This is a genomic window from Streptomyces sp. NPDC036984 (assembly GCF_055607665.1).
This window is the reverse complement of sequence record NZ_JBVJRL010000007.1, coordinates 280047-336117: the sequence shown is the minus strand read 5'-3', so window position 1 is coordinate 336117 and position 56071 is coordinate 280047. Positions and strand designations below refer to the sequence as shown.

The following is a 56071-nucleotide window of genomic DNA, read 5'->3' as shown; positions in this document are numbered from 1 at the left end:
ACAGTTCCTGGTCGTCGCCGAGGACGAACCGGGCCCGCTCCAGGTCGACGGCGTCCCCGAACCGCCCGTCGTCCAGGCGCACCCCGCCCCGGCACTCGAAGCGCTGGATGCGCGTCCCGCGCGCGGGGGTGGTGCCGCTCAGCAGCGGGCTGCCGACGCCGGCCGGGGTCAGGTACAGGGTGCGCTCGACCGTCATCTGGGGGGCGTTCAGGGCGAAGCGGGAGTGCGGATTGGCGAGTTTCGCGCCGCGCAGGCTCAGCGAGACGCCGATCTGGGCGCCGCGCAGGCTGACCTCGCCGTGCGACTCCAGCAGCTCCGCCTGGAGGTCCTGGCCGACGGTCATGCCGTCCGCCGAGATCGACCGTCCGCTGCGGTCGCGGTACGCGATCGCCTGGTTGAGCAGCAGATCCGTGCCGATCTGCGCGTCCGTCAGCCGGACGCCGTTGCGGAACCGGCAGCGCGGCAGGTGCAGGTCGCCCTCGGTGTGCACGCGGGCCGCCTCCAGGCGGGGCACCGCGCAGTCCACCAGCCGTACGGTCGTGAACCGGGCCTCCGGCAGCCGGACCTCCTCGTCGAAGCGGCAGCCGCGCAGCTCCACGTACGGCGTGACCTGGCCGCCCGCCAGGTCCAGCGGGTCGCTGATCCGTACGCCGACGAGCTTCAGCGCGGACACCCGGCCGGCGAGCGCCGGCGGGCCGTCCAGCAGCAGCCAGGCGACGATGCGGGCCCGCACGGTCCGCTCGGGACCCCAGGGGTGTCCGCCGTGCGGATCGTCCACCACGGCGTCGCCGCTGCTCAGGTCGTACACGCTGCCGTTGCGGAAGGCCTGCCACATGCCCGCCTCTGCCGCGGTCAGGTCGTCCGGCAGGTCCCCGGCGCGGATGCCGGCCCCCTCGGTCACCGCTCTCCTCTCCCGGTTCAGTGGTTTTCAGCGGTTTTCGTACAGCCGTTCATGCCCGCTGCGTGACCCCCCGAACACCACACGTGAAGGTGATCTTCCGGGTTCCGGCCAGCCTATGTACCAGTCATTGGCCCACGTTCTGTATCAGCCATTGATACGCGCGGACGGCTCCCGACACCGGTCTGAGAGAATTGGAACTGTGATTTCCCGAATCGATCTGCGCGGCGACGCCCTTCCCGAGGGCCCCGCCCTGCGCGACCTGCTGCCCCGAGCCGACTTCGACGTATCGGCCGCCCTGGAGAAGGTGCGTCCGATCTGCGAAGCCGTGCATCATCGTGGCGACGCGGCGCTGATCGACTTCGCCGAGAAGTTCGACGGAGTACGGCTGGAATCCGTCCGTGTCCCGGCCCAGGCGCTCACCGACGCGCTCGCCGGTCTCGACCCGGCGGTGCGCGCCGCGCTGGAGGAGTCCATCCGCCGCACCCGGCTGGTCCACCGCGCCCAGCGCCGTACGACGCACACCACTCAGGTCGTGCCCGGCGGCTCGGTGACCGAGAAGTGGGTGCCGGTCGAGCGTGTCGGGCTGTACGCCCCGGGCGGCCGGTCCGTCTACCCCTCCTCCGTGATCATGAACGCCGTACCGGCCCAGGAGGCCGGGGTCGAGTCCATCGCGCTCGCCTCCCCGGCCCAGGCCGAGTTCGGCGGCCTGCCGCACCCGACGATCCTGGCCGCCTGCGCCCTGCTCGGCCTGGACGAGGTGTACGCGGCCGGCGGCGCCACCGCCGTCGCGATGTTCGCGTACGGCACCGAGTCCTGCCCGCCCGCCAACATGGTCACCGGCCCGGGCAACATCTGGGTCGCCGCCGCCAAGCGCTACTTCACCGGCAAGATCGGCATCGACGCCGAGGCCGGCCCGACCGAGATCGCGGTCCTCGCTGACGCCACCGCCGACCCGGTGCACGTCGCCGCGGACCTGATCAGCCAGGCCGAGCACGACCCGCTCGCGGCGGCCGTCCTGGTCACCGACTCCGTCGAGCTGGCGGACGCGGTGGACAAGGAGCTGGCGCCGCAGGTCGCGGCCACCAAGCACATCGACGACCGGATCGTGCCCGCCCTTGAGGGCAAGCAGTCCGCGATCGTCCTGGTGGACGGCATCGAGGAGGGCCTCCGGGTGGTCGACGCCTACGGCGCCGAGCACCTGGAGATCCAGACCGCGGACGCGGCCGCGGTCGCCGACCGGGTGAAGAACGCCGGCGCGGTCTTCATCGGCCCCTGGGCCCCCGTCTCGCTCGGCGACTACGCGGCCGGGTCCAACCACGTCCTGCCCACCGGCGGCTGCGCCTGCCACTCCTCCGGCCTGTCCGTCCAGTCCTTCCTGCGCGGCATCCACATCGTGGACTACACGCAGGACGCGCTCGCCGACGTCGCGCACCACGTGGTGACGCTGGCGGAGGCGGAGGACCTGCCCGCGCACGGCGCGGCGATCAAGGCCCGTTTCGGGTGGAAGGTTCCAGAAGGCACGTGACTCGCAACCCCTCTTCGTCCCGTTGGGACGCGCTCCCCATCCGTGACGAGCTGCGCGGCAAGTCCCCCTACGGCGCGCCCCAGCTGGACGTCCCCGTACGGCTGAACACCAACGAGAACCCCTACCCGCTGCCCGAGCCGCTGGTCGAGCGGATCGCGGAGCGGGTGCGGGAGGCCGCCCGCGGCCTCAACCGCTACCCCGACCGGGACGCGGTCCAGCTGCGCACCGAGCTGGCCGCCTACCTGACGAAGACCGCCAAGTACCCGCTCGGCACCGAGAACGTGTGGGCCGCCAACGGCTCCAACGAGGTGATCCAGCAGCTGCTGCAGACCTTCGGCGGACCGGGCCGTACGGCGCTCGGCTTCGAGCCGTCGTACTCGATGCACGCGCTCATCGCGCGCGGGACGGGCACCGGCTGGATCTCCGGTCCGCGGGGCGAGGACTTCACGATCGACCTCGCCGCCGCCGAGCGGGCCATCGCCGAGCACAAGCCGGACGTCGTCTTCATCACCACCCCCAACAACCCCACCGGCAACGCGGTCCCGCCGGAGACGGTCCTCGCGCTGTACGAGGCGGCCCAGGCGGCCAAGCCGTCGATGGTGATCGTGGACGAGGCGTACATCGAGTTCAGCCACGGCGACTCGCTGCTGCCGCTGCTGGCGGGCCGCCCGCACCTGGTCGTCTCCCGCACGATGTCGAAGGCGTTCGGCGCGGCGGGCCTGCGCCTCGGTTACCTCGCCGCCGACCCGGCGGTCGTGGACGCCGTCCAGCTCGTCCGCCTGCCGTACCACCTGTCGGCGATCACCCAGGCGACCGCCCTGGCCGCGCTGGAGCACACCGACACGCTGCTGGGGTACGTCGAGCAGCTGAAGGCGGAGCGCGACCGGCTCGTCAGCGAGCTGCGCGCGATCGGCTACCAGGTCACCGAGTCCGACGCCAACTTCGTGCAGTTCGGCCGGTTCGACAGCGCCCACGAGGTCTGGCAGAAGATCCTCGACCGGGGCGTCCTGGTCCGGGACAACGGCGTACCGGGGTGGCTGCGGGTGTCCGCCGGCACCCCGGAGGAGAACGACGCGTTCCTCGACGCGGTTCGGGAACTGAAGAAGGAGCTGTAAGGCATGGGCCGCGTAGGACGCATAGAGCGCACCACCAAGGAGACGTCCGTCCTGGTCGAGATCGACCTGGACGGCACCGGCCGGACCGACATCGCCACCGGCGTCGGCTTCTACGACCACATGCTCGACCAGCTCGGCCGGCACGGTCTGTTCGACCTGACCGTGAAGACCGACGGCGACCTGCACATCGACTCCCACCACACCATCGAGGACACCGCCCTCGCGCTGGGTGCCGCCTTCAAGCAGGCGCTCGGCGACAAGGTGGGCATCTACCGCTTCGGCAACTGCACGGTCCCGCTGGACGAGTCCCTCGCCCAGGTCACCGTCGACCTCTCCGGCCGCCCCTACCTCGTGCACACCGAGCCCGAGAAGATGGCGCCGATGATCGGCGAGTACGACACGACGATGACCCGGCACATCCTGGAGTCCTTCGTCGCCCAGGCGCAGATCGCGCTGCACGTGCACGTGCCGTACGGGCGCAACGCGCACCACATCGTGGAGTGCCAGTTCAAGGCGCTGGCCCGGGCGCTGCGTTACGCCTCCGAGCGCGACCCGCGCGCGGCCGGCATCCTCCCCTCCACGAAGGGCGCGCTGTAACCCCATGAACGGTCTGTCGACCCTCCTGATCGTCGTCGGCCTCTTCCTGGTCGGCGGCATCATCTCCTTCGTCAAGCAGAAGATGCCCACCAGCCTGATCGTGCTGCTCTCGATCGGCGCCGGCCTGTGCCTGTTGGCGGGCGTCATGCGGCTGGAGGTGTGGAATTGAGCACCAAGAAGGTCGTCGTCTTCGACTACGGCTTCGGTAACGTCCGGTCCGCCGAGCGTGCCCTCGCGCGCGTGGGCGCCGACGTCGAGATAACGCGCGACTTCGACAAGGCCATGAACGCCGACGGCCTGCTCGTGCCGGGCGTCGGCGCCTTCGCCGCCTGCATGCAGGGCCTGCGCGCCGCCCGGGGTGACTGGGTCGTGGACCGCCGGCTGTCCGGCGGGCGCCCGGTCATGGGCATCTGCGTCGGCATGCAGATCCTCTTCGCGCGCGGCATCGAGCACGGCGTGGAGGCCGAGGGCCTGGACGAGTGGCCCGGCACGGTCGAGCCGCTCCAGGCCGACGTCGTGCCCCACATGGGCTGGAACACCGTCGACGCCCCGGCCGGCTCGCAGCTGTTCGCCGGCCTGGACACCGACGCCCGCTTCTACTTCGTGCACTCCTACGCCGTCCACGAGTGGACCCTGCAGACCCACAACCCGGTGATCGAGGCCCCCAAGGTCACCTGGTCGACGCACGGCAAGCCGTTCGTGGCCGCCGTGGAGAACGGCGCCCTGTGGGCCACCCAGTTCCACCCCGAGAAGTCCGGCGACGCCGGCGCCCAGCTCCTCACCAACTGGATCGGAACCCTGTAGACCATGGCCAAGCTCGAACTCCTCCCCGCCGTCGACGTCCGCGACGGCCAGGCCGTCCGCCTCGTGCACGGCGAGTCCGGGACCGAGACCTCCTACGGCTCCCCGCTGGAGGCCGCCCTCGCCTGGCAGCGGTCCGGCGCAGAGTGGCTGCACCTGGTCGACCTGGACGCCGCGTTCGGCACCGGGGACAACCGTGAGCTGATCGCCGAGGTGACCAAGGCGATGGACATCAAGGTGGAGCTGTCCGGCGGCATCCGCGACGACGACACCCTCGCCGCCGCCCTCGCCACCGGCTGCACCCGGGTGAACCTCGGCACCGCCGCCCTGGAGACCCCCGAGTGGGTCGCCAAGGTCATCGCCGAGCACGGCGACAAGATCGCGGTCGGCCTGGACGTGCGCGGCACGACCCTGCGCGGCCGCGGCTGGACCCGCGACGGCGGTGACCTCTACGAGACGCTGGAGCGCCTCGACAAGGAGGGCTGCGCCCGCTACGTCGTCACCGACATCGCCAAGGACGGCACCCTCCAGGGCCCGAACCTGGAGCTGCTGAAGAACGTCTGCGCGGCGACGGACCGCCCGGTGGTGGCCTCCGGCGGCGTGTCGTCGCTCGACGACCTGCGCGCCATCGCCGAACTGGTACCCCTCGGTGTCGAGGGCTCCATCGTCGGGAAGGCCCTGTACGCGAAGGCGTTCACCCTGGAAGAGGCCTTGGAGGCTGTGTCGTCATGAGCGAAGCCGTGCGGCGCGTGCAGAGCGGAAGTCCCTGGGAAGAGAGTTTCGGGTTCGCACGCGCCGTCGCGGCGGGTGACCGTGTGCTGGTGGGCGGCACGACGTCCTTCAAGGGCACCGTGCTGTACGGGGAGGGCGACCCGTACGAACAGGCGAAGGTCGCGTTCACCAGCGCGGTCGAGGCGATCGCCGAGCTCGGGCTCGGCATCGAGTCCGTGATCCGCACGCGGATGTACCTGACCCATGCGCGGGACGTGGACGCGGTGGGCCGGGCGCACAAGGAGATGTTCGACTCGGTGCGCCCCATCTCGACCCTGCTGGTCGTGGAGGGATTCGTCGATCCGCGGATCCTGGTCGAAGTAGAACTAGAAGCATTCAGAGGAGCCTGAGCAGTCATGACCCTGGCGGTCCGAGTCATCCCCTGCCTGGACGTGGACAACGGCCGGGTCGTCAAGGGCGTCAACTTCCAGAACCTGCGCGACGCGGGCGACCCCGTCGAGATGGCCAAGGTGTACGACGCCGAGGGCGCCGACGAGCTGACGTTCCTGGACATCACCGCGTCCTCCGGTAACCGGGAGACGACGTACGACGTGGTGCGCCGCACCGCGGAGCAGGTGTTCATCCCGCTGACGGTCGGCGGCGGCGTCCGCACGGCCGAGGACGTGGACAAGCTGCTGCGGGCGGGCGCCGACAAGGTGGGCGTCAACACGGCGGCCATCGCCCGCCCCGAGCTGATCCGTGAGATCGCCGAGCGTTTCGGGCGCCAGGTGCTGGTCCTCTCGGTGGACGCGCGGCGCACCCCCGAGGGCACCTTCGAGGTCACCACCCACGGCGGCCGGCGCGGCACCGGCATCGACGCCGTGGAGTGGGCGCACCGGGCGGCCGAGCTGGGCGCGGGGGAGATCCTGCTGAACTCCATGGACGCGGACGGCACGAAGGACGGCTACGACCTGGAGATGATCGCGGCGGTCCGCAAGCACGTGACCGTCCCGGTGATCGCGTCCGGCGGCGCCGGCAAGCTGGCCGACTTCCCGCCGGCCATCGGGGCGGGGGCGGATGCGGTGCTGGCCGCGTCGGTGTTCCACTTCGGTGACCTGCGGATCGGCGAGGTGAAGCAGGCGCTGCGCGAGGCGGGGCACCCCGTCCGGTAGGGAGGCCCGCCGAGGCTCACCCGTTCGGCTGCACCAGCTGCACCAGATTGCCCACCGTGTCCTCGAACACCGCCGCCAGCACCGGGCCCTGCTCCTGCGGCGGATGCGTGAACCGGACGCCGCGTCCGCTCAGCCGCTCGTACTCGGCCCGGATGTCGTCCACCGAGAACACGATGCACGGCAGCCCCGCCTCGTGCAGCGCCCTGCGGTACGGCTCCGCGATCGGGCCCTGGCCGGGCTCCAGCAGCAGCTGCAGATCCGGCTGGGCCCCGCCCCGCGCGCCGACCGTCACGAAGAGGGTGCCCTCGCCGAGGTCCATGTGGGTGCGGGTCTCGAAGCCGAGGACGTCGGTGTAGAAGGCGTGCGCCTTCGCCACGTCGTCCACGTACACGCCGGTCATCGCCACCTTGATCATGGGCCGGTCCTCTCAGATGCCCAGCTGCCTGGACTCGTGCAGCTTCTCGATCGCGTCCGCGTCCCCGTCCAGCTGTACCTTGGCCGCGTTCTGCCGGCCGTACGCGAACATCAGCAGCTCCGAAGGCTCACCGGTGACCGTGACCACCGGGGCGCCCCGGTGCGCCACCGCCGTCTGGCCGTCCGGGCGGCGCAGCACCAGACCCGTCGGCACACCCCGGCCCATCAGCCGCGCGGCGCGCTCCAGCCGGGACCACAGCGCGTCCTGGAAGACCGGGTCCAGCTCGCGCGGGCTCCAGTCCGGCTGGGCACGGCGGACGTCCTCCGTGTGGACGTAGAACTCGACGATGTTGGCCGCCTCGTCGATCTGCTTGAGCTGGAAGGGCGAGAAGCGCGGCGGGCCGGTACGGATCAGCTGGATCAGCTCCTCGTACGGCTTCGCGGTGTACTCGGCCATCACCTTCTCCAGGCGCGGCGCGAGCTGCTTGATCAGCGTTCCCCCCGCCGCGTCCGGGCGGCGCTCGCGCACGATCACATGCGCGGCCAGGTCCCGGGTCCGCCAGCCCGCGCAGAGTGTCTCGGCGTCCGGACCGACGGTTTCCAAGAGGTCGGCGAGCAGCAGCCGTTCACGCTTGGCAAAGGTCGACATGCAGTCAGCCTACGACCACGTGAACACTCCGCCCAGCGGGCACCGGACGCCCGGCCCCCGACCGTCCGGCCCGTGGACACGGCCCGTCACTGTCGGTCCCGCGCGGCACAATGGCACCCATGACCAGTACGACCGGTGCCCCCGGGCCCAGCAGCCTCGACCCGGAGATCGCCGCGCGGCTCAAGCGCAGCGCCGACGGCCTCCTGCCCGCCATCGCCCAGCAGTACGACACGGGCGAGGTGCTCATGCTCGGCTGGATGGACGACGAGGCGCTGCACCGCACGCTGACCACCGGCCGCTGCACCTACTGGTCGCGCAGCCGCCGGGAGTACTGGGTCAAGGGCGACACCTCCGGCCACCTCCAGTGGGTGAAGTCGGTCGCGCTGGACTGCGACGCCGACACGCTGCTGGTCAAGGTCGACCAGGTCGGCGCCGCCTGCCACACCGGCGCACGCACGTGCTTCGACGCCGACGTCCTGCTGAAGGACGCCGGTTCCGGTCCCACCCGGTCCGGTCAGTAAGGTCAGCGGACATGGACCTAGAGACCTTCCGCAAGCTGGCCGCGGACCGCCGTGTCATCCCGGTCACGCGCAAGCTCCTCGCCGACGGCGACACCCCGGTCGCGCTCTACCGCAAGCTCGCCGCCGAGCGCCCGGGCACCTTCCTGCTGGAGTCCGCGGAGAACGGCCGGTCCTGGTCCCGGTACTCCTTCATCGGGGTCCGCAGCGACGCCACCCTCACCGCGCGGGACGGACAGGCCCACTGGCTCGGCACCCCGCCCGTCGGCGCCCCCACGGAGGGCGACCCCCTCGCGGCCCTGCGCGCCACCCTCCAGGTCCTGCACACCCCGCACCAGGAGGACCTGCCGCCCTTCACCGGCGGCATGGTCGGTTACCTCGGCTACGACATCGTCCGCCGCCTGGAGAAGATCGGCCCCGGCGAGCGGGACGGCAGTGATCCGACAAGCGTGCCCGAGCTGACCATGCTCCTCACCAGCGACCTCGCGGTGATGGACCACTGGGAGGGCTCGGTCCTGCTGATCGCCAACGCGATCAACCACAACGACCTGGAGACGGGCGTCGACGAGGCTTACGCGGACGCCGTGGCCCGCCTGGACGCCATGGAGGCGGACCTCTCCCGTCCGGTCGCCCAGCCCCCGGCGCACCTTCCGCCCTCCGAGCTGCCCGAGTACACCGCCCTGTGGGGCGGCCCCGACTTCCAGCGCGCCGTCGAGGACGTCAAGGAGCGCATCCGCGCGGGCGAGGCCTTCCAGGTGGTGCCCTCCCAGCGCTTCGAGACCCCGTGCACGGCGAGCGCCCTGGACGTCTACCGGGTGCTGCGGGCCACGAACCCGTCGCCGTACATGTACCTGTTCCGGTTCCCCCACGGGGAAGGAGGCGCCTTCGACGTCGTCGGCTCCTCCCCGGAAGCGCTGGTCAAGGTCGAGGGCGGGCGCGCGATGGTGCACCCCATCGCCGGCACCCGGCACCGCGGGGCCACCCCGCAGGAGGACCAGGCCCTCGCCGAGGAGCTGCTCGCCGACCCCAAGGAGCGCGCCGAGCACCTGATGCTGGTCGACCTCGGCCGCAACGACCTCGGCCGGGTCTGCGAGCCCGGTTCGGTCGAGGTGGTCGACTTCATGTCCATCGAGCGCTACTCGCACGTGATGCACATCGTCTCGACCGTCACCGGCAAGGTGGCCGCGGGCCGCACGGCCTTCGACGTGCTCACCGCCTGCTTCCCGGCGGGCACCCTCTCCGGCGCCCCCAAGCCCCGCGCGATGCAGATCATCGACGAACTGGAGCCCTCCCGGCGCGGCCTGTACGGCGGCTGCGTCGGCTATCTGGACTTCGCCGGCGACTCCGACACCGCGATCGCCATCCGTACGGCCCTGCTGCGCGACGGCACGGCCTACGTCCAGGCCGGAGCCGGCATCGTCGCCGACTCCGACCCGGTCGCCGAGGACCAGGAGTGCCGCAACAAGGCGGCGGCGGTGCTGCGGGCGGTGCACACGGCGAACCGCCTGGGGCACTAGGACGCTTCTCATAGCAACCCCGGGTGCCGGTTCGCCCGGGGTTCAGGCGATAGTGGAGTACGTGACTGCCGTACCGCACCCCCGTTCCGAAGCCGCCGCGCCCGCCCGGTCCGGCCGGCGGAGCCTCGCCGTGGCCCTCTTTTGTGGCGCCCTCGGCGCGGCCGTGGCGCTGCTCGCGACCCGGCAGCGCTGGGCGGAGGGCACCGCGACGGTGGCCGGCGGCGCGTTCCCGCTGACCGCCAAGGGCAGCGACGTCACGGGCGTCCCCGCGGCCCTCGCCATAGTGGGCCTCGCTGCGCTCGTCGCCGTCTTCGCCGTCCGCAGGGCCGGCCGCCTCCTCGTCTCGGGGCTGCTCGCGCTGTCCGGCGCCGGGATCGTCGTCGCGGCCCTGGTGAGCGCCTCGGACAGCTCCGCGCTGGACGAGAAGGCCGCCCAGGCGAGCGGTGACACCTCCGCCACGGTCGCCGCGCTCACCCACACCGGCTGGCCCTATGCGGCGGCCGCGGGCGGCCTGCTGCTCCTCCTCGCCGGCCTGCTCGCCCTGCGTTACGGCAGCCTGTGGCCCGCGATGTCCGGCCGTTACGAGCGCGGCGCCGCCCGCCCGCGCCGCACGGCCCGGCCGGCCGACCCGGAGCGTCCCGAGGAGATCTGGAAGGCCCTGGACCGGGGCGAGGACCCGACGGGCGCCTGAACCCCGAGTGTGGTGAAACAGACGCGACCCCCGCGTCGGGCACGCGTGCACGTACGGGACAATGGACGGCGAGCGTCCGGCTCGTACGACACACAGACAGCAACGAGGAGCAAGTCATGGCGGGCAGCAGCCACGGTCACACCCCGGCCGCCTGGACCGGTGTCATCATCGCCTTCATCGGTTTCTGCGTCGCGGGTGCCTTCATGGTGATGGCCCAGCCCGTCGGCTTCTGGGCCGGCATGGCACTCACCCTCCTCGGCGGTGTGGTCGGCGCCATCATGCGCGCCATGGGCCTCGGCCAGCCGAAGGAGGCTCGCGCCCTGCCGCACACCGCGCCTGCGGCCACCCGTGAGCCGGTGACCGTGGAGAGCTGAGCCCTCAGGTTTCCCGCGAGGGGCGGTCCGGCATCCAAGGGGGTGCGGCGGGCCGCCCCTCGCGTTTCCGGCCGCGGCGACGGCTTTCCGTTCGCGGCGACGGCGCGCGCGCCCGGGTTCGGCAGGGGAGAATTCCCGCGTGAACGCTGACAGCCGTGCGGTCCCGCCCCAGGCAGCGATGCGCGACCCGTGCCCGGTACCGCCCCCGACGCCCCTCTGGCGGCGGGTCGCCGTCCCGGCGGGGCTGTTCGCGGCCGTCGCCGGAGCCTTCGCGTACGTCGGTGCCGTCGACCCGAACGAACCCGGCCACTACCCCGTCTGCCCCCTGTACCAGCTCACCGGCCTGTACTGCCCCGGCTGCGGCGGACTGCGCAGCGCGCACGCCTTCGTCCACGGCGACCTTCTCACCGCCTCGCGCGACAACGCGCTGGGCGTGGCCGGCTACCTGGGCTTCGCCGTGCTGTGGACCGTCTGGGTGGTCCGCGCGGCGCGCGGCCGGCCGCTGCGGATCGAGCTCGGACCGGCCGGGCTGTGGGCCGCCGGCGCGTTGCTGCTGGTGTTCACCGTCGTCCGGAACCTGCCGTTCGGTGGCTGGCTCCACCCTTGATCGAACAGCGAATGTCCAGGTAGTGGGACCGGCATTTACCGGATGCGAACCCTCGGCCCTGCTGCGGATACCATCGCAGTGACCACAGGTTTTCCAGACCTGAAGGAACAACCGTCTGAAAGGGGGCCGCTCGCGTGAGTGTGCTCGACGAGATCATCGACGGAGTCCGTGCCGACCTCGCGGAGCGGCAGGCACGCGTCAGCCTCGACGAGCTCAAGGAGCGTGCGGCCAAAGCCCCCGCCGCCAAGGACGGGGTGGCCGCGCTCAAGGGCGACGGCGTCAAGGTGATCTGCGAGGTGAAGCGCTCCAGCCCCTCCAAGGGTGCGCTGGCCGCCATCGCCGACCCGGCCGGACTCGCGGCGGACTACGAGGCGGGCGGCGCGGCCGTCATCTCCGTCCTCACCGAACAGCGCCGCTTCGGCGGCTCGCTGGCCGACCTGGAGGCGGTCCGCTCGCGGGTCGACATCCCGGTCCTGCGCAAGGACTTCATCGTCACCTCGTACCAGCTGTGGGAGGCCCGGGCGTACGGCGCCGACCTCGCGCTGCTGATCGTGGCCGCCCTGGACCAGTCGGCCCTGGAGTCGCTGATCGAGCGGGCGGTGTCCATCGGCCTGACCCCCCTCGTCGAGGTGCACGACGAGGACGAGGTCGAGCGTGCGGTGGACGCGGGCGCCAAGGTCATCGGTGTCAACGCGCGCAACCTGAAGACGCTGGAGGTCGACCGCGGCACGTTCGAGCGGGTCGCCCCGGAGATCCCGGACCACATCGTCAAGATCGCCGAGTCCGGCGTCCGCGGCCCGCACGACCTGATCGCCTACGCCAACGCCGGCGCCGACGCGGTCCTGGTCGGCGAGTCCCTGGTCACCGGCCGCGACCCGAAGGCGGCGGTGGCCGACCTGGTGGCCGCGGGCGAGCATCCCGCACTGCGGCACGGCCGGGGCTGAACACCGGTAGGCTGAGCGACGATGACCACCCACACCCTGCCGACCCGGGACCCGTACGCCCGCCTCGCGCGCGGCTGCCGGCCCCGTGGCTGCCGCGCGCCCGCACGCCGGGTCCACGGCCGCAGGGTGCGGTACGTCATCGGTGACGAACCGGGTCAGGTGAACGGGCGCCGATGGCAGCGCGCCCCTCAGGGGCGCGGGGAACTGCGCGACACGCCACAGACGACCTGAGGCCGACCGGCAAGCCCGCTCCCCACGGCGATCAGTGTCTTTTCACCACACTCACCGTGAGGTATCCGCATGCCCAGCGACTTCTTCATTCCCGACCCGGAGGGTCAGGTCCCCAGCGCCGAAGGCTACTTCGGCGCGTTCGGCGGCAAGTTCATCCCGGAGGCCCTCGTGGCCGCCGTGGACGAGGTGGCCGTCGAGTACGACAAGGCCAAGAACGACCCCGAGTTCGCCCGAGAGCTCGACGACCTGCTGCTGAACTACACCGGCCGCCCGTCGGCGCTCACCGAGGTCCCCCGTTTCGCCGAACACGCCGGTGGCGCCCGCGTGTTCCTCAAGCGCGAGGACCTCAACCACACCGGCTCGCACAAGATCAACAACGTGCTCGGCCAGGCCCTGCTCACCAAGCGCATGGGCAAGACCCGCGTCATCGCCGAGACCGGCGCCGGCCAGCACGGCGTCGCCACCGCCACCGCCTGCGCGCTGTTCGGCCTCGACTGCACCATCTACATGGGCGAGGTCGACACCCGGCGCCAGGCCCTCAACGTGGCCCGGATGCGCATGCTCGGCGCCGAGGTCGTCGCCGTGAAGTCCGGCAGCCGCACCCTGAAGGACGCCATCAACGAGGCGTTCCGGGACTGGGTCGCCAACGTCGACCACACCCACTACCTGTTCGGCACGGTCGCCGGCCCGCACCCCTTCCCGGCCATGGTCCGCGACTTCCACCGGGTCATCGGCGTAGAGGCCCGCCGGCAGCTCCTGGAGCGTGCCGGCCGTCTTCCCGACGCGGCCGTCGCCTGCGTCGGCGGCGGCTCCAACGCCATCGGCCTCTTCCACGCCTTCATCCCCGACGACGGCGTCCGCCTGATCGGCTGCGAGCCTGCGGGGCACGGCGTCGAGACCGGCGAACACGCGGCCACCCTCACCGCCGGCGAGCCCGGCATCCTGCACGGCTCCCGGTCGTACGTCCTCCAGGACGACGAGGGCCAGATCACCGAGCCGTACTCGATCTCGGCCGGTCTGGACTACCCGGGTGTCGGACCGGAGCACTCCTACCTGCGTGACTCCGGCCGCGGCGAGTACCGCGCGATCACCGACGACGCCGCCATGCAGGCCCTGCGCCTGCTGTCGCGCACCGAGGGCATCATCCCGGCCATCGAGAGCGCCCACGCGCTGGCCGGCGCCCTGGAGGTCGGCAAGGAGCTGGGCAAGGACGGCCTGATCGTCGTCAACCTGTCCGGCCGCGGCGACAAGGACATGGACACCGCCGCCCGCTACTTCGGCCTGTACGACACCGACGCCGAAGTGGCGGCCAACGAAGCCGACACCGCCGAGATCGAGGGGGACGCCAAGTGAGCGGGGATGAATTCAAGGGTGGAAAGAGCCAGCTGCTGACCGACACCCTCGCCGCCGCCAAGGCCGAGGGCCGGGCCGCACTCGTCGCCTACCTCCCGGCCGGCTTCCCGACCGTGGACGGCGGCATCGAGGCGATCAAGGCCGTCTTCGACGGCGGCGCCGACGTCGTCGAGGTCGGGCTGCCGCACAGTGACCCGGTGCTCGACGGCCCGGTCATCCAGACCGCCGACGACATCGCGCTGCGCGGCGGGGTGAAGATCGCCGACGTCATGCGGACGGTCGGGGAGGCCCACCAGGCCACCGGGAAGCCGGTGCTCGTCATGACGTACTGGAACCCCATCGACCGCTACGGCGTCGAGCGCTTCACCGCCGAGCTGGCCGAGGCGGGCGGCGCGGGCTGCATCCTGCCCGACCTGCCGGTCCAGGAGTCGGCCCTGTGGCGGGAGCACGCCGAGAAGCACGGTCTCGCCACCGTCTTCGTCGTCGCCCCCAGCAGCAAGGACGAGCGGCTCGCCCAGATCACCGCGGCGGGCAGCGGCTTCGTATACGCCGCCTCGCTCATGGGCGTCACCGGCACCCGTGAGTCCGTCGGCGCGCAGGCCCAGGACCTGGTCCAGCGCACCCGCGGCACCGGCACCGAACTGCCCGTCTGCGTCGGGCTCGGCGTCTCCAACAGGGCCCAGGCCGCCGAGGTCGCCGGCTTCGCCGACGGCGTCATCGTCGGTTCGGCGTTCGTGAAGCGGATGCTGGACGCCCCGGACCGTGCTGCCGGCCTGGCGGCGGTCCGTGAGCTGGCCGGAGAGCTGGCGAAGGGCGTGCGCGGGCAGGCGTAACCGCCTGCGATGTCCCGTATCGGGCGATTAGGTCACTCGAACGGGTGGACCTCGGGCCGGGGAGGCGCGCTGCGCCTCCCCGGTTCGTTCTGGGGGTGTGAGCGAGAAGAACCGTGACGGAAAGCGCACCGCCCGGGAGCGGCTGGCGGTCGAGCGCGAGAAGCAGAAGGCCGCGGAGAAGCGACGGCGGGCGCTGATCGTGGGCGCGAGCGTCGCCTGCGTCCTGGGCCTCGCGGCGGTGATCGGCGTGGTCGCCGCGAACGTCGGCAAGGACAAGGGCGGCAAGGCCGGCCCGGTCGTGGCTCCCTCGGGCGCGAAGGGCAAGGACAGCCTCGCGATCCCGGTCGGCAAGGACGGCGCCAAGTCGACGCTCACCGTCTGGGAGGACTTCCGCTGCCCGGCCTGCCAGGCATTCGAGACGGCGTACCGGCCGACGCTCCACGAGCTGGCCGACGCGGGCAAGCTCAGCATCGACTACCACCTGGTCCGGCTGATCGACGGCAACCTCGGCGGCAGCGGCTCGCTGCGCTCCGCCAACGCCGCGGCCTGCGCCCAGAGCGCCGGGAAGTTCCGCGACTACCACGACGTGCTGTACGCGAACCAGCCCAAGGAGATCGACGACGCCTTCGGGGACAACGACAAGCTGATCGCGCTGGCCGGCAAGGTACCGGGTCTGGACACCCCGGCCTTCCGGAAGTGCGTCAAGGACGGCACCCACGACGCCTGGGTGGACAAGTCCAACCAGGCGTTCCGGGCCGGCGGATTCAACGGCACGCCCACGGTGCTGTTCGGCGGCAAGAACATCTACCAGGACCAGACGATGACCCCGGCCAAGCTCAAGGAGATGGTGGAGGCGGCCGACCGCGGGTAAGCGTCTCTCACGCCCCCGTTATGGACCCGTAGCCGGGCTGCTTGCCGTCCCCACGGCCCGGCACGGTAGCGTCGGACTTGCCATGAACCTTGCCTACATCCCCAGCCCGTCGCACGGGGTGCTGTACCTCGGCCCCATCCCGCTGCGCGGCTACGCCTTCTGCATCATCATCGGCGTCTTCGTTGCCATCTGGCTCGGCAACAAGCGCTGGATCGCCCGTGGCGGGCAGTCCGGCACCGTCGCCGACATCGCCGTCTGGGCCGTGCCCTTCGGCCTCGTCGGCGGCCGGCTCTACCACGTGATCACGGACTACGAGCTGTACTTCAGCGAGGGCCGTGACTGGGTGGACGCCTTCAAGGTGTGGGAGGGCGGCCTGGGCATCTGGGGCGCGATCGCGCTCGGCGCGCTCGGCGCGTGGATCGGCGCGCGGCGCCGGGGCATCCCGATGCCCGCGTACGCCGACGCCGTCGCGCCCGGCATCGCGTTCGCTCAGGCCATCGGCCGCTGGGGCAACTGGTTCAACCAGGAGCTGTACGGCCGCGAGACGCACCTCCCCTGGGCGCTGCACATCACCTCCGCCGAGGGCGGCCGGGTGCCGGGCTACTACCACCCGACCTTCCTGTACGAGTCGCTGTGGTGCATCGGCGTGGGCCTGCTGGTCATCTGGGCGGACCGCCGCTACAAGCTGGGCCACGGCCGGGCGTTCGCCCTGTACGTCGCCGCGTACTGCGTGGGCCGCGGCTGGATCGAGTACATGCGGGTGGACGACGCCCACCACATCCTGGGTCTGCGCCTCAACGACTGGACCGCGCTGGTCGTCTTCCTGCTGGCGGTGGCGTACATCGTGGTGTCGTCGAAGAAGCGGCCGGGGCGGGAAGCCGTGGTCGAGCCCGCGGTCGCCTCCGGCGGTTCGGCCGACGCTGCGGAGGCTGTCGCCGAGGGCGAGGAGAAGGCCGAGGTCTCCGACGAGGCACCGAAGGACGAGGCGGAGTCGGCCAAGAAGAGCTGACCGCCGGTTCTACGACACGAGGGCGCCCGGAGTTTTCCGGGCGCCCTCGGTGCGTCCGGGCGCCGGACGGCGGCGGGGTCGGCACCGCCGGTCACCGCCGCGGTGGCTGATCGCCGTCGCGGCGGAATAGAGGGAGCGGCGGGCAGGAAGAGGGAGCGGCGGGCGGGAGGAAGAGGTGGTGGGCGGGGAGAGGGAGCGGCGGGCGAACAGATGCGGTGGATTCAGGAAGAGCGGGCACACCCGGCGGGGATGGTCTGGCGTCCTCCGCCTTACGTGCGCGTGCTCAAGCTCTGCCCGCCAGCGACAGCGTTCGCCGGGCCATCGCCACCACCGCCGCGTCGATGAAGCGGCCGTCGGGGAGGGCTTGGGCGCCCTCGTTCGCCGACGCCGCTTTGATGATCGTCTCGGCGTGTTCGATCTCGGCCTCCGTGGGCAGGTAGGCCCGCTCGATCACCGGCAGCTGCCGGGGATGGATCGCGGCGCGGCCCAGGAATCCGAGGGCACGGCCGTGGGCGCAGGACGCGGACAGGCCGTCGAGGTCACGGATGTCCGGGTAGATCGTCTGCGGCGGTGGGGCGAGGCCCGCCGCACGGGCGGCGACGATCACCCGGGAACGCGGCCAGTCCAGGCCCGCTTCGGCCCGTACCCCGAGGTCGGCCCGGAGGTCCGCCTCGCCGAGGGCGATGCCCCGCATGGAGGGGTGGGCGGTGGCGATGGCGTAGGCGTGCTCGATCCCGAGAGCCGACTCCAGGAGCGCGTAGAGGGGGACCGGGGTGACCACGGCCACCTGCCGTACCTCCTCCGGCGCCGAGACCTTCGACAGCCGCAGCCCGGACAGGCCCGGGAGGCCGGCCAAAGCCGTGAGGTCGGCGGCGGACCAGGGGCTGTCCAACGCGTTGACGCGGACGTGCACAGGGACCGGCTGGGGCTCCGCGAGGAGTTCCGCGGTGGCCGCGCGGGCGTACCCCTTGCGGTCCGGGGCGACCGCGTCCTCCAGGTCGATCACCACCACGTCGGCGCCCGTGACCAGGGCCTTGGCCACGACATGCGGGCGGTCACCGGGGACGTAGAGCCAGGTGAGGGGGAAGCGGGTCACAGGGCTCCCTCCGCGCGCAGGGCCGCGATGTCGGCCGGGGCGAGGCCCAGCTCCGTGAGCACGGCCTCGGTGTCGGCGCCGTGCGGGCGGCCGGCCCAGCGGATCGCGCCGGGTGTGGCGGACAGCCGGAAAAGCACGTTCTGCATGCGCAGCGGGCCCAGTTCCGGGTCGTCGACGGTGGTGACCGTGTCCAGGGCCTGGTACTGGGGGTCGGTCATGACGTCCCGCACGTCCTGGACCGGAGCGGCCGCTGCCTCCGCCTTCTCGAAGGCCGCCAGCACCTCGGTGCGGGTGCGGGCGGCGATCCACGAGCCGACCGCCTCGTCCAGGACGTCGGCATGGGCGGCCCGGCCCGCGCCGGTGGCGAACCACGGCTCCTCGATCAGCTCCGGGCGGCCGACCAGCCGCAGCACCCGTTCGGCGACCGACTGCGCGGAGGTGGAGATGGCGACCCAGGAACCGTCGGCGGTGCGGTAGGTGTTGCGCGGGGCGTTGTTCGCGGACCGGTTCCCGGTGCGTTCCTGGACGTAGCCGAGCTGGTCGTACCAGGTCGGGTGGGGGCCCAGGACCGACAGGATCGGCTCGATGATCGCCATGTCCACGACCTGTCCCGTGCCGGTGTGCCGGCGCGCGGCCAGTGCCGTCAGAACGGCGTAGGCGGTCGCCAGGCCCGCGACCGAGTCGGCGAGACCGAAGGGCGGCAGCGTCGGGGGTGCGTCCGGCTCACCGGTGACCGCGGCGAAACCACTCATCGCCTCGGCGAGGGTGCCGAAACCCGGGCGGTGCGCGTACGGGCCGACCTGGCCGAAGGCGGTGACCCGGGCGAGGACCAGCCGGGGGTTGGCCGCCGCCAGCTCCGGCCAGCCGAGGGCCCATTTCTCCAGGGTGCCCGGACGGAAGTTCTCGATCACCACGTCGGCGGTCGCGGCGAGCCGCAGCAGGGTCGCACGGCCGCCGGGCGTGGACAGGTCCAGGGTGACGGTCCGCTTGTTGCGGCCGAGCACCTTCCACCACAGGCCGACGCCGTGCCTGGCCGGGCCGTGCCCCCGGGAGGGGTCGGGCCGCCGGGGATGCTCGATCTTGATCACCTCGGCGCCGAAGTCACCGAGCAGCGTGGCGGCCATCGGCCCGGCGAAGAGGGTCGCCAGGTCCAGCACCCGCAGGCCGGCCAGGGCCGGGGGCGTCCGTGTCGTCGTACTCATGCGCTGTACTGGGCCTCGATCTCCGGACGGTACGGCATCGACACCGACGCGCCGGCCCGCTGGACCGAGATCGCCGCCGCGGCGGCTGCCCAGGACAGGGCCTCCCGCACCGGCTTCTCCTCGGCGAGGGCCACGGCGAGCGCGCCGACGAACGTGTCGCCCGCGCCCGTGGAGTCGACGGCGGTCACACGGGGCGCGGGGACCACGAGCGGTTCGGCGCCCCGGGTCAGATACAGACAGCCCGTCGCGCCCAGGGTGACGACGACCTCCGGCACCAGATCCAGCAGGGCGGCCGCCGCCTCCCGCGGGTCGGTGCGGCCGGTGAGGGTGACCGCCTCGTACTCGTTCGGCACCAGCAGATCGGTGGCGGCGAGGAGTTCGGACGGCAGCGGCTGGGCCGGGGACGGGGTGAGGACCGTACGGACGCCGTGCCGGCGGGCCGCTTCCGCGCCCGCGACAACCGCCGCCAGCGGGATCTCCAGCTGGAGCAGCAGCGCGTCGGCGGTGGCGATCACCCCCTCGTCACCCGGGGAGAGATGGTCGACGGTGCCGTTCGCGCCGGGGATGACGACGATCGCGTTGCCGCCCTCCTCGTCCACCACGATGTGCGCGGTGCCGGAGGGGCCCTCCACCGTGCGCAGGAAGTCGGTGTCCACGCCCGAGTGTTCGAGGGTGTCGCGCAGCCGCAGGCCGAAGGCGTCGTTGCCGACCGCGCCCATCATCGAGACGGTGGCGCCGGCGCGGGCCGCGGCGATCGCCTGGTTGGCGCCCTTGCCGCCGGGGATCGTACGGAACTCCCGTCCCGTCACGGTCTCCCCGCGCTGCGGGGCCTTGGCGACATAGGTGACGAGGTCCATGTTCGTGCTGCCGAGGACGGCGATGTGGGTCATGAGCGGGTGGCCTCCCGGTGGGTGAGGTGGGCGAGGGTGTCGAAGCCGGTGCCGCGGAAGTCGGCGACGGTGGTGGCGAGCCGGTTCTTCAGCGGGGTGCGCCAGTGGTCGGGGAGCTTGGTCGGGGTGCCGGCGAGGAGCCCGGCGATGCTGCCCGCGGTGGCCCCGTTGGAGTCGGTGTCCCAACCGCCCGAGACCGCACGGCCGATGGAGCCGCTGAAGTCGCCGTCGGCGTGGGTGAGGGCGGCGGCGATCAGGGCGGTGTTGGGGACGGCGTGGACCCAGTGGTGGGCGGGGCCGTAGACCGCGTGCAGTTCGTCCACGACGTCGTCGAAGTCGCGGGTGTGCGCGGCCAGTCCGACGGCGTGGTCGAGCGCCGCCGCGAGCCGGGAGCGGGCCGGGACCACCGTGCGGCCGGTGCGCAGACAGGCGTGGATGTCCTGGGTTCCGGTGGCGGCCGCGGCGATCGTGGCGGCCGCGAACATCGCCGCGTAGACGCCGTTGGCGGTGTGGGTGAGAACCGCGTCGCGGTGCGCCTGTTCGGCGGCGGCGGCCGGGTCGCCGGGGTTGGTCCAACCGTGCAGGTCGGCGCGGATCAGCGCGCCGATCCACTCGCGGAACGGGTTGCGGTGGCGAGCCGTCTGCGGGGGTTCGATGCCGCTGAGGAGGTTGCGGTGGGCGACGCGCTCGGCGGTGAAGGTGCGGCCGGGCGGCAGTTCGTCCAGCCAGAGCCGGGCGACGTCGTCGGTGGTGAAGTGCCTTCCGTGGCGCTGCAGCAGGAGGAGGTTGAGGAGCGGGTAGTTCAGGTCGTCGTCCTCGGGCATGCCGTCGATGGTCTCGGCGAGGGAGGTGGCGGCCGAGCGGCGGTTCCAGGGGTGCGCCTCCAGCAGCTCCGGCGGAACGCCCCGCATGGTGAAGTAGCCGGTCAGCGGCCAGTTGCCGGCGGCCCGGGCCAGTGCGCGGATGCCGTCGAGCGGGAGCTTCTCGACGGGTTTGCCGAGCAGGCAGCCGATCGCCCGGCCGAGCCAGGCGGCTTCGAGGGCGGTCTGGAAGCGCCCCGAAGGGGCGCGGGGCGAGACAGTGTGCGGCTCCGCCGCGTGGGCGCGGCCGGCCACATCGTGCCCGCAGGCGCTCGGCAACCGTTCTTGGCAGCCCGGTGGCGTCGTCGGCCAGTCCGGACACCGGGACTTGATGCGGCCCAGTTCTGTCGGCTCGTCGTCGGACAACGCGCTGGGCAGATCGGCGAGTTCGTCCAGCAGGTCCTCGGCGAGCAGGCGCAGATAGCGGGACGCGCGGTGCCCGGACGCGCCCGCCCGCTCGGGGGCCTCCGGACCGCCCGCCGCCCGCCAGCGCGCCTCGACCGCCGACGGCTCCCGCCCGTCCAGCCGGGCCTGACGCAGTTCATGACCCAGCAGGTCCTCCGGCTGGACCCAGGTCAGTCGGAGCACGGCCGGCCTCCGAGCGAGAGGAACGCCTCCTCATGGGCGCGCCGGCGGCGGACGTCCCGGTCGAAGACCTCGTACGCGACCTCGGTGAGCGTGCGGGCGGGTGCCCACAGGTCCAGGCGGCTGGCGTCCGCGACCGTCTTCGCCCACTCCTCCGGGACCGGCGAGCCGAGCGCGCCCGCGAGGGCACCGGCCATCGTGGCGATCGAGTCGCAGTCCCGGCCGTAGTTGACCGAACCGAGCACGGCGTGCCGGTAGTCGCCGCCGGATACGACCAGCATGCCGAGCGCGACGGGAAGTTCCTCGATCGAGTGGAGCCGGGAGGGACGGCGGGCGGCGAGGGAGGGGGCGCGGTAGTCCGGGCCGACGGTGTCGTACGGGGCCACCGCCGCGCGCAGCGGGGCGAGCGCCGACTCGAAGTCCCGGTGCCGGGAGGCGACTTCGCAGACCTGCTCGATCGCCGTGCGGGTGCCGTCCTTCGCCAGGGACAGGCAGGCCGTCACGACCGAGTCCGGGGTCGCGCCGGGTGCGGTCGCGGCGGCGACGGCGGCCGCGAACACACCGGCCGCCTCGCGGCCGTACGACGACTGGTGCGCGCCGGCGACGTCCAGCGCCTCGGCGTAGGCCGCGGCCGGATCGGCCGCGTTGACCAGGCCGACCGGGGCCATGTACATCGCGGCGCCGCAGTTGACGATGTTGCCGACGCCCGCCTCCCGGGGGTCGGCGTGACCGTAGGCCAGCCGGGTCACCAGCCACTTCTCGGCGAGGAAGAGGCGGTGCAGCGGCAGCGCCTCGGCCTCCAGCTCCGGGATCCAGCGCGGGGTCGTCATCAGGTCCGGGACGAGGTGCTCGGCGATCGCGTACGCGTCGAGGTGGTCGCGGACGCGGTCGTACACCCGGATCAGCGCGTGGGTCATCAAGGTGTCGTCGGTGACGTGGCCGTCGCCCTTGTGATACGGAGCGATGGGGCGGGCGGTGCGCCAGGCGTCGCCGTGCCAGGGGCCGACGACACCGTGGACGCGGCCGCCGTGGCGCTCGGCGATCTGGTCCGGCGAGTAGCCCTCGACCGGGCCGCCGAGGGCGTCCCCGACAGCGGCCCCGACGAGGGCGCCGGTGATCCGGTCCCCGAGGCCGTGCGAAGCCGGCCGGCTGCTTTCTTCTTCTTCGGGTCCTTTGGACTCCTTGGGCGTCATGCCCCGAATCATCCTCCTGGACGGGCCGGTTGCGCGGCTTCCAGGAGTCCGGCGAGTTCCACCAGGTCGGTGCCGGTGAGGCGGGGCAGGGTGCAGCCGGGCAGGGTGCGGCAGGCGTCCCGCCAGGTCTGCGGGATGGCCGCGCCGCCGCCGAGCGCGCCGGTGAGCGCCCCCGCGAGGGCGGGGGCGGAGTCGGCGACCCGGGACAGGCAGGCGGCGGCCGGTACGGCCTCGGCGATACGGCCCCGGGCGGCGGCGGCGAGGGCGAGGGCGACGGGGACGGTCTCGGCGGCGGCGACGCCGTAGCTGTAGACGTGGTCGACGATCTGGTGCTCCAGGAGCGGTACGAGGGCGAAGGCGGAGTCGCCGCCCTCGGTCAGGGCGAGTGCGTGGCGGGTGTTGCGGCCGATCTCCGTGTCGGCCGGGAGCTCGGCGAGCGCGGCGGTCACGCAGGTGTCCGTGTCCGCGTCGGCGAGGGCGAGCGAGAGGGCCGCCGCCATGGCCCGCGCGCCGTGCACGCCGTCGCCGTCCTGGGTGTAGCGGGCGTCGAACTCGGCGAGCGCGGCGGCCTCTTGCGGGTCGCCGGGGTGGGCCACGGCGAGGACACAGGCACGGACGCAGGCCGCGTCGTCGAAGTAGTGCGGATTGTCGTGGCCGGTGGCGGGCGGGCGCAGTCCGGTGGCGAGGTTGCCGAGGCCGGTACGCACGGAGATGCGGGCGCGCAGGGGGAGGACGGCGGACTCGATCTCCGGGGCGCGCTCCGCGGCGGCGGCGACCTCGGAGGCCACGGCGGTCCAGGTGAGATCGATGGCGGCGCGCATACGGCGGGCCCGGCTGAGGTCGCCGAGGACGTCGTCGTCGCCGGCCCGCAGGACCGCCTCCGCGGCGAACACCGCCCACTCGGCGTCGTCGGAGGGGCCGAGGCGGAGGGGTTCGGGGGGCTGGTTGAGGGCGATGGGCACGGGGAGGGTGGTGGTGGCGTTCTGCTCGGCGAAGGTGTCCAGTTCCCGGGTGAGGCGGCGGGTCCACTCGGGCATCCGGGCGGCGCGGTGGCGCGCGGCGGGCCAGCCGGCGGCGTCCCCTGCGGCGAGGCCGAGGAGGAGTCCCTCGATACGACGCGGTGCCCTCGCCGCGCTCATGACCGGCCCTCGCTGTCCGGGCACCCGGAGTGCCCCGCCCCGACCACCGCGTCGGGCACCGCCCTCGGTGGGATGTCGGGTGGTCCGGATGTATCAGGTGCTGCCGTCAGGGGGATGTCGGGCAGCCCGGTGGTATCAGGTAGCGCCGTCAGGGTGACGTCGGGTGGTCCGGCCATATCGAGTACCGCCTCCAGCGGGACGTCGGGTGGTCCGGCCGTATCGGGTACCGCCACCGGTGGGACGCCCGGCAGTCCGGCCGTATCAGCCACCGCCACCAGCGGGACGCCCGGCAGCCCGGCCGCATCACGCACCGCGACCAGCGGGACGCCGGGCTGTCCTGCGGCATCGCCTGGCAGCCCGGCCACGTCCGTCCGCTCGGCCTCGACCGCCACTGGCCTCCCGGTGTCCCCACCGTCCCCGCCACCGCTCTCACGCACCCCGCTGACCAGCAACTCCGCCACCTCCAGGACGTGATGCCCGGCCATGGACGGCAGGCAGCGGCCGCGGACCGGTTCGATTGCCGCCGCCCAGGCCGGGGGGATGGCCGAGAGGCCCTGGGTCGCGCCGGAGAGGGCGCCGGCCACCGCCGCCGTGGTGTCCGCGTCGCGGCCCATGTTCACGGCCGTGAGGACCGCCTCCCGGAAGTCGCCGTCGGCCGCCGCGTACGCACCGAAGGCGAGGGCCACCGCCTCGGGGGCCAGGTCGGTCCAGGGATAGCCGCCGATGACGACCGCCGAGCGGACCGCGCGTTCGCCGCGGTGTGCCACGGCCACCGCGCGCCGCAGGGAGCGAGCCGTCCAGGAGTCGTCCGGGACGACCGCGAGGGCGGCGGCGATCACCACCGGCACCGGAGCGCCGGTCATCGCCGCGGCCACTCCGGCCGCGACGGCCTGGCCGCCGTAGATGCCCTCGCCCTCGTGGCTCACCGAGCCGTCGATCGCCACCAGGCGGGCCGCTTCGGCGGGGCGCCCGGCCGCGAAGACGCCGAAGGGTGCCGCCCGCATGGCGAGGCCGTCGCTCCAGGCGTGGCGGTGCTGGGCCGAGATGGGGGCGGCCAGGCCCCGGCGGAGGTTCTCCAGGGTGCCGCGCTCGCTGAAGCCCGCGCCGCGGAAGGGGCCCTCGGCCCGGTCGGCGATCCACTCGTGCCAGGCCGCCTCCACATGAGCCGGGGTGAGTGCCGAGCCGTGCCGGGCCAGCAGCAGCCCGGAGAAGATCGCGTATTCGGTGTCGTCCGTGCCGCACGGCTGCTCGGTGACGTACCCGGTGATCCGCCCCCAGCGGGCTCGGATCTCGGAGGGCCGGAGGTTTTCCGCGGGCGCCCCGAGTGCGTCCCCGACGGCCAGGCCGAGCAGCGCACCGCGGGCCCGCTCGCGGAGTCCGGTGGCGCCTTCGGGCGCCGGGACCGGGGGAGTGCAGGCGATCGATGCCATGGGCGGCCTCCTTCGGCGGGGTCGCACGGGACCCTTTGCGGATGTGTCCCACGGGAGGTGTCCGCGCGAGCCTGGGGCGGGCTCGTGTCACCCGCTCGCCATCTGAGCCAGCAATCGCACATGTGAGCGTTGGGAGACGAAGGTGCAGGTTAGCCCAGCCTTTCCTTGCTGGCGAAGAGGGAATTATCGGCGTAGGTTCGGTGCTGTCGAAAAGTAGAACTCGTCCAAAGTTAGCTTTGGCTAAGCTTCCCTGGGGGGCCCGCATGGCCATCATCGAAACCGAGGCCGCGCTGCACGTGGCGCACCGGGACAACCACACCCACCGCGACGTGAACGGCGGATGGCTGCGGCCCGCCGTCTTCGGTGCCATGGACGGTCTCGTCTCCAACCTCGCCCTGATGACGGGTGTGGCCGGCGGAGCCGTGGGCCAGCAGACCATCATCATCACCGGTCTCGCGGGGCTCGCCGCCGGCGCCTTCTCCATGGCGGCCGGCGAGTACACCTCCGTCGCCTCCCAGCGTGAACTGGTCGAGGCCGAACTCGACGTCGAGCGCCGTGAGCTGCGCAGGCATCCGCAGGACGAGGAGAACGAGCTGGCCGCGCTGTACGTGGCCCGCGGGGTCGAACCGGGGCTGGCCAGGCAGGTAGCCCGGCAGCTGTCCAAGGATCCCGAGCAGGCCCTGGAGATACACGCCCGGGAGGAACTGGGCATCGACCCCGGTGATCTGCCCTCGCCGCTGGTCGCCGCCGTGTCGTCCTTCGGCTCCTTCGCCCTCGGCGCGCTGCTGCCCGTCCTGCCGTACCTGCTCGGCGCGACCGTGCTGTGGCCGGCCGTCCTGCTCGCCCTCGCGGGGCTTTTCGGGTGCGGTGCCGTCGTGGCCAAGGTGACGGCGCGCACCTGGTGGTTCAGCGGTCTGCGGCAGCTCGCCCTCGGTGGCGCGGCGGCCGGTGTGACGTACGCCCTGGGCAGCTTGTTCGGAACGGCCGTAGGATAGTTCGGCTGCTACTTATGCGCGGGACCGCATAAGTAGCCGTTACTTGCGGGTTTCGAGTGCTTGACCACCGGGCATGAGCCGTAAGCGCTGTGGGCAATGACGCCTGCCGCACCCTTTCGGGGTGGGCGATGACGCTCCCCCCGGCCCCTTTCGGGCCGCCGGACGCCGATCCGACCGATCTTGTCCGTCGCGGTTCCCTCATACGCCGGCCGCCACCGCGCGGCACCTCCCGGCCGTCATCCGCACGGCACTCGCCGCTCTCGCGCGGCACCCCCGCCGCGACCGCGGCGTCCGCATGTTGGAACGGTGTATCCGGTTCCCGAGAACCGCTCCATCATGTAACCTGCACGAAATTTTGATCTCACGCAGAGGGCCAACGTCGTCCCTCGGCAGCTGCCACATGCCACATGACGACGACGGGAGAGCCGATGCGTACGCCGCGCCAGCCGTCCCAGCATTCCGCGAATGGCCAGAACTGGTCTTTCATGGATGCTCGCCCTGCTGCGCAGGGTATGTACGACCCCCGCAACGAACGCGACGCGTGCGGCGTCGGTTTCGTCGCCACCCTCACCGGCGAGGCGTCCCACACCCTGGTCGAGCAGGCGCTCACCGTGCTGCGGAACCTGGAGCACCGGGGTGCCACCGGCTCCGAGCCCGACTCCGGCGACGGTGCGGGCCTCCTCTGTCAGGTGCCGGATGCCTTCTTCCGCGAAGTGGCCGAATTCAGCCTTCCCGCGGCCGGTGCCTACGCGGTAGGCATCGCCTTCCTGCCGGAGGAGGGGGCCGAGGACGCCGTCTCACGTATCGAGACGATCGCCGGCGAGGAGGGCCTCACCGTCCTCGGCTGGCGTGAGGTTCCGGTCGCCCCCGAGCTGCTGGGCGCCACCGCCCGCTCCACCATGCCGGTGTTCCGGCAGGTCTTCGTCACCGACGGCGCCAGCGAGGGCATCGCGCTGGACCGCAAGGCGTTCGCGCTGCGCAAGCGCGCCGAGCGGGAGGTCGGGGTCTACTTCCCGTCGCTGTCCGCCCGGACGATCGTCTACAAGGGCATGCTGACCACCGGCCAGCTGGAGCCCTTCTTCCCGGACCTGTCCGACCGCCGCTTCGCCTCCGCGATCGCGCTCGTGCACTCCCGGTTCTCCACGAACACCTTCCCGTCGTGGCCGCTCGCGCACCCGTACCGGTTCGTCGCGCACAACGGTGAGATCAACACCGTCAAGGGCAACCGCAACTGGATGGTCGCCCGTGAGTCGCAGCTCGTCTCCGACCTCTTCGGCAGCGAGAAGCTCGACCGGATCTTCCCGATCTGCACGCCCGACGCCTCCGACTCGGCCTCCTTCGACGAGGTCCTGGAGCTGCTGCACCTCGGCGGCCGTTCGCTGCCGCACTCCGTGCTGATGATGATCCCGGAGGCGTGGGAGAACCACGACTCCATGGACCCGGCCCGGCGCGCCTTCTACCAGTACCACTCCACGATGATGGAGCCCTGGGACGGCCCCGCCTGCGTCACCTTCACCGACGGCACCCAGGTCGGCGCCGTGCTCGACCGCAACGGTCTGCGCCCCGGCCGCTACTGGGTCACCGACGACGGCCTCGTCGTCCTCGGCTCCGAGGTCGGCGTCCTCGACATCGACCCTGCCAAGGTGGTCCGCAAGGGCCGCCTCCAGCCCGGCAAGATGTTCCTCGTCGACACCGCCGAGCACCGCATCGTCGAGGACGACGAGATCAAGGCGCAGCTCGCCGCCGCGGCCCCCTACGCCGAGTGGCTGGAGGCCGGCGAGATCGAGCTGGGCGACCTGCCCGAGCGCGAGCACATCGTGCACACCCACGCCTCGGTCACCCGCCGCCAGCAGACCTTCGGCTACACCGAGGAGGAGCTGCGCGTCATCCTCGCGCCGATGGCCCGCGCCGGCGCCGAGCCGATCGGCTCCATGGGCACGGACTCGCCGATCGCGGCCCTGTCCGAGCGCCCGCGGCTGCTCTTCGACTACTTCACCCAGCTGTTCGCCCAGGTCACCAACCCGCCGCTGGACGCCATCCGCGAGGAGCTGGTCACCTCCCTGCGCTCGTCGCTGGGCCCCGAGGGCAACCTGCTGGAGCCGACGGCCGCCTCCTGCCGCTCGGTCACCCTGCCCTTCCCGGTCATCGACAACGACGAGCTGGCCAAGCTCATCCACATCAACGCCGACGGCGACATGCCCGGCTTCAAGGCCGCGACCCTCTCCGGTCTGTACCGGGTGCACGGCGGCGGTGACGCCCTCGCCGCGCGCATCGAGGAGATCTGCGCGGAGGCCGACGCCGCCATCGAGAACGGCGCCCGGCTGATCGTCCTGTCCGACCGGCACTCCGACGCCGAGCACGCGCCGATCCCGTCGCTGCTGCTCACCGCGGCCGTCCATCACCACCTCATCCGCACCAAGCAGCGCACCCAGGTGGGCCTGCTGGTCGAAGCCGGTGACGTCCGCGAGGTCCACCACGTCGCCCTGCTCATCGGCTACGGCGCCGCCGCCGTCAACCCGTACCTGGCGATGGAGTCCGTCGAGGACCTGCTGCGCGCGGGCACCTTCATCAGCGGCATCGAGCCCGAGAAGGCGATCCGCAACCTGATCTACGCGCTCGGCAAGGGCGTCCTGAAGGTCATGTCCAAGATGGGCATCTCGACCGTCGCCTCCTACCGCGGCGCCCAGGTCTTCGAGGCGGTCGGCCTCGACGACGCCTTCGTCGGCAAGTACTTCGACGGCACGGCCACCAAGATCGGCGGCGTCGGCATCGACGTCATCGCCCAGGAGGTCGCCGCCCGCCACGCCAAGGCCTACCCGGCCTCCGGCATCGCTCCCGCGCACCGCGCGCTGGAGATCGGCGGCGAGTACCAGTGGCGCCGCGAGGGTGAGCCGCACCTGTTCGACCCGGAGACGGTCTTCCGCCTCCAGCACTCCACGCGCACCGGCCGGTACGACATCTTCAAGAAGTACACGTCCCGCGTGAACGAGCAGTCCGAGCGCCTGATGACGCTGCGCGGCCTGTTCGGCTTCAAGTCCGGCAGGGGCCCGATCCCGATCGAGGAGGTCGAGCCGGCCTCCGAGATCGTCAAGCGGTTCTCGACGGGCGCGATGTCGTACGGCTCCATCTCCAAGGAGGCGCACGAGACCCTCGCCATCGCCATGAACCAGCTGGGCGGCAAGTCCAACACCGGTGAGGGCGGCGAGGACCCGGAGCGCCTGTACGACCCGGCGCGCCGCTCGGCGATCAAGCAGGTCGCCTCCGGCCGCTTCGGTGTCACCTCCGAGTACCTGGTCAACGCGGACGACATCCAGATCAAGATGGCCCAGGGCGCCAAGCCCGGCGAGGGCGGCCAGCTGCCCGGCCACAAGGTCTACCCGTGGGTCGCCAAGACGCGTCACTCGACGCCGGGCGTCGGCCTGATCTCCCCGCCGCCGCACCACGACATCTACTCCATCGAGGACCTGGCCCAGCTGATCCACGACCTGAAGAACGCGAACCCGCAGGCGCGGATTCACGTCAAGCTGGTCTCCGAGGTCGGCGTCGGCACGGTCGCCGCGGGTGTCTCCAAGGCGCACGCGGACGTGGTCCTGATCTCCGGTCACGACGGTGGTACGGGTGCCTCCCCGCTGACCTCGCTGAAGCACGCGGGCGGCCCCTGGGAGCTCGGCCTCGCCGAGACCCAGCAGACCCTGCTGCTCAACGGCCTGCGCGACCGTATCGTCGTGCAGACCGACGGCCAGCTGAAGACCGGCCGTGACGTGGTCATCGCCGCCCTGCTCGGCGCCGAGGAGTTCGGCTTCGCCACCGCTCCGCTCGTCGTCTCCGGCTGCGTCATGATGCGCGTCTGCCACCTGGACACCTGCCCGGTCGGCATCGCCACCCAGAACCCGACCCTGCGCGACCGCTTCGCCGGCAAGGCCGAGCACGTGGTGAACTTCTTCCGGTTCATCGCCGAGGAGGTCCGCGAGCTGCTGGCCGAGCTGGGCTTCCGCTCCATCGAGGAGGCCGTCGGCCACGCCGAGGTGCTGGACGTCGAGCGCGCGGTGAACCACTGGAAGGCGCAGGGCCTGAACCTGGAGCCGCTGTTCCACGTGCCCGACCTGCCCGAGGGCGGCGTCCGCCACCGGATCGTCGAGCAGGACCACGGCCTGGAGAAGGCCCTGGACAACGAGCTGATCAAGCTCGCCGCCGACGCCCTGGCCGCGAACGACGCGACCGAGGCCCAGCCGGTGCGCGCCCAGGTCGCCATCCGCAACATCAACCGCACGGTCGGCACCATGCTCGGCCACGAGGTGACGAAGAAGTTCGGTGGCGCGGGCCTGCCCGACGACACCATCGACATCACCTTCACCGGCTCCGCCGGCCAGTCCTTCGGCGCGTTCCTGCCGCGCGGCGTCACGCTGCGCCTGGAGGGCGACGCCAACGACTACGTCGGCAAGGGCCTCTCCGGCGGCCGGGTCGTCGTCCGCCCGGACCGGGCCGCCGACCACCTCGCCGAGTACTCGACCATCGCGGGCAACACCATCGCCTACGGCGCCACCGGCGGCGAGCTGTTCCTGCGCGGCCGTACCGGTGAGCGGTTCTGCGTCCGCAACTCCGGCGCGCTGGTCGTCTCCGAGGGCGTGGGCGACCACGGCTGCGAGTACATGACCGGCGGTCACGCGGTCGTACTCGGCCCGACCGGCCGCAACTTCGCGGCGGGCATGTCCGGCGGTGTCGCCTACGTCATCGACCTCGACCGCGACAACGTCAACGTCGGCAACGCCGAGTCGGTGGAGGCGCTGGACGAGGCGGACAAGCAGTGGCTGCACGACGTGGTGCGCCGCCACGCCGAGGAGACCGGCTCGACGGTCGCCGAGAAGCTGCTCGCCGACTGGGACGCGGCCGTGGAGCGGTTCAGCAAGATCATCCCCAGCACGTACAAGGCAGTGCTCGCCGCCAAGGACGCCGCCGAGCGAGCCGGTCTCTCCGAGACCGAGATCACCGAGAAGATGATGGAGGCGGCGATCAATGGCTGACCCGAAGGGCTTCCTGAACCACGGCCGTGAGGTCGCCAAGACCCGCCCCGTCGCCGAGCGGGTCAAGGACTGGAACGAGGTCTACGTCCCCGGCTCCCTGCTGCCGATCATCAGCAAGCAGGCCAGCCGGTGCATGGACTGCGGCATCCCGTTCTGCCACAACGGCTGTCCGCTGGGGAACCTGATCCCCGAGTGGAACGACTACGCCTACCGCGAGGACTGGGCGGCCGCCCAGGAGCGGCTGCACGCGACCAACAACTTCCCGGAGTTCACCGGTCGCCTCTGCCCGGCCCCCTGCGAGTCGGCGTGCGTGCTGGGCATCAACCAGCCGCCGGTCACCATCAAGAACGTCGAGGTCTCCATCATCGACAAGGCGTGGGAGACCGGGGACGTCGCCCCGCAGATCCCCGAGCGCCTGTCCGGCAAGACGGTCGCGGTCATCGGCTCGGGTCCGGCGGGTCTCGCCGCCGCCCAGCAGCTGACCCGGGCCGGCCACACGGTCGCCGTCTACGAGCGCGCGGACCGCATCGGAGGCCTCCTCCGGTACGGCATCCCCGAGTTCAAGATGGAGAAGCGGCACATCAACCGCCGTATCGAGCAGATGCGCGCGGAAGGCACCCGCTTCCGCACCGGCGTCGAGATCGGCCGCGACGTCAACGCCCGCGACCTGAAGAAGCGGTACGACGCGATCGTCATCGCCGCCGGCGCTACGACCGCCCGCGACCTGCCGGTGCCGGGACGCGAGCTCAAGGGCATCTACCAGGCCATGGAGTACCTGCCGCTGGCCAACAAGGTGCAGGAGGGCGACTTCGTGGCGCCCCCCATCTCGGCCGAGGGCAAGCACGTCGTCGTCATCGGCGGCGGTGACACCGGCGCGGACTGCGTGGGCACCGCCCACCGCCAGGGCGCGGCCTCCGTCACCCAGCTGGAGATCATGCCCCGCCCGAACGACGACCGGCACCCGACGAACCAGCCCTGGCCGACCTTCCCGATGCTCTACAAGGTCACGAGCGCCCACGAGGAGGGCGGCGAGCGGGTCTACGCCGTCTCGACGACCCACTTCGAGGGCGACGAGGACGGCAACGTCCAGTGGCTGCACCTCTCCGAGGTCGAGTTCGTGGACGGCAAGCTGACCCCGAAGCCGGGCACGGAGCGCAAGATCCCCGCCCAGCTGGTGACGCTGGCCATGGGCTTCACCGGCACGGACCGCGAGAACGGTCTCGTGGACCAGTTCGGCCTGGACCTCGACGAACGCGGTAACATCGCCCGCGACGCCGACTTCCAGACCAACGTGCCGGGTGTGTTCGTCGCCGGCGACGCCGGCCGCGGCCAGTCCCTGATCGTGTGGGCGATCGCGGAGGGCCGCTCGGCCGCCCGCGGAGTCGACCGCTATCTGACCGGAGCCAGCGAGCTGCCGGCCCCGATCCGCCCGACGGACCGCGCCCTGGCGGTCTGACGCGCACACAACGGACCCCAGGTCCCGCATAGACGTCCCGTACAACGGCGTACGGAACACTGACGGCGCCTGCCCGCCTGTCCCCGACCGGACGACTGGGCAGGCGTCGTTGCATGTCCTCGTGACCGGTACGCTCGGGCGCCCGAACAAGCCAGGGGGAGATCATGGCCGCGATCAGTCTGCGCAAGGTGGAGGAGGCCGCGCCCGCGCTCGTCGGCGCCTACCGGTCGGCGGGGGTGTCGTTGCGCAAGCACGGCATGGACGGGCTGCGGGCCGCCGTCTACCTCGTCGTCGACTACTCGGGCTCGATGAAGCCGTACTACAAGGACGGCAGCGTGCAGACGCTCGCCGACCGGGTGCTGGGTCTGTCGGCGCACCTGGACGACGACGGGCGGGTGCCCGTGGTGTTCTTCTCGACGGACGTCGACGCGGTCACCGACATCGCCCTCGCCGGCCATGAGGGCCGGATCGAGCGGATCGTCGCCGGGCTCGGGCACATGGGCAAGACCAGCTACCACCTGGCGATGGACGCCGTCATCGACCACTACCTGGACAGCGGCGCCACCGCCCCCGCCCTGGTCGTCTTCCAGACCGACGGCGGGCCCGTCAACAAGCTCGCCGCCGAGCGCTACCTGTGCAAGGCGGCGAAGCTTCCCCTGTTCTGGCAGTTCGTCGGCTTCGGCGATCCGGACAGCCGGCAGTTCGAGTTCCTGCGCAAGCTGGACGAACTGGCGGTGCCCGGCAAACGGATCGTGGACAACGCCGGCTTCTTCCACGCGGGCCGGGACCCGCTGCGGGTCTCCGACGCCGAGCTGTACGACCGGCTCGTCGGCGAATTCCCGAAGTGGCTCACGGCCGCACGCGCGGCGGGCGTCGTGCGACCGGACCGAGTCACGCCCCCCGCCTCCTAGAGCCCGGCCGCGAGCACCAGGTCCCGGCACTCCTCCGGCGTGCCCCACGCCGTGCGCAGCGCCCGCGCCTTGGTCAGCCACAGGGACAGGTCGTACTCCGCCGTGTACCCGATCGCGCCGTGCAGGTGCAGCGCCGTACGTGCCGTCGTGTACGCCGCCTCGCCCGCCGTGAGCTTGGCCGCCGCCACCTCCGCGGGGCGCAGCGACAGCGCGGCGCCGAAGAGCAGGGGGCGGGCGAACTCCAGGGCGGTCCTGGCGTCGGCCAGACGGTGTTTGACCGCCTGGAAGGAGCCTATGGAGACGCCGAACTGGGTGCGCTGCCGCACGTAGGCCACGGTCCGGTCGAGCAGGGCGAGTCCGACGCCGAGGGCCTGGGCGGCGGTGGCCAGCCGGACCCAGGTGAGGGCCTCCTCGTACGGCGCCCGCGGGGTGAGGAGCTCGCCGGCGGTCAGCGGGGTCAGCCGGCGGGCGGGGTCCAGGGAGCGGCGCACCGGGCCGGGGGCCGCCGTGGACAGATACAGGCCGTCGGGGGCCGGGACCAGGCGGAGCAAGGCCGCGTCGCCGTCGACGGCGTATCCGCCGGGCGCCGCCACGGTCGCCGGCTCCGCCCCGGCCACGAGCCCCGGCAGGAAGCGCTCGGCCAGCGCGGGCTCGCCGAGGAGTACGGCCGCCGCGACGGTCTCCGCGAGCGGGCCGGGCACCGCGTGCCGCCCCAACTCCACGAAGGCCACCGCCAGTTCCACCGGACGCGACCCCAGTCCGCCGTACTCTTCGGGGACCGCGAGACCGAACACGCCCGCCCGGGCGATCCGCGACCACAGCGCGCGGCCGCTCGCGTGGTCGCCGCGGCTCCAGTCCCGGATGACCACCGGGGTGTCCGCGGCGGTCAGCATCGCGTGCAGCGCATCGGCGAAGGCGCGCTGGTCGGCGTCGAGGAGGAAGCGCATCAGCGGCGTCCCTTCGGCAGGCCGAGCAGCCGCTCGGCGACGATGTCCCGCTGGATCTCGTTCGTGCCGGCGTAGACGGGTCCGGCGAGGGAGAAGACGTATCCCTCGGACCAGGCGGTGTCCGCGAGTTCGCCCTCCGCACCGAGCAGGTCGAGCGCCGTCTCGTGCAGCGCGAGGTCCAGCTCCGACCAGAACACCTTGTTCATGCTGGACTCCGGGCCGAGCCGGGCGCCGTCCAGGACCCGGCAGGCGGCGGCATAAGTGAACAACTGGTAGGCCCGGGCGGCGATCAGGGCGTCGGCCACCCGGGCGCGGGCGTGCGCGGGCGAGCCCTGGGCGCGCCACAGGTCCCGCAGCCGGGCGGCGGAGGCGAGGAAACGGCCCGGGGAGCGCAGGGTGAGCCCGCGTTCGTTGCCCGCGGTGGACATCGCGATCCGCCAGCCCTGGCCCGGCTCGCCGATCACGTCCTCGTCCGGGACGAACACGTCGTCCAGGAACAGCTCCGCGAAGGCCGGCCTGCCGTCCAGCCGGCCGATCGGGCGGACGGTGACACCGGGCGCCCGCAGGTCGAACATCAGGTACGTGAGCCCCTGGTGCGGCTTCGCCGCCTCCGGGTCGCTGCGGAACAGGCCGAAGGCCCGGTCCGCGAAGGCAGCCCGCGACGACCAGGTCTTCTGCCCGCGCAGCCGCCAGCCGCCGTCCGTGCGCACCGCCCGGGAGGACAGCGCGGCGAGGTCCGATCCCGCCTCCGGCTCGGACCAGGCCTGCGCCCAGACCACCTCGCCGGTGGCCATCGGCGGGAGCAGGCGCGCGCGTTGCTCCTCCGTGCCGTACTCGAAGAGGGTCGGCGCGAGCAGGCCGACGCCGTTCTGGCCGACCCGGCCCGGCGCGCCCGCCGCCCAGTACTCCTCCTCGAACACCAGCCAGCCCAGCAGCCCGGCGTCCTGCCCGCCGTACCGCTCGGGCCAGGACACCACCGACCAGCGGTCGGCGGCCAGTTCCGCCTCCCACGCGCGGTGTGCCGCGAAGCCCTCCGCCGTCTCCAGGGACGGCAGCGGCGTGCGCGGGACGTGCGCGGTCAGCCAGGCGCGGGCCTCGGCACGGAACTCCTCGTCGGCCGGAGAGTGGGTCAGGTCCACGGTCGCCGCCCTTCCTTCCGCCGCCTTCCCTAACAAGTGTTTGGTAGGTTAGCGTGGCCCTATGACAGGCGTCGAGAGCCCGGCCTACGAGCCCGGGCACGGACTGCTGCACGGGCGCACCGCCGTCATCACCGCCGCGGCCGGCACCGGCATCGGCGGGGCCACCGCACGCCGCTTCCTGGAGGAGGGCGCCCAGGTGCTGATCAGCGACGCCCACCCGCGCCGGCTGAAGGAGCACGAGACCGAACTGGGCCGGCAGTTCCCCGGCGCGGTCGCCGCGGTGCCGTGCGACGTCACCGACGAGGCCCAGGTGCGGGCGCTGTTCGAGGCGGCCGTGGCCGCGCACGGGCGGCTGGACGTCGTCGTCAACAACGCCGGGCTCGGCGGCACTTCGGCCCTCGTCGACATGACGGACGAGCAGTGGTCCCGCGTCCTGGACGTCACCCTGAACGGCACCTTCCGCTGCACCCGGGCCGCCCTGCGCGCCATGCGGGAGACCGGCGGCGGGGTGATCGTCAACAACGCCTCCGTCGTCGGCTGGCGCGCCCAGGCCGGACAGGCCCACTACGCCGCCGCCAAGGCCGGCGTGATGGCGCTGACCCGGTGCGCGGCGATCGAGGCGGCCGCGTTCGGCGTGCGGGTCAACGCCGTTGCCCCCAGCCTCGCCCTGCACCCCCACCTGGTGAAGGTCACCTCCGCCGAGCTGCTCGCCGAGCTGACCGAACGGGAGGCCTTCGGGCGGTACGCACAGCCCTGGGAGGTCGCCAACGTGATCGTCTTCCTCGCCTCCGGCTACTCCTCCTACATGACCGGCGAGGTCGTCGCCGTCAGCAGCCAGCACCCCTGACGACCGGAGCAGACCACAATGGGTGCGTGCCGACCAAGAAGAAGCCCCAGGTGACCGCGGCAGCGGCCCGGCGCGGCGAGATCCTCAGCACCGCTGCCGAGGTCTTCGCCGAGCACGGCTACAACGCCACCACCGTCCGCAGGATCGCCGACCACGCCGGGATGCTCGCGGGCAGCCTCTACTACCACTTCGACTCCAAGGAGTCGATGCTCGAGGAGATCCTGCGGACCTTCCTCGACGAGCTGTGGGACGGCTACGACACCGTCCTCGCCTCCGGACTCGGGCCCCGCGGGACGCTGGAGGCGCTGGTCACCGAGTCCTTCCGGGAGATCGACCGGCACCGCGCGGCCGTCGCGATCTACCAGAAGGAGAGCAAGCAGCTCGTCGCCCAGGACCGGTTCGCCTTCCTCGCCGAGTCCCAGCGCCGGTTCGAGAAGGCGTGGCTCAGCACGCTGGAACGCGGGGTCGCCGAGCGGGTCTTCCGCGCGGACCTGGACGTCCGGCTCACCTACCGGTTCGTGCGGGACACCGTGTGGGTCGCCGCGTCCTGGTACCGGCCCGGCGGCCGGCACAGCCCCGAGGAGATCGCCCGCCAGTACCTGTCGATGGTGCTGGACGGCATCGCCGTACGCGAAGAGCACAGCGGATAACACCCCTTTCCTCACGAGGGAGTCGCCATGGCCGAGGCCTACATCGTCGAAGCGGTCCGCACACCTGTCGGGCGGCGCGGGGGAGGACTCAGCGCGGTCCACCCGGCCGACCTCGGCGCGCAGGTGCTGAGAGCGCTGGTGGACCGGGCCGGGTTCGACCCGGCCGCCGTCGAGGACGTCGTCTTCGGCTGTCTGGACGCGGTGGGGCCGCAGGCCGGGGACATCGCCCGCACCTGCTGGCTGGCCGCGGGTCTCCCCGAGGAGGTGCCGGGCGTGACCGTCGACCGGCAGTGCGGCTCCTCCCAGCAGGCCGTGCACTTCGCCGCGCAGGCCGTGCTCTCCGGCACCCAGGACCTGGTGGTCGCGGGCGGGGTGCAGAACATGTCCCAGGTCCCCATCGCCTTCGCCTCCCGGCAGGCCACCGTCCCGCTCGGCCTGACCGACGGCCCCTTCCTCGGCAGCACCGGATGGCGCGCCCGCTACGGCGACCAGCCCGTCAACCAGTTCTCCGGCGCCGAGATGATCGCCGCCCAGTGGGGCATCAGCCGAGAGGCCCAGGAGGAGTTCGCCCTGCGCTCGCACCGGCGGGCGATCTGGGCGATCGACACCGGCCGCTTCACCCGCGAGACCGTCCCCTGCGGCGAGGTCACCGTGGACGAGGGCCCGCGCCGGGACACCTCTCTGGAGAAGATGGCCGCCCTGCGCCCCGTCCTCGACGGCGGCACCATCACCGCGGCCTGCTCCTCCCAGGTATCCGACGGCGCCGCGGCCCTGCTGCTCGCCTCCGAGCGGGCGGTCCGCGACCACGGACTGCGCCCGCGCGCCCGCGTCCACCACCTCTCCGCGCGCGGCGAGGACCCCATCCGCATGCTCACGGCGCCCATCCCCGCCACCGCGCACGCCCTGAAGAAGACCGGCCTGACCATCGACGCCATCGACCTCGTGGAGATCAACGAAGCGTTCGCCCCGGTCGTCCTCGCCTGGCTGAAGGAGACCGGCGCCGACCCCGACAAGGTCAACGTCAACGGCGGCGCGATCGCCCTCGGCCACCCGCTCGGCGCCACCGGCGCCCGCCTGATGACGACCCTCCTCCACGAACTGGAGCGCACCGGCGGCCGATACGGCCTCCAGACGATGTGCGAGGGCGGCGGCCAGGCGAACGTGACGATCATCGAGCGGCTCTGACCGCAACGACGAGGCCCCTTGCACCGCTCGGCCCAGGGGGCCTCACGAACTCCGGAAGCCTGCGCCGGTGTGCGAGGGCGGCGGCCAGGCCGACGTGACGATCACCGAGCGGCTCTGAGCCCCGCCAGTCCGGTCAGCACCTCCTCCGCCTCCTTCATCACCCGCTCCACCAGTTCCGCGCACGACGGCAGGTCGTCGATCACCCCGGCGACCTGCCCGGCCGCCATCACTCCCAGGTCCGTACGGCCGTCCACCATCGCCGACCTCAGCAGCATCGGCGTGTTGGCGGCGAGCAGCATCTGACTCCAGGACAGCTCCTTGCCGTGCCTGAGGGCGAGGCCGTCGCGGATCAGTTGCCGCCCGGTGAGCCCCGACAGCCGCCGGAAGCCGGCCGCCCGCCGCGCCGCGTGCGCGAACGCGCGTATCCGGCCCGACCGCTCCAGCGCCGCCACCAGATCCGTACGCAGCATCCGGTGCGGCAGGCCGTCCACCGCCCGGGTCACCGTGATGTCCCCGACCGTCGCCGCCAGATACCTCGCCTTCACGGCGTCCGGCACCGTCGAGTCGGAGGTGAGCAGAAACCGCGTGCCCATTGCCACCCCGGCCGCCCCGTAGGCCAGCGCCGCCACCAGACCCCGCCCGTCGAAGAAGCCGCCCGCCGCCACCACCGGTATCCGCACCGCGTCCACCACCTGCGGCAGCAGCACGCTCGTCGCCACCTCGCCGGTGTGCCCGCCGCCCTCCCCGCCCTGGACGAGCACCGCGTCCGCGCCCCAGGCCGCCACCTTCTCGGCGTGCCGCCGGGCGCCGACGGACGGGATCACCACCACTCCCGCCGCCTTCAGCTCGGCGATCAGCCCGGGGGAGGGGGCCAGGGCGAAGGAAGCCACCCGGACGCCCTCCTCCAGCAGGATCCGCACCCGGTCGGCCGCGTCGCCCGCGTCGGCCCGGAGGTTCACCCCGAACGGCGCGTCGGTACGGGACCGCACCTCCCGTATCGCGTCGCGCAGTTGGTCGAGCGTCATCGTGGCGGAGGCCAGGATGCCGAGGGCGCCCGCGTTCGCCGCCGCCGAGACCAGACGCGGCCCGGCCACCCAGCCCATCCCGCTCTGCACGATCGGATGGCGGACCCCGACCAGCCGGGTGAGCGCGGTCTCCATCAGCCCCCCACCCCCTCCGGCACCTCGCGCGAGCGTGCCCCGTCCGGGTCCAGCACCGTACGGATCAGCCGCAGCTCCTCCGCCTCGGGCTCCCGTGTGCACGGCACCTCGTCCGGCACGGCGAGCGGGAACCCCGTCGCTTCCCGCACCTGCTCCACGCTCACCCCGGGATGCGGCGAGACCAGCCGCATCGAGTGGTCCGGAGTGGCGAAGTCGAAGACTCCGAGATCGGACACGACCCGGACGAGGCCATGGAAGCGGGCCGCCTCCCCGAGCTCCGCCGCACGGTCGTACCCCACCCCGCACACCATGTCGACCCGTTCCACGAACACCCGCCGGGAATGCCGGGGAACCCAGTAACTCGTCGGATTGTTCAGCGTGTTGAGCGGGGCGCCGCGCACGCCGAGCAGCTGTCTGCGGGGGCGCGGCCAGTCGCCGATGCATGAGATGTTCTGGTTGCCGTACCGGTCGAGCTGGCTCGCGCCCATCATCACGTGCCGCCGGCCGGCCGCCACCAGCGCCAGGTGCTGCCGGTACGGCAGCCAGCCCTCCGCGGTGCCGTCCGGGCGGACCAGCAGGGCCTCGCCGTCGGTCAGCAGCAGGTCCGGGGCGAAGGTGAGCCGGGCCAGCCGCGCCCCCAGCGAGGGGATCAGGCCCATCGGGCTCGCCAGGATCTCCCCGGCCCCGCGCCAGGCCTCCGCGCAGGCGAGCACGCAGTACTCGGCGCGGGTGGCCCTCATCGCCCCTGCTCCTGCCGCCATTCCCCGACCGCCGCCCGGTAGGCGGCCTCGTCCCCGCCGAGGAACCGCTCGGCGAACTCCGGCCAAGGCGTGGCCGCGTACCGCCGCTGGAACTCCTCGTCCCTGCCGTACTCCGGCGCGCAGGACGTGAAATGCGCGCCGTTCGGCGCCTCCACCACACCGGTCACCGTGAGCCGCTTGAGCAGCAGCGACTGCGGGGCGGCCGCCTTGGTCAACTCCGCCGTGTGCACGATCCGTTCACACGAGACGTAGGCCGCGTCCGCCGCCGCGCAGAACAGGTCGTCGAAGTACGGGTCCGGGCCCAGGTACTGCCCGTTGCCCAGCCGGTCGGCGCGGTTCACATGCACCAGGGCCGCGTCGAGCCGCAGGGCCGGCATGGCCACCAGCGTCTCCCCGTCCGCATACGGCGATGTCACCGTCCGCAGGTCCGGACCCACCCGCATGACGTCGGAGCCGAGCCCCGCCCGCACCGGCAGGAACGGCAGCCGGTGCGCGGCCGCCTGGAGACCCCACGAAAACATGCCCTCGTCGACCTCGGTCAGTTCGAAACCGCCGCTCTCGCGCGCCGCCCGGTAGTGCGGCTCCAGCGGGATGGAGTCAAGAGTGACGAACGCGGTGACCAGCCTGCGGATCCGGCCGGCGGCGGCCAGCATGCCGACGTCCGGGCCGCCGTACGAGACGACCGTCAGATCGCGGATGCCGGACCGCAGCAGCGCCCGGACCAGCGTCATCGGCTTACGGCGGGAGCCCCAGCCGCCGATGCCCAGAGTCATCCCGCTTCTCAGCCGGGAGACCACCTCCTCGGCGGTCATCGTCTTGTCGCCCATCTACGCGCCCTCCTTCCCGAACGTGTCGCGGACCCGGCCGGCCAGGCCGCTGAGGTTGGCCTCGAAGGTGAAGCCCTGCTCGAAGCGGTAGCTGCGGCGCACGTCGACCGGATCGATCCCGTTGATGGCGGACTTGGCCATGCGCAGCAGCCGGCCGTCCTTGGCGGCTATCTCCCGGGCCAGCTCCAGAGCCGCCGCCGACAGCTCCGCGCGCGGCACCACCCGCCAGACCGAGCCGTGCCCGTGCAACTCGGCGGCGCTCGCCGTGCGCCCGGTGTAGTACAGCGTGCGCATCAGGTGCTGCGGGACCAGCCGGGCCAGATGGGTCGCCGCGCCCAGCGCGCCCCGGTCCAGCTCGGGCAGCCCGAAGGTGGCGTCCTCGCTCGCCACCACCGCGTCCGCGGTGCCCGCCAGGCCGATCCCGCCGCCCAGGCAGAAGCCCTGCACCGCCGCGACGACGGGCGTCTCGCACTCGTAGACCGCCGCGAAGGCGGCCGCGCAGCCCTCGTTGGCGCCGATCAGGGCCTCCTGCCCGGCCCTCTGTATCTCCTTGATGTCCACGCCCGCGTTGAACCCGCGCCCCTCGGCGGCCAGGACCACGCACCGGATCTCCGGGTCCCGGCCGGCCGCGCGCACGGCGTCGGCGAGCGCGAACCAGCCGGCCACCGGCAGCGCGTTGACCGGCGGGTAGTCGACGGTGACCACGGAAATCCCCTTTTCCGGGGACGAACGGGAGACACCCATGGGCGCATCAGCTACCTTTCCACCAAACATTTGTTAGGTGCGGCTTCGAAGCTAGCAGTCGGCGCAGACAAGCGGGAGGGCCTGTGGACAACTCACTGCGCGGCAGCACCGTCGTGGTCACCGGCGGCACCCGAGGGGTGGGTGCCGGGCTCGCCCGGGCCTTCGCCGAGGCGGGCGCGCACGTCCTGGCCTGCGCCCGCAGACCTCCCGAACGCCCCCTGGACGGGGTCGAGTTCATCCCCCTCGACCTGCGCGACGCGCCCGCCGTCCGGGCCTTCTTCGCCGGACTGCCCGGTCTCGACGTCCTCGTCAACAACGCCGGCGGCACCCCGCACCGGCGCCTCGCCGACGCCGACGCCGAACGGCACGCCAAGGTCATCGAGCTGAACCTGATCACCCCGCTGACCGCGTCCCTCGCCGCCTACGCGCACCTCAAGCGCAGCAGGGGCTCGATCGTGATGGTCGGCAGCGTCAGCGGGGGCCGCCCCTCGCCCGGCTCGGCCGCCTACGGCGCGGCGAAGGCGGGACTCGCGAACCTGGCCGCCTCCATGGCCGTGGAGTGGGCGCCGGAGGTCCGCGTCAACACGCTCGTGGTCGGCATGGTCCGCACCGAACTCGCCCACCTCCACTACGGCGGCCCGGGCGGCGTCGACGCCGTCTCCCGCACCGTCCCGCTGGGCCGGCTGGCCCGCCCCGACGATGTCGGCGCCGCCGCCGTCTTTCTCGCCTCCGACGCCGCCGGCTACATCAGCGGGGCGAGCCTGCACGTCCACGGGGGCGGGGAACGCCCCGCCTTTCTCGACGCCGTCACCGTGCCGGACACCGCCGCGCCGGCCGCCGCCGAACGCCGCGCCCCCGACCCGTCGACTGCCCGCAAGGAGAACTGACATGAGCGGAATCTGCGCGGACCGGGTCGTCGTCGTCACCGGCGCCGGCCGAGGCCTCGGCCGCGCCCACGCCCTCGCCTTCGCGGCCGAGGGCGCCCGGGTCGTCGTCAACGACCTCGGCGTCGCCCTGGACGGCGCCCCGGACGCCGAGTGTCCGGCGGACGCCGTCGTGACCGAGATCCGGGCGGCGGGCGGCGACGCGATCGCCCACGGCGCCGACGTCGCCACCGGCGAGGGCGCGGCCGACCTGATCCGCACGGCCGTCGAGACCTACGGCCGGCTCGACACCCTCGTCAGCAACGCCGGATTCCTGCGCGACCGCATGCTGGTCAATCTCGGCGAGGACGACTGGGACGCCGTGATCCGGGTCCACCTCAAGGGACACTTCCTGCCCCTGAGGCACGCCGCCGCGCACTGGCGGGCCGAGGCCAAGGCCGGGCGCACCCCGGTGGCCCGGGTCGTGCACACCAGCAGCGGGGCCGGCCTGCTGGGCTCGGTCGGCCAGGGCAACTACAGCGCCGCCAAGGCCGGGATCGTCGGGCTCACCCTGGTCGCGGCCGCCGAACTCGGCCGCTACGGCGTCCAGGTGAACGCCGTGGCGCCGGCCGCCCGCACCCGGATGACGGAAGGCACCTTCGCGGCGACCATGGCGGCGCCGGCCACCGGCTTCGACGCCATGGCACCCGAGAACGTCTCCCCGCTCGTGGTCTGGCTCGGCTCGCCGGACAGTGCCGGGGTGACCGGCCGCGTCTTCGAGGCGGAGGGCGGCCGGATCACCGTCATGGAGGGCTGGCGCCCGGGCCCCACCACCGACAAGGGGACCCGCTGGACACCGGCCGAGGCGGGAGAGGCGGCCCGGAAACTCCTCGCCGCGGCGCAGCCGCCGGGACGGGCGTACGGCGCGTGAAGCGATGACGGGCGTGAAGCGCTGACGGAGCGGGAGCGGTGGCGGAGCGGGGAGCGGTGGCGTGTGTGACGCGGCGAGGGCGTGGTACGCGGGGGCGCCGTGCTAAGCGACGACGGGGCGGGTGAAGGACGACGATGCCTTACGGTCACGCCGGTCACGCCGGTCACGCCGGCCACGCCGGTCGAGCGCGGCCAAGCCCACCCGGCCCCGAGCCACGCCGACCGCACCCCTGCCGGCCGGGCACGCCACCACGCCCCCTAGGTGTCGCACTCCAGCACAGTCCGGCACAACCCGCACCGCGCCCGTACTCGCCCCCGTACCGGCACCCTGATCCGCTGGTGGCAGGTCGGGCAGGGGAAGGAGACCCGGAGTTGCCCGGCGGGGTCGGGAACGAAGGAGTAGGGAGCCGACGGCGGGGCGCCGGAGGCGTGCCGGCGGTCGTGGGCGTAGCGGCGGCGGCCCGCCCAGCCGGCCCCGGTCAGCGGCGGCTGCTGCTCGTCCCGGCGGGCCTGGCCCATCCCCTTGACGTAGGCGGTGTATGCCTGCGGGCTGGTGAACCACACGGACGGGTCCTCGTCGAAGAGCAGGGCCCGCTTGGCCAGGACGTAACCGAACTCCTCCGGGGTGAGATAGCCGAGCTTCTGCGACGAGACCCCGTCCTCCCGGTAGGCGTCCAGCAGCAGCCAGCCCGCGCCCAGGTAGGTCGTCGCCGTGTCCGTGAGGATCTCGTTCTCCGCCGTGGTGGCGAACGAGAGGTCCAGGCGGTGCAGATAGACGTGCGCCACCTCATGGGCGAGCGCCGCGCCGATGTCCCTGCGGTGGGTGCGGAAGCGGTCGTTCAGCTCCACGAAGTACTCGGGGCCCGCCGCCAGTTCGACGTTCGCCGCGTGAGTCATCTCCCGGAAGCCGACGATCACCCGCGCGTCCGGCAGCCGGAAGTGCCGCACGATCTCCCGGGCCACGCGCTGCGCGCCCAGATACAGGTCGTCGGTGTCGCAGAAGGCCACCTCGGCGGGGGCCACGCTGGCCGAGAACATCTGGATGGTGTCGCGGGACAGGCGCCGGTACAGCGCGGTGACGGCGGCCCGCACCGTCTCCAGGTGCGGGTAGCCGTGCTCGACCGGTTTGCCGTTCGCCACGTCGGCACCCCCAAAGACGCCGGAACTCCTCCTCCACTGTAGGCGGGACCCCTGACGGGAGGCGGGAAAGGCAGCCGGTCACACGGGCAGCAGACGGGGCGCCGGAAGGTCCGGGTCCGCCTCCTGGAGCTCCAGCAGCCACACCTCGTTCCCGCCCTGCCGCAACACCGGCCCGGGCACGTACAGCGCCCGCTGGGGGCCGGCCGACCAGTAGCGGCCCAGGCCGAAGCCGTTGATCCAGACGAAACCGCGCGTCCAGCCGGGCAGCTCCAGCCGGGCGTCCCCGGCCCCGCGGACCGTGACCGTGCCCCGGTACAGCCCCGGCGCACCCTCCCCCGGCAGCGCGCCGAAGGGCACCGCGCCCACTCCGCCGGCGAACGCGTCCAGATCCAGCCCACGCGCGCGTACCCCGTGCAGATACTGCCGCTCGTGCAGGATGCCTCCGGTGACGCCCTTCGGCTCGCCCAGCCGCGGACCGTAGTTCACCCGTCCCAGGGACTCCGCCCACAGCTCCACGCGCGCGGGGCCCGCGACCGGCTCCTTCAGCCGCGGCTCCTCCTCGGTGAGCACCCCGGCCCGCTCACCGTCGACGTACACCGCCGCCAGATCCCGCAGCCCGCGCACGGTCAGCGGGTACGGCCGGCGCGGTCCGGGCACGTCCACCGTGTAGCGCACGAGGCCCCGGGTGACGCCCAGTTCCTCGAAGGCGGGCGGCATCGGGGACACCGTCTCCGCGCCGCCCAGCGCCTCCAGCACGCCGGCCAGGGGCGCCCAGTCCGTGAGCGCGGCCTCGGCCGGGGCGCCCAGCACGGCGGGCCGCGGCGGCAGGCCGGGCAGCGGGCCCGGGTGGTACGCGGACAGCACCTCGCGGAAGCGCCAGAACTTCTCCGTGGGCCGGCCGTACTCGTCCACGGGCGCGTCGTAGTCGTACGAGGTCACATCCGGCTCCAGCGGGCCTTCGTGCAGCTCGCCGCCGCCCCGGTTGGCGCCCGCCCAGCCCCCGAAGCTCGTGCCGCCGTGCGCCATGTAGAGGTTCACCGACGCCCCGCACTCCAGGATCTCCCGCAGTTCCTCCGCGGCCTCGGCCGGATCCCGTACGACGTGCTCGCCGGACCAGTGGTCGAACCAGCCGCACCAGAACTCCATGCACATCAGCGGGCCGTTCGGGCGGTGGCGGCGCAGCGTGCCGAACGCCTCGCGCGCGTGGGAGCCGAAGTTCACCGTGGCGAGCACCCCGGGCAGCGAGCCCCCGGTCAGCATGTGGTCCTCGGGACCGTCCGAGGTGAACAGCGCAGCGGTGACCCCCTCGTCGCGCAGCAGGCCGGCCAGCTCCTCAAGATAGCCGGTGTCACTGCCGTAGCTGCCGTACTCGTTCTCCACCTGGACCATGATCACGGGACCGCCGCGGTCCAGCTGCCGGGGCACGATCTCGGGCAGCAGCCGGCGGAACCAGTTCCGGACGTGGAACATGTAGCGCTCGTCACGCGTACGCGCGCGCGTGCCCGGCTCGCCCGTCAGCCAGGCCGGCAGCCCGCCGTTCTCCCACTCGGCGCAGATGTACGGCCCCGGTCGCACGATCGCCCACAGACCCGCCTCGCGGACCGCGTCGAGGAACCGGCCGACCGCCTGCACGTCCCGGAACGTCCCCGGGCGCGGCTGGTGCAGATTCCACGGGACGTACGTCTCCACGCAGTTCAGGCCCATCGCCCGCAGCATCGCCAGCCGGTGCCCCCACTGCGCCTCGTGCACCCGGAAGTAGTGCAGCGCCCCGGACAGCAGCCGCACCGGGCGCCCGTCCAGCAGGAACTCGGATCCCCCCACCGAAAACTCGCTCATGCGCCTTCCCCCCACGCGACCTCGCTCATGCGCTCCAGCCTCACCCCTTCCGGCGATCAGCACCATGGACGAAGATCGGCGCTGCTTGGACAAAAACGCGCCGCACAGCACGCCGGGAGGAGCGCCGATGTACCAGACCTGGATGCGGTTCTTCAGCCCCGGCCCCGCCCACCACCGCCTCGGCCTGGTCTGCCTCGGCGTCGGTCTCCAGCACGGCGCGCTGCCCACGGTCGGCCCGCGCACCCTCGACCACCACGTGGCCGTGGTGATCAGCTCGGGCCGCGGCTGGTACCGGGGCGCCGACGGCCGCCGTACGACCGTCACCGCGCCCGCGCTGCTCTGGCTCACCCCCGGCGTGCCCCACCACTACGCGCCCGATGCGGACACCGGCTGGGACGAGGGCTTCGTCGACTTCGCCGGGCCCGCCACGGCGGCCTACCGCGACCTCGGCTACATCGAACCCGACCGGCCCGTCGTCCCGCTCTCCGACGCCGCCGGCCCCCGCACGGTCATCGCCCGCATCGCCCGCGCCGCCCGCCGCGGCAACCCGCTGCTCGAGGTGGAGACCGGCGCCGCCGTCCACGAACTCCTCGTCGCCCTGCGCAGGGCCCGCGCCGACCTCGCCCCCGACGGCGACCAGGTGCTCACGGCCCTGGCCCGGGACGCCTGCACCCGGCTGAGCGTCGCCGACCACGCCGCCCGGCACGGCATGAGCACCGCCGAGCTGCGCGGCGCGGTCCGCCGGGCGGCCGGGTGCAGCCCCAAGGACTATCTGCTCGGCATCCGTCTCGGCCGGGCCAAGGAACTCCTCGCCGGCACGGATCTGCCCGTCGCGGCCGTCGCCCGCCGTGTCGGCTACGACGACCCCGCCTACTTCTCCCGGCTGTTCACCCGCCGGGTGGGCCTCGCCCCCGTCCGGTTCCGGGCCCAGCAGGGCCGCAGCGTCCCCGGAGGCTGGAGCGACCGCGTTCCGGATCCCGGCGATCCGCCGATGATCCAGTCTCCGGACACCCCGTAGGGCCCGGCCCCTGCAGCGCATAGGGTTGACCCTCATGACCACCAGCAACACCGGGACCGGTGCCGTGGACCCCGAGGTCCGCCAGGAACTGGAGCGGCTGCGCGACAGCATCGACAACATCGACGCGGCCGTCGTCCACATGCTCGCCGAGCGTTTCAAGGCCACCCAGCAGGTGGGCCGGCTCAAGGCGCTGCACCAGCTGCCGCCCGCCGACCCGGCCCGTGAGGCCCGGCAGATCGAACGGCTGCGCCGCCTCGCCGAGAACGCCAAGCTCGATCCTGCGTTCGCCGAGAAGTTCCTGAACTTCATCATCGCCGAGGTGATCCGGCACCACGAGCGGATCGCCGAGGACACCCAGAACGGGCAGCCGGCGGACCAGGACTGACCGGCGCGCGCGGGAACGGCCCGGCAGGCGCACGCGAGCGGGGGCAGGTCGGCGCACTCGGCACGGGGCTGACCGGGGAACCGACGCGGGGCGCACGCGGGGGACAAATGCCGTGTACCGATCCACCCCTGTGCGCTGTCGGTCCTATCAGGCAGCATGGCCTGCATGTCCGTACTCACGCGCGGCGAAGCGCAGCTCCGAGCACAGTTCCTCGACGTCCACCGGTACACGGTCGAACTGGACCTCACGACCGGTGACGAGACCTTCGACTCCCGTACCGAGATCCGGTTCACCGCCCGGTCCGACGGGGACACGTTCGTCGAGCTGAAGCCCGCCGAGCTGCGCAGCGTCACGCTCGACGGACAGCCGCTCGACCCCGAGTCGCTGAGCGAGGACCGGCTGCCGCTGAAGAACCTCGGCGCCGGCGAGCACGAGCTACGCGTCCACGCGGTCATGCGCTACTCCCGCACCGGCGAGGGCATGCACCGCTTCACCGACCCGAGCGACGGCGAGACGTACGTCTACACGCAGATGTTCATGGACGACGTCCAGCGCATCTTCGCCGCCTTCGACCAGCCCGACCTGAAAGCCGTCTTCGAGGTCTCCGTGAAGGCGCCCGCGGGCTGGACCGTCCTCGCCAACGGCGTCACCGAGCACCGCGGCGACGGCCTCTGGCAGGCCGCGCCCACCCCGCTGATCCCCACCTACCTGGTCGCCGTCGCCGCCGGCCCGTGGCACTCGGTGCGCACCGAGCACCGCGGGCTGCCCTTCGGCATCCACTGCCGCCGCTCGCTCGCGCCCCACCTCGACGTCGACGCCGACGAGATCTTCGACATCACGCGCGCGTGCTTCGACCGCTACCACGAGAAGTTCGAGGAGCCGTACCCCTTCGACTCCTACGACCAGGCGTTCGTCCCGGAGTTCAACGCGGGCGCCATGGAGAACCCGGGCCTGGTCACCTTCCGCGACGACTTCGTCTACCGCTCCGCCGTCACAGACACCGAGCGGCAGACCCGCGCCATGGTCATCGCGCACGAGATGGCCCACATGTGGTTCGGCGACCTCGTCACCCTCAAGTGGTGGGACGACATCTGGCTGAACGAGTCCTTCGCCGAGTACATGGGCTACCAGACCACCGCCGAGGCCACCCGCTTCACCGACCCCTGGACCGAGTTCGGCGTCACCCGCAAGGCCTGGGGCTACGACGCCGACCAGCGGCCCACCACCCACCCGGTCGCCCCCGAGAACGTCGACGACACGGCCTCCGCCCTGCTTAACTTCGACGGCATCTCCTACGCCAAGGGCGCCTCCGCACTGCGCCAGCTGGCCGCCTGGCTCGGCGAGAAGGACTTCCTCGCCGGCATCAACACCCACTTCAAGCGGCACAAGTTCGGCAACGCCACCCTCGCCGACTTCATCGACTCGCTCGCCTCGGCCACCGACCGCGACGTGCACGCCTGGGCCGAGAGCTGGCTGCGCACCACCGGCGTCGACACGCTCACCCCGGTGATCGCCGCCGCCGAGGGCACCTGCACGCTGACCGCCGACCGCGCGGGCAGCCGCCCGCACCGCCTCAGCGCCGGCCTGTACGACCACGATGTCGCCGACGAGGGCCGGCTGGTGCTGCGCGAGCGCATCGACCTCGACGTCCCGCAGGCCGCCCCGCAGCCCATCGGCAAGCGTCCCGCGCTGGTCCTCCTCAACGACGGCGACCTCACCTACGCCAAGGTCCGCTTCGACGCCTCGTCCTTCGAGACGATCCGCACCAGCCTGTCCGGCCTGCCCGACCCGCTCACCCGCGCGGTGGTCTGGAACGCCCTCAGGGACGCCGTCCGCGACGGCGAACTCCCGCCCGTCGCCTACCTGGAGACGGCCCGCGCCCACCTGCCCCGCGAGACGGACCTGGCCCTCGCCCAGGGTGTCCTCGCCTTCGCCGTCGATCAGCTCACCGAGCAGTACCTGGCGCCCCAGGACCGCCCGGCCGCCCTGGCCACCCTCACCTCGCTCTGCCGCGACCTGCTGCGCCGCACCGAGGACGGCGACCACCCCGGCCTCCGGCTGATCGCCGTACGGCACCTGATCAGCGTGGCCGCCCACCCGGAGACCATCGCCGCCTGGCTCGCCGACGGCACGGTGCCCGGCGGACCGGAACTCGACCCGGAGCTGCGCTGGCGCATCCTCGCCCGGCTCGCCGTGCTCGGCGCCACCGACGAGGCCGCCATCGCCGCCGAACTGGACCGCGACCCGAGCGCCACCGGCCAGGAGGGCGCCGCCCGCTGCCGGGCCGCGCTGCCCGACGCGGAGGCCAAGCGCGCGGCCTGGGAGGCGATGTTCACCGGCGACGACCTGTCCAACTACCTCTTCAGGGCCACCGCACAGGGCTTCTGGCAGCCCGAACAGGCCGAGCTGGTACGCGCGTACGTGCCGCGCTTCTACGAGGACGCGGTCGCCCTCGCCGCCCGCCGCGGTCCCGCCATCGCCGTCGCCGTCGGCCGCTACTGCTTCCCGGCCCACGCCGTCGACGCCGAGAACCTGCGGCTCGGCGAGGCATGCCTGCGCGACGCCGACCTCACCCCGGCCCTGCGGCGCACCCTCGCCGACCGGCTGGACGACCTGTCCCGCGCGCTGCGGGTGCGCGGCGAGCAGGAGGCGGAGCAGGAGGCGGAGTAGGTCCGGCGACGTAGGACGCGGCTGGTCCCTGCCGACGATGCGGCGGGCCGGCCGGCCTTCCTAGGCTCGGGCGGTCAGTGATCGACCGAGCCTGTGGAGGCAGCACCATGATCGTAGTGACCGGCGCGACCGGCAACGTCGGCCGTGCCCTCGTCGACCGTCTCCTCGCCGCGGGGCAGCCCGTCCGGGCGCTGACCCGCGACCCGCGGCGGGCCGCGCTGCCCGAGGCGGCCGAGGTGGTGCGGTTCCGACCCGACGACCCCGCCGCCCTGTTCGCCGGCGCGGCACAGCTCTTCCTGTACGCGCAGGCCGGCACCGCGCCGCTGCTGGAGGCGGCCCGTGCGCACGGGGTGCGGCACGTCGTCCTGCTCTCCAGCGGCATCATCCAGGAGGGTGCCGACGAGACCCACCCCATCCACGTCATGCACGCCACCGTCGAGCGGCAGATCCGCGACAGCGGGCTCGCCTGGACCTTCCTGCGCCCCAACGCGTTCGCCACCAACGCGCTCCAGTGGGCGCCGCAGATCCGGGAGGGCGACACCGTCCGGGGCGTCTTCGCCGACGGGCTCTTCGCACCCATCCACGAGGACGACATCGCGGCCGTCGCCGAGCGCGTCCTGCTCGACGGCGGGCACGAGGGGGCCGTGCACCGGCTGACCGGACCCGGCGCGACCAGCAACGCCGACCAGGTCGCGACGATCGGGGAGGCGCTCGGCAGGAAGCTGACGTTCGTGGAGACCGACCCCGCCGAGGTGGGTCCGGAGCTGTTCCCGCACGTGCCGCCGCCCATGCTCGAACGGCTGCTGGCGAGTTTCGCGGAGACCGTCGGGGTGCCCCCGGAGATCACCGGCACGGTGGAGGAGCTCACCGGCGCCCCGGCCCGCAGCTTCGCCCAGTGGGCCCGGGACCACGCCGGGGACTTCCGGGCATAGGCCCCGAGCGGCCCCAACGCCTCTTCCCGGTAAGGCAGTACACACTTTCGGGTTCCGTTCGCCGGGCTTTCGGGACACAGGGCTCTCTTCCGGTACAAGCTGGAACTCCACCCACAGTCGGAACCCGCGGGCCCCGAAAGCCCGCCGGACGTTCCCCTGCCCGGAGGAGAGCCCATGAGCCTGCCGCCCCTCGCCTCCGGCCCCGCCGGCCCCGACGCCCTGCGGCCCCTCCTCGGTACCGTGCTCGACGCGCTCGAAGCCGGCGGCCGCGAGCGCGGCGGACCGCTGCCCGGCGGCGGACCGGAGGACGTCGCCGCACGTGTCGCCGACGCCCTCGGGGACGTCCTGCCGGACACCGGCGACCCCGACGCGCTGCGCACGCTCGTGCACGCCCTCGCCGCGGGCGCCGCCGACCCCGCCGACCCGCTGTGCGCGGCCCATCTGCACTGCCCGCCGCTCGCCGTGGCCACCGCCGCCGACCTCGCCGCGAGCGCCCTCAACCCGTCCCTGGACTCCTGGGACCAGGCGCCGGCAGCCTCCGCCCTGGAGGCCGCGGTCACCCGCACCCTCGCCCGCACGACCGGCCTCGCCGACGCCCTCGTCACCACCGGAGGCACCGAGTCCAACCAGCTCGCCCTGCTGCTCGCCCGCGAGGCGCACGGCGCCGGCGTGCGCCTGGTGTGCGGCGCGGGCGCCCACCACTCGCTGCCGCGCGCCGCCTGGCTGCTCGGCCTGCCCGACCCGGTCGTCATCCCGGCGCCGAACGGCACCCTGGACCCGGCCGCCCTCGACCAGGCCCTCACCTTCCTCCCCGGCCCGCTGCTGGTCGCCGCCACCGCCGGCACCACCGACGCCGGACTCATCGACCCGCTGCCCGAGATCGCCGGCCTGTGCACCGCCCACGGCGCCCGGCTGCACATCGACGCGGCCTACGGCGGCGGCCTCCTCTTCAGCGACCGGCACCGCGACAAACTCGCCGGCCTCGAAGCCGCCCACACCGTCACCCTCGACCTGCACAAGCTGGGCTGGCAGCCGGTCGCCGCCGGACTCCTCGCCGTCGCCCGCCCGCACGAGCTCGCCGCGCTCCACCAGCGCGCCGACTATCTGAACGCCGACGACGACACCGACGCCGGCCTGCCCGACCTGCTCGGCCGCTCCCTGCGCACCACCCGCCGCCCCGACATCCTGAAGATCGCCGTCACCCTGAAGACGCTGGGCCGCGGCGGGCTCGGCGCCCTGGTCGACCAGGTCTGCACCCGGGCCCGCGAGTTCGCCGCACTGATCCGCGAGCACCCCGGCTTCGAGCTGTACGACCGGCCCGTCATCAGCACCGTCCTGTTCCGCCCGGCCGCCGCCGACGACGCCGCCGTGGTCGCCGTACGCCGGCGGCTGCTGCACGAGGGCCGGGCCGTCCTCGGCAGGGCCCGGCTCGACGGCCGGCTCTGGCTCAAGGCCACCGTCCTCAACCCCCACACCCGGCCGGACGACCTGGCCCACCTGCTCAAACTCGCCGAACTCGCCGAACTCGCCGAAGGAAGCACCCCCGGATGACCCACCCTCCACGCCACGAGCCGGCCTGCCCGCGCGACCTGGTCGGCATCGGCATCGGCCCGTGCAACCTCTCCCTCGCCGCGCTCGCCCACCCGCTCGCCGGACTCGACGCCGTCTTCTACGAGCAGCGCCCCGGCTTCGACTGGCACCCCGGGCTGCTCATCGAGGGCGCCACCGTCCAAGTGCCGTTCCTCGCCGACCTGGTGACCCTCGCCGACCCCACCAGCCCCTGGAGCTTCCTCAACTACCTCAAGGCCCGCGAGCGGCTCTTCCCCTTCTACTTCGCCGAGCGCTTCCACATCCAGCGCGCCGAGTACGACGCCTACTGCCGCTGGGTCGCCGAAGCGCTGCCCGGACTGCGCTTCCGCCACCAGGTCGACGCCGTCCGCTGGAACCCCGAACGGGACCTGTTCGAGGTCGACTTCACCCAGCTCGACGCCGTCGGCGAGGCCGAGGCCCTCGGCCGTACGTACACGCGCAACATCGTCCTCGGCGTGGGCACCGCCCCCTACGTGCCCGACCCGCTGCGGCCCCTGGCCGACGCGTCCGGTGTGCCCGTCGTCCACGCCGCCGACTACCTGGAGCACCGCGACACCGTCCTCGCCGCCGGGCATGTGACCGTCGTCGGCTCGGGTCAGTCCGGCGCCGAGGTCTTCCTGGACCTGCTCCGGCACCGCCCGGCCGGCCGGGAGAAGCTGCACTGGATCGGCCGTACCGAGGCGTTCGCGCCGATGGAGTACTCCAAGCTGGGCCTGGAGCACTTCACGCCCGACTACACGCGCTACTTCCACGCCCTCGCCGAGCCCGTCCGGGACCGGCTGGTCGCCGCCCAGTGGCAGCTGCACAAGGGCATCGACGCCGGCACCCTCGCCGCCATCCACGACGAGCTGTACCGGCGCACCCTGCACGGCGGCTGGCCGGACGCCGTCCTCACCCCCGGCGTCCGCGTCCGCACCGCCGGCCGGATCGCCACCACCAGGATCGAGCTGCATCTGGAGCACCTCCAGCAGGGCAGCCGCTCCCGGCTCACCACCGACGCCGTGGTCCTCGCCACCGGATATCGCGAACGCCCCCTCGGCCGCATCCTCGCCGGGCTCGACCCCTACATCCGCCGCGACAGCAGCGAACGCCCGCGCATCGACGAGGAGTTCCGGCTCGTCCTGGACCCCTCGGTCACCGGCTCGGTCTACGTCCAGAACGCCGAGCTGCACACACACGGCGTCGGCGCCCCGGACCTGGGCCTCGCCGCCTGGCGCAGCGCGACCATCCTCAACTCGCTCACCGGCAAAGAGCCGTATCCGCTGCCGCTGCGCACGGCCTTCACGTCGTTCGGGCTCGAGGAGCCGGCGGCCCGGCTGCCGCAGGTCCGGCGGCCGAGACGGCTCACACCGCTCGTCGAGGGAAGGTGAGCGGCAGGGACCGGAACAAGCCGGCCGACGGCGGTGTTGGTGCGTGCCATGAACACGACTTGGATCGCCGCCCACCGCACCGCCGTCATCAGCCCCGACGAGCCGTTCCACCTCTTCGCACCGCGCGGCTTCGCCGACCAGACCCTGAGACAGTCCCTGCGCCTGGCCGGAGGAGGTGAGGCGGTACGGATCATCCTCGGCAACCGCTACGGCAGGGAACCCGTCGAGATCGGCGGAGCGCACCTCGCCACCCGCACCACCGGCCACGGCATCGACCCCGCGACCGGCATCACGCTCACCTTCGAGGGGAGCCCCACCGCCAAGATCCCGGCCGGCGGGGAACTCGTCAGTGATCCGGTCGAGCGGCCCGTCACCGCGGGGCAGGAACTCACCGTCACCCTCCACCTGCCCGGTGACACCGGCCCGACCGCCTACTCGGGGGTGCCCTACGACCTCGGCCACGCCGCGCCCGGCGACCAGCTGTCCGCCGAGCGCCTGCGGGACGCCGAGGAGGTGCCGACCGGCCACTTCGGGATCGGCGCCGACGTCCGGGCCCCCGAGGGCACGCGCATCGCCGTCGCCTTCGGCGACTCCTGGATCGAGGGCGCGGCGACCACCCCGGGTCGCGACAACAGCTTCCCGGCCCAGCTCAGCCGCCGCCTCGGCCGGGGCTGGATCGTGGGCCGGGGCATCTCCGGCAACCGGCTGCTCACCGACGGGATCGGCGAACACCTGCTCGCCCGCATCGACCATGACGTCCTCGCCGTCCCCGGCGTCAGCCACGTCCTGGTCCACATCGGCCTGAACGACCTCGGTCAGCCCGGCTTCCTCGCCCACCCCGAACCGGCCGAGGGTCCCGCCGCGGCCGACCTCATCGCCGGGCTCACCACCCTCGCCGAGCGGCTGCGCGCTGCCGGCCTCACCGTCATCGGCTCCACTCTCGGCCCGTACCGGGGCACGGTCTACGAGGGCTACGACACCGAGGACGGCCAGGCCGTACGGCGCGAGGTCAACACCTGGCTGCTCGGCGACGCGCACCCCTTCGACGCGGTCGTGGACGTCGCCGCCGCCGTCGCGGACCCGGCCGAACCGGACCGCATCCGCGCGGAGTTCGACAGCGGCGACGGCCTGCACGTCAACGACGCCGGCGCGAAGGCGATCGCCGACGCCGTGGACGTGACCCTGCTGGACCTCTAGAACACCGGCGTGCCGTTGCGCACCAGCTTCCAGTCCACCGACGCGAAGTCCTTCGGGTCCAGGACGCCCTTCGCGGTCACCCACTCGGCGATCCGGGTGCGGATCTCCGTCGACTCCGACCACAGCTCCTTGGCGGTGGCGACGTGCGGGAAGGCGCCGCCGCCGTTGGCACGGTAGTTGTTCACCGCGAGCACGAACTGCTGGGCGTCGTCCAGCGCAGCCCCGTTGAAGGTGAGGTTCTTGATCCGCGACCCGGCCGGCTGGGCGAT

Annotated in this window: 53 protein-coding genes and 1 pseudogene (2 of these 54 only partly in view); 35 read left to right on the top strand and 19 right to left on the bottom strand. The window is 72.8% G+C overall.

Features of this window, described 5'->3' with window-relative positions; genetic code table 11:
* A protein-coding gene (locus ACZ7DL_RS16795; RefSeq protein ID WP_470774907.1) for an oxidoreductase crosses the window boundary here: on the bottom strand, window positions 1-901 show its 5' portion. It extends 677 nt beyond the left edge of the window; 901 of the gene's 1578 nt are visible here — the first part of the coding sequence; its start codon is at window positions 899-901; the stop codon falls past the left edge of the window.
* Between the two features lie 199 nt (window positions 902-1100).
* Between ACZ7DL_RS16795 and hisD the strand changes: the two genes are divergently transcribed.
* The 8 genes from hisD to hisF are packed head-to-tail and all read left to right on the top strand — an operon-like array spanning window position 1101 to window position 6822.
* Window positions 1101-2426 carry a histidinol dehydrogenase gene (gene hisD / locus ACZ7DL_RS16790; protein ID WP_470774906.1) on the top strand — a complete coding sequence of 442 codons (1326 nt, stop codon included), beginning with the start codon at window positions 1101-1103 and terminating at the stop codon, window positions 2424-2426.
* Window positions 2423-3541 (top strand): histidinol-phosphate transaminase, encoded by a 1119-nt coding sequence (locus ACZ7DL_RS16785; protein ID WP_470774905.1) that lies wholly within the window; start codon window positions 2423-2425, stop codon window positions 3539-3541. Before hisD ends, ACZ7DL_RS16785 begins: the two co-directional genes overlap by 4 nt.
* A gap of 3 nt (window positions 3542-3544) precedes the next feature.
* Window positions 3545-4138, top strand: coding sequence for an imidazoleglycerol-phosphate dehydratase HisB (hisB, locus tag ACZ7DL_RS16780; protein WP_470774904.1), 594 nt, complete (start codon window positions 3545-3547; stop codon window positions 4136-4138).
* Window positions 4139-4142: 4 nt separating this feature from the next.
* A complete protein-coding gene (locus ACZ7DL_RS16775; protein WP_470774903.1) occupies window positions 4143-4307 on the top strand; it encodes a hypothetical protein in 165 nt (54 codons plus the stop codon).
* The gene (hisH, locus tag ACZ7DL_RS16770; protein ID WP_470774902.1) at window positions 4298-4942 is read left to right on the top strand and encodes an imidazole glycerol phosphate synthase subunit HisH; all 645 of its coding nucleotides are present in this window, start codon (window positions 4298-4300) and stop codon (window positions 4940-4942) included. Before ACZ7DL_RS16775 ends, hisH begins: the two co-directional genes overlap by 10 nt.
* 3 nt (window positions 4943-4945) lie before the next feature.
* Window positions 4946-5671, top strand: coding sequence for a bifunctional 1-(5-phosphoribosyl)-5-((5-phosphoribosylamino)methylideneamino)imidazole-4-carboxamide isomerase/phosphoribosylanthranilate isomerase PriA (priA, locus tag ACZ7DL_RS16765; RefSeq protein ID WP_470774901.1), 726 nt, complete (start codon window positions 4946-4948; stop codon window positions 5669-5671).
* Window positions 5668-6060 carry a RidA family protein gene (locus ACZ7DL_RS16760; RefSeq protein WP_470774900.1) on the top strand — a complete coding sequence of 131 codons (393 nt, stop codon included), beginning with the start codon at window positions 5668-5670 and terminating at the stop codon, window positions 6058-6060. The genes priA and ACZ7DL_RS16760 overlap by 4 nt, the downstream gene beginning before the upstream one ends.
* 6 nt (window positions 6061-6066) lie before the next feature.
* Entirely contained in the window at window positions 6067-6822 is a 756-nt protein-coding gene (hisF, locus tag ACZ7DL_RS16755; RefSeq protein ID WP_470774899.1) for an imidazole glycerol phosphate synthase subunit HisF, read from the top strand.
* A 16-nt stretch (window positions 6823-6838) separates the two neighbouring features.
* Here the strand turns inward: hisF and ACZ7DL_RS16750 are convergent, their stop codons facing one another.
* Window positions 6839-7237 carry a VOC family protein gene (locus tag ACZ7DL_RS16750; RefSeq protein WP_470774898.1) on the bottom strand — a complete coding sequence of 133 codons (399 nt, stop codon included), beginning with the start codon at window positions 7235-7237 and terminating at the stop codon, window positions 6839-6841.
* A 12-nt stretch (window positions 7238-7249) separates the two neighbouring features.
* Window positions 7250-7885, bottom strand: a complete 636-nt coding sequence (locus tag ACZ7DL_RS16745; RefSeq protein WP_470774897.1) for a TIGR03085 family metal-binding protein — start codon at window positions 7883-7885, stop codon at window positions 7250-7252.
* A 119-nt stretch (window positions 7886-8004) separates the two neighbouring features.
* On the opposite strand from ACZ7DL_RS16745, the gene hisI reads away from it, so the two are divergent.
* The 11 genes from hisI to lgt all read left to right on the top strand — a co-directional run bounded on the left by hisI (window position 8005) and on the right by lgt (window position 16833).
* Window positions 8005-8406 carry a phosphoribosyl-AMP cyclohydrolase gene (gene hisI, locus ACZ7DL_RS16740; protein ID WP_470774896.1) on the top strand — a complete coding sequence of 134 codons (402 nt, stop codon included), beginning with the start codon at window positions 8005-8007 and terminating at the stop codon, window positions 8404-8406.
* Between the two features lie 11 nt (window positions 8407-8417).
* Window positions 8418-9920, top strand: coding sequence for an anthranilate synthase component I (locus ACZ7DL_RS16735; protein ID WP_470774895.1), 1503 nt, complete (start codon window positions 8418-8420; stop codon window positions 9918-9920).
* A gap of 52 nt (window positions 9921-9972) precedes the next feature.
* Window positions 9973-10611, top strand: a complete 639-nt coding sequence (locus ACZ7DL_RS16730) for a TIGR02234 family membrane protein (protein ID WP_470774894.1) — start codon at window positions 9973-9975, stop codon at window positions 10609-10611.
* A gap of 116 nt (window positions 10612-10727) precedes the next feature.
* Complete coding sequence (locus tag ACZ7DL_RS16725; protein WP_470774893.1) at window positions 10728-10985, top strand: HGxxPAAW family protein; 258 nt, start codon at window positions 10728-10730, stop codon at window positions 10983-10985.
* A gap of 178 nt (window positions 10986-11163) precedes the next feature.
* Complete coding sequence (locus ACZ7DL_RS16720; RefSeq protein WP_470774923.1) at window positions 11164-11592, top strand: DUF2752 domain-containing protein; 429 nt, start codon at window positions 11164-11166, stop codon at window positions 11590-11592.
* A gap of 134 nt (window positions 11593-11726) precedes the next feature.
* Window positions 11727-12536: an indole-3-glycerol phosphate synthase TrpC gene (trpC, locus tag ACZ7DL_RS16715; RefSeq protein ID WP_470774892.1), complete on the top strand. Its 810-nt coding sequence runs from the start codon at window positions 11727-11729 to the stop codon at window positions 12534-12536.
* Window positions 12537-12557: 21 nt separating this feature from the next.
* Window positions 12558-12767, top strand: a complete 210-nt coding sequence (trpM, locus tag ACZ7DL_RS16710) for a tryptophan biosynthesis modulator TrpM (protein WP_470774891.1) — start codon at window positions 12558-12560, stop codon at window positions 12765-12767.
* A gap of 69 nt (window positions 12768-12836) precedes the next feature.
* The gene (trpB, locus tag ACZ7DL_RS16705) at window positions 12837-14120 is read left to right on the top strand and encodes a tryptophan synthase subunit beta (RefSeq protein WP_470774890.1); all 1284 of its coding nucleotides are present in this window, start codon (window positions 12837-12839) and stop codon (window positions 14118-14120) included.
* Entirely contained in the window at window positions 14117-14953 is an 837-nt protein-coding gene (gene trpA, locus ACZ7DL_RS16700) for a tryptophan synthase subunit alpha (RefSeq protein ID WP_470774889.1), read from the top strand. Before trpB ends, trpA begins: the two co-directional genes overlap by 4 nt.
* A 97-nt stretch (window positions 14954-15050) precedes the next feature.
* Complete coding sequence (locus tag ACZ7DL_RS16695; protein WP_470774888.1) at window positions 15051-15824, top strand: DsbA family protein; 774 nt, start codon at window positions 15051-15053, stop codon at window positions 15822-15824.
* 82 nt (window positions 15825-15906) lie between these two features.
* Window positions 15907-16833, top strand: coding sequence for a prolipoprotein diacylglyceryl transferase (gene lgt, locus ACZ7DL_RS16690; protein WP_470774887.1), 927 nt, complete (start codon window positions 15907-15909; stop codon window positions 16831-16833).
* 283 nt (window positions 16834-17116) lie between these two features.
* On the opposite strand, the gene ACZ7DL_RS16685 is transcribed toward lgt, so the two are convergent.
* The 7 genes and pseudogenes from ACZ7DL_RS16685 to ACZ7DL_RS16655 form a co-directional block, all read right to left on the bottom strand.
* Window positions 17117-17929 carry an HpcH/HpaI aldolase/citrate lyase family protein gene (locus ACZ7DL_RS16685; protein WP_470774886.1) on the bottom strand — a complete coding sequence of 271 codons (813 nt, stop codon included), beginning with the start codon at window positions 17927-17929 and terminating at the stop codon, window positions 17117-17119.
* A complete protein-coding gene (locus tag ACZ7DL_RS16680) occupies window positions 17926-19131 on the bottom strand; it encodes a CaiB/BaiF CoA transferase family protein (RefSeq protein WP_470774885.1) in 1206 nt (401 codons plus the stop codon). The genes ACZ7DL_RS16685 and ACZ7DL_RS16680 overlap by 4 nt, the downstream gene beginning before the upstream one ends.
* Entirely contained in the window at window positions 19128-20021 is an 894-nt protein-coding gene (gene rbsK, locus ACZ7DL_RS16675) for a ribokinase (RefSeq protein WP_470774884.1), read from the bottom strand. Before rbsK ends, ACZ7DL_RS16680 begins: the two co-directional genes overlap by 4 nt.
* Window positions 20018-21469 (bottom strand): ADP-ribosylglycohydrolase family protein, encoded by a 1452-nt coding sequence (locus ACZ7DL_RS16670; RefSeq protein WP_470774883.1) that lies wholly within the window; start codon window positions 21467-21469, stop codon window positions 20018-20020. The genes rbsK and ACZ7DL_RS16670 overlap by 4 nt, the downstream gene beginning before the upstream one ends.
* Window positions 21457-22659: an ADP-ribosylglycohydrolase family protein gene (locus ACZ7DL_RS16665; protein ID WP_470774882.1), complete on the bottom strand. Its 1203-nt coding sequence runs from the start codon at window positions 22657-22659 to the stop codon at window positions 21457-21459. The genes ACZ7DL_RS16670 and ACZ7DL_RS16665 overlap by 13 nt, the downstream gene beginning before the upstream one ends.
* A gap of 8 nt (window positions 22660-22667) precedes the next feature.
* On the bottom strand, window positions 22668-23798 hold the full coding sequence (locus ACZ7DL_RS16660) for an ADP-ribosylglycohydrolase family protein (RefSeq protein ID WP_470774881.1): 1131 nt from the start codon (window positions 23796-23798) through the stop codon (window positions 22668-22670).
* Between the two features lie 407 nt (window positions 23799-24205).
* Window positions 24206-25228, bottom strand: a pseudogene (locus ACZ7DL_RS16655) (ADP-ribosylglycohydrolase family protein); the annotation flags it as partial.
* 263 nt (window positions 25229-25491) lie between these two features.
* Between ACZ7DL_RS16655 and ACZ7DL_RS16650 the strand changes: the two are divergent.
* The 4 genes from ACZ7DL_RS16650 to ACZ7DL_RS16635 all read left to right on the top strand — a co-directional run bounded on the left by ACZ7DL_RS16650 (window position 25492) and on the right by ACZ7DL_RS16635 (window position 33611).
* Window positions 25492-26223, top strand: coding sequence for a VIT1/CCC1 transporter family protein (locus tag ACZ7DL_RS16650; RefSeq protein WP_470774880.1), 732 nt, complete (start codon window positions 25492-25494; stop codon window positions 26221-26223).
* 428 nt (window positions 26224-26651) lie between these two features.
* A complete protein-coding gene (gene gltB, locus ACZ7DL_RS16645; RefSeq protein ID WP_470774879.1) occupies window positions 26652-31244 on the top strand; it encodes a glutamate synthase large subunit in 4593 nt (1530 codons plus the stop codon).
* Window positions 31237-32700, top strand: coding sequence for a glutamate synthase subunit beta (locus tag ACZ7DL_RS16640; protein WP_470774878.1), 1464 nt, complete (start codon window positions 31237-31239; stop codon window positions 32698-32700). The genes gltB and ACZ7DL_RS16640 overlap by 8 nt, the downstream gene beginning before the upstream one ends.
* A 164-nt stretch (window positions 32701-32864) precedes the next feature.
* Complete coding sequence (locus ACZ7DL_RS16635; RefSeq protein WP_470774877.1) at window positions 32865-33611, top strand: vWA domain-containing protein; 747 nt, start codon at window positions 32865-32867, stop codon at window positions 33609-33611.
* On the opposite strand, the gene ACZ7DL_RS16630 is transcribed toward ACZ7DL_RS16635, so the two are convergent.
* On the bottom strand, window positions 33608-34558 hold the full coding sequence (locus ACZ7DL_RS16630; protein WP_470774876.1) for an acyl-CoA dehydrogenase family protein: 951 nt from the start codon (window positions 34556-34558) through the stop codon (window positions 33608-33610). The genes ACZ7DL_RS16635 and ACZ7DL_RS16630 overlap by 4 nt on opposite strands.
* Entirely contained in the window at window positions 34558-35697 is a 1140-nt protein-coding gene (locus ACZ7DL_RS16625) for an acyl-CoA dehydrogenase family protein (RefSeq protein ID WP_470774875.1), read from the bottom strand. Before ACZ7DL_RS16625 ends, ACZ7DL_RS16630 begins: the two co-directional genes overlap by 1 nt.
* A 61-nt stretch (window positions 35698-35758) precedes the next feature.
* On the opposite strand from ACZ7DL_RS16625, the gene ACZ7DL_RS16620 reads away from it, so the two are divergent.
* From ACZ7DL_RS16620 to ACZ7DL_RS16610, 3 genes are read left to right on the top strand one after another with little or no spacing between them, the layout of a single operon-like run.
* Window positions 35759-36544: an SDR family oxidoreductase gene (locus ACZ7DL_RS16620; RefSeq protein WP_470774874.1), complete on the top strand. Its 786-nt coding sequence runs from the start codon at window positions 35759-35761 to the stop codon at window positions 36542-36544.
* A 26-nt stretch (window positions 36545-36570) separates the two neighbouring features.
* Entirely contained in the window at window positions 36571-37194 is a 624-nt protein-coding gene (locus tag ACZ7DL_RS16615; RefSeq protein ID WP_470774873.1) for a TetR/AcrR family transcriptional regulator, read from the top strand.
* A gap of 27 nt (window positions 37195-37221) precedes the next feature.
* Window positions 37222-38379: an acetyl-CoA C-acetyltransferase gene (locus ACZ7DL_RS16610; RefSeq protein ID WP_470774872.1), complete on the top strand. Its 1158-nt coding sequence runs from the start codon at window positions 37222-37224 to the stop codon at window positions 38377-38379.
* 101 nt (window positions 38380-38480) lie between these two features.
* Here ACZ7DL_RS16610 and ACZ7DL_RS16605 read toward each other — a convergent pair whose 3' ends face one another.
* From ACZ7DL_RS16605 to ACZ7DL_RS16590, 4 genes are read right to left on the bottom strand one after another with little or no spacing between them, the layout of a single operon-like run.
* Window positions 38481-39539 carry an NAD(P)H-dependent flavin oxidoreductase gene (locus ACZ7DL_RS16605; protein WP_470774871.1) on the bottom strand — a complete coding sequence of 353 codons (1059 nt, stop codon included), beginning with the start codon at window positions 39537-39539 and terminating at the stop codon, window positions 38481-38483.
* Window positions 39539-40279 carry a CoA-transferase subunit beta gene (locus ACZ7DL_RS16600; protein WP_470774870.1) on the bottom strand — a complete coding sequence of 247 codons (741 nt, stop codon included), beginning with the start codon at window positions 40277-40279 and terminating at the stop codon, window positions 39539-39541. Before ACZ7DL_RS16600 ends, ACZ7DL_RS16605 begins: the two co-directional genes overlap by 1 nt.
* Window positions 40276-41127 carry a CoA transferase subunit A gene (locus ACZ7DL_RS16595; protein WP_470774869.1) on the bottom strand — a complete coding sequence of 284 codons (852 nt, stop codon included), beginning with the start codon at window positions 41125-41127 and terminating at the stop codon, window positions 40276-40278. Before ACZ7DL_RS16595 ends, ACZ7DL_RS16600 begins: the two co-directional genes overlap by 4 nt.
* A complete protein-coding gene (locus ACZ7DL_RS16590; RefSeq protein WP_470774868.1) occupies window positions 41128-41871 on the bottom strand; it encodes an enoyl-CoA hydratase family protein in 744 nt (247 codons plus the stop codon).
* Window positions 41872-41954: 83 nt separating this feature from the next.
* On the opposite strand from ACZ7DL_RS16590, the gene ACZ7DL_RS16585 reads away from it, so the two are divergent.
* Together ACZ7DL_RS16585 and ACZ7DL_RS16580 are read left to right on the top strand one after the other, a co-directional pair.
* Window positions 41955-42758: an SDR family oxidoreductase gene (locus tag ACZ7DL_RS16585; protein WP_470774867.1), complete on the top strand. Its 804-nt coding sequence runs from the start codon at window positions 41955-41957 to the stop codon at window positions 42756-42758.
* Between the two features lies 1 nt (window position 42759).
* Complete coding sequence (locus tag ACZ7DL_RS16580; protein ID WP_470774866.1) at window positions 42760-43665, top strand: SDR family oxidoreductase; 906 nt, start codon at window positions 42760-42762, stop codon at window positions 43663-43665.
* Between the two features lie 257 nt (window positions 43666-43922).
* On the opposite strand, the gene ACZ7DL_RS16575 is transcribed toward ACZ7DL_RS16580, so the two are convergent.
* Complete coding sequence (locus tag ACZ7DL_RS16575; protein WP_470774865.1) at window positions 43923-44804, bottom strand: hypothetical protein; 882 nt, start codon at window positions 44802-44804, stop codon at window positions 43923-43925.
* Window positions 44805-44882: 78 nt separating this feature from the next.
* A complete protein-coding gene (locus ACZ7DL_RS16570; protein WP_470774864.1) occupies window positions 44883-46640 on the bottom strand; it encodes a glycoside hydrolase family 35 protein in 1758 nt (585 codons plus the stop codon).
* A gap of 127 nt (window positions 46641-46767) precedes the next feature.
* Here ACZ7DL_RS16570 and ACZ7DL_RS16565 point away from each other — a divergent pair, with 127 nt between their 5' ends.
* From ACZ7DL_RS16565 to ACZ7DL_RS16535, 7 genes are all read left to right on the top strand, one after another.
* Window positions 46768-47658 (top strand): helix-turn-helix domain-containing protein, encoded by an 891-nt coding sequence (locus tag ACZ7DL_RS16565; protein ID WP_470774863.1) that lies wholly within the window; start codon window positions 46768-46770, stop codon window positions 47656-47658.
* A gap of 34 nt (window positions 47659-47692) precedes the next feature.
* The gene (locus ACZ7DL_RS16560; RefSeq protein WP_470774862.1) at window positions 47693-48043 is read left to right on the top strand and encodes a chorismate mutase; all 351 of its coding nucleotides are present in this window, start codon (window positions 47693-47695) and stop codon (window positions 48041-48043) included.
* A gap of 165 nt (window positions 48044-48208) precedes the next feature.
* Window positions 48209-50713, top strand: coding sequence for an aminopeptidase N (pepN, locus tag ACZ7DL_RS16555; protein ID WP_470774861.1), 2505 nt, complete (start codon window positions 48209-48211; stop codon window positions 50711-50713).
* A 107-nt stretch (window positions 50714-50820) separates the two neighbouring features.
* The gene (locus ACZ7DL_RS16550; protein WP_470774860.1) at window positions 50821-51645 is read left to right on the top strand and encodes an NAD(P)H-binding protein; all 825 of its coding nucleotides are present in this window, start codon (window positions 50821-50823) and stop codon (window positions 51643-51645) included.
* 174 nt (window positions 51646-51819) lie between these two features.
* The gene (locus ACZ7DL_RS16545; protein WP_470774859.1) at window positions 51820-53196 is read left to right on the top strand and encodes a pyridoxal phosphate-dependent decarboxylase family protein; all 1377 of its coding nucleotides are present in this window, start codon (window positions 51820-51822) and stop codon (window positions 53194-53196) included.
* A complete protein-coding gene (locus ACZ7DL_RS16540) occupies window positions 53193-54605 on the top strand; it encodes a lysine N(6)-hydroxylase/L-ornithine N(5)-oxygenase family protein (RefSeq protein WP_470774858.1) in 1413 nt (470 codons plus the stop codon). Before ACZ7DL_RS16545 ends, ACZ7DL_RS16540 begins: the two co-directional genes overlap by 4 nt.
* A 48-nt stretch (window positions 54606-54653) precedes the next feature.
* Window positions 54654-55802, top strand: coding sequence for a GDSL-type esterase/lipase family protein (locus ACZ7DL_RS16535; RefSeq protein ID WP_470774857.1), 1149 nt, complete (start codon window positions 54654-54656; stop codon window positions 55800-55802).
* Here the strand turns inward: ACZ7DL_RS16535 and ACZ7DL_RS16530 are convergent.
* A protein-coding gene (locus ACZ7DL_RS16530; protein ID WP_470774856.1) for a bifunctional metallophosphatase/5'-nucleotidase crosses the window boundary here: on the bottom strand, window positions 55799-56071 show its 3' end. The gene runs 1533 nt beyond the window's last position; only the last 273 of its 1806 coding nucleotides appear in the window; the start codon falls outside the window, past its right edge; it ends in the stop codon at window positions 55799-55801. The genes ACZ7DL_RS16535 and ACZ7DL_RS16530 overlap by 4 nt on opposite strands.

Bases quoted from the DNA above. Each gene is read 5' to 3' on its own strand.
- hisB (WP_470774904.1), top strand. From the start codon at position 3,545: ATGGGCCGCGTAGGACGCATAGAGCGCACCACCAAGGAGACGTCCGTC.
- ACZ7DL_RS16775 (WP_470774903.1), top strand. From the start codon at position 4,143: ATGAACGGTCTGTCGACCCTCCTGATCGTCGTCGGCCTCTTCCTGGTC.
- priA (WP_470774901.1), top strand. From the start codon at position 4,946: ATGGCCAAGCTCGAACTCCTCCCCGCCGTCGACGTCCGCGACGGCCAG.
- ACZ7DL_RS16760 (WP_470774900.1), top strand. From the start codon at position 5,668: ATGAGCGAAGCCGTGCGGCGCGTGCAGAGCGGAAGTCCCTGGGAAGAG.
- hisF (WP_470774899.1), top strand. From the start codon at position 6,067: ATGACCCTGGCGGTCCGAGTCATCCCCTGCCTGGACGTGGACAACGGC.
- ACZ7DL_RS16750 (WP_470774898.1), bottom strand. From the start codon at position 7,237: ATGATCAAGGTGGCGATGACCGGCGTGTACGTGGACGACGTGGCGAAG.
- ACZ7DL_RS16745 (WP_470774897.1), bottom strand. From the start codon at position 7,885: ATGTCGACCTTTGCCAAGCGTGAACGGCTGCTGCTCGCCGACCTCTTG.
- hisI (WP_470774896.1), top strand. From the start codon at position 8,005: ATGACCAGTACGACCGGTGCCCCCGGGCCCAGCAGCCTCGACCCGGAG.
- ACZ7DL_RS16735 (WP_470774895.1), top strand. From the start codon at position 8,418: ATGGACCTAGAGACCTTCCGCAAGCTGGCCGCGGACCGCCGTGTCATC.
- ACZ7DL_RS16725 (WP_470774893.1), top strand. From the start codon at position 10,728: ATGGCGGGCAGCAGCCACGGTCACACCCCGGCCGCCTGGACCGGTGTC.
- ACZ7DL_RS16720 (WP_470774923.1), top strand. From the start codon at position 11,164: ATGCGCGACCCGTGCCCGGTACCGCCCCCGACGCCCCTCTGGCGGCGG.
- trpM (WP_470774891.1), top strand. From the start codon at position 12,558: ATGACCACCCACACCCTGCCGACCCGGGACCCGTACGCCCGCCTCGCG.
- trpB (WP_470774890.1), top strand. From the start codon at position 12,837: ATGCCCAGCGACTTCTTCATTCCCGACCCGGAGGGTCAGGTCCCCAGC.
- lgt (WP_470774887.1), top strand. From the start codon at position 15,907: ATGAACCTTGCCTACATCCCCAGCCCGTCGCACGGGGTGCTGTACCTC.
- ACZ7DL_RS16680 (WP_470774885.1), bottom strand. From the start codon at position 19,131: ATGAGTACGACGACACGGACGCCCCCGGCCCTGGCCGGCCTGCGGGTG.
- rbsK (WP_470774884.1), bottom strand. From the start codon at position 20,021: ATGACCCACATCGCCGTCCTCGGCAGCACGAACATGGACCTCGTCACC.
- ACZ7DL_RS16665 (WP_470774882.1), bottom strand. From the start codon at position 22,659: ATGACGCCCAAGGAGTCCAAAGGACCCGAAGAAGAAGAAAGCAGCCGG.
- ACZ7DL_RS16660 (WP_470774881.1), bottom strand. From the start codon at position 23,798: ATGAGCGCGGCGAGGGCACCGCGTCGTATCGAGGGACTCCTCCTCGGC.
- ACZ7DL_RS16650 (WP_470774880.1), top strand. From the start codon at position 25,492: ATGGCCATCATCGAAACCGAGGCCGCGCTGCACGTGGCGCACCGGGAC.
- gltB (WP_470774879.1), top strand. From the start codon at position 26,652: ATGCGTACGCCGCGCCAGCCGTCCCAGCATTCCGCGAATGGCCAGAAC.
- ACZ7DL_RS16640 (WP_470774878.1), top strand. From the start codon at position 31,237: ATGGCTGACCCGAAGGGCTTCCTGAACCACGGCCGTGAGGTCGCCAAG.
- ACZ7DL_RS16635 (WP_470774877.1), top strand. From the start codon at position 32,865: ATGGCCGCGATCAGTCTGCGCAAGGTGGAGGAGGCCGCGCCCGCGCTC.
- ACZ7DL_RS16630 (WP_470774876.1), bottom strand. From the start codon at position 34,558: ATGCGCTTCCTCCTCGACGCCGACCAGCGCGCCTTCGCCGATGCGCTG.
- ACZ7DL_RS16620 (WP_470774874.1), top strand. From the start codon at position 35,759: ATGACAGGCGTCGAGAGCCCGGCCTACGAGCCCGGGCACGGACTGCTG.
- ACZ7DL_RS16610 (WP_470774872.1), top strand. From the start codon at position 37,222: ATGGCCGAGGCCTACATCGTCGAAGCGGTCCGCACACCTGTCGGGCGG.
- ACZ7DL_RS16605 (WP_470774871.1), bottom strand. From the start codon at position 39,539: ATGGAGACCGCGCTCACCCGGCTGGTCGGGGTCCGCCATCCGATCGTG.
- ACZ7DL_RS16600 (WP_470774870.1), bottom strand. From the start codon at position 40,279: ATGAGGGCCACCCGCGCCGAGTACTGCGTGCTCGCCTGCGCGGAGGCC.
- ACZ7DL_RS16595 (WP_470774869.1), bottom strand. From the start codon at position 41,127: ATGGGCGACAAGACGATGACCGCCGAGGAGGTGGTCTCCCGGCTGAGA.
- ACZ7DL_RS16590 (WP_470774868.1), bottom strand. From the start codon at position 41,871: ATGGGTGTCTCCCGTTCGTCCCCGGAAAAGGGGATTTCCGTGGTCACC.
- ACZ7DL_RS16580 (WP_470774866.1), top strand. From the start codon at position 42,760: ATGAGCGGAATCTGCGCGGACCGGGTCGTCGTCGTCACCGGCGCCGGC.
- ACZ7DL_RS16570 (WP_470774864.1), bottom strand. From the start codon at position 46,640: ATGAGCGAGTTTTCGGTGGGGGGATCCGAGTTCCTGCTGGACGGGCGC.
- ACZ7DL_RS16565 (WP_470774863.1), top strand. From the start codon at position 46,768: ATGTACCAGACCTGGATGCGGTTCTTCAGCCCCGGCCCCGCCCACCAC.
- ACZ7DL_RS16560 (WP_470774862.1), top strand. From the start codon at position 47,693: ATGACCACCAGCAACACCGGGACCGGTGCCGTGGACCCCGAGGTCCGC.
- pepN (WP_470774861.1), top strand. From the start codon at position 48,209: ATGTCCGTACTCACGCGCGGCGAAGCGCAGCTCCGAGCACAGTTCCTC.
- ACZ7DL_RS16550 (WP_470774860.1), top strand. From the start codon at position 50,821: ATGATCGTAGTGACCGGCGCGACCGGCAACGTCGGCCGTGCCCTCGTC.
- ACZ7DL_RS16545 (WP_470774859.1), top strand. From the start codon at position 51,820: ATGAGCCTGCCGCCCCTCGCCTCCGGCCCCGCCGGCCCCGACGCCCTG.
- ACZ7DL_RS16540 (WP_470774858.1), top strand. From the start codon at position 53,193: ATGACCCACCCTCCACGCCACGAGCCGGCCTGCCCGCGCGACCTGGTC.
- ACZ7DL_RS16535 (WP_470774857.1), top strand. From the start codon at position 54,654: ATGAACACGACTTGGATCGCCGCCCACCGCACCGCCGTCATCAGCCCC.